The 53938-nt window shown below is 64.6% G+C and carries 56 protein-coding genes and 1 tRNA gene (1 of these 57 cut by a window edge); 33 read left to right on the forward strand and 24 right to left on the reverse strand.

Features of this window, described 5'->3' with window-relative positions; all coding sequences use genetic code 11:
* The 3 genes from AC1RR3_RS22205 to AC1RR3_RS22215 all read left to right on the forward strand — a co-directional run.
* On the forward strand, window positions 1–149 hold the 3' end of the coding sequence (locus AC1RR3_RS22205; protein WP_492825243.1) for a curlin. Its footprint begins 262 nt before the window's first position; 149 of the gene's 411 nt are visible here — the last part of the coding sequence; the start codon falls outside the window, past its left edge; its stop codon occupies window positions 147–149.
* A gap of 66 nt (window positions 150–215) precedes the next feature.
* Complete coding sequence (locus tag AC1RR3_RS22210; protein ID WP_492825244.1) at window positions 216–656, forward strand: curlin; 441 nt, start codon at window positions 216–218, stop codon at window positions 654–656.
* Window positions 657–668: 12 nt separating this feature from the next.
* A complete protein-coding gene (locus tag AC1RR3_RS22215; RefSeq protein ID WP_492825245.1) occupies window positions 669–950 on the forward strand; it encodes a hypothetical protein in 282 nt (93 codons plus the stop codon).
* A gap of 66 nt (window positions 951–1016) precedes the next feature.
* Here AC1RR3_RS22215 and AC1RR3_RS22220 read toward each other — a convergent pair whose 3' ends face one another.
* Window positions 1017–1304, reverse strand: a complete 288-nt coding sequence (locus tag AC1RR3_RS22220) for a hypothetical protein (protein ID WP_492825246.1) — start codon at window positions 1302–1304, stop codon at window positions 1017–1019.
* Between the two features lie 281 nt (window positions 1305–1585).
* Between AC1RR3_RS22220 and AC1RR3_RS22225 the strand changes: the two genes are divergently transcribed.
* A complete protein-coding gene (locus AC1RR3_RS22225) occupies window positions 1586–2038 on the forward strand; it encodes a hypothetical protein (RefSeq protein WP_492825247.1) in 453 nt (150 codons plus the stop codon).
* Here AC1RR3_RS22225 and AC1RR3_RS22230 read toward each other — a convergent pair.
* Window positions 2035–2874, reverse strand: coding sequence for a GNAT family N-acetyltransferase (locus AC1RR3_RS22230; protein ID WP_492825248.1), 840 nt, complete (start codon window positions 2872–2874; stop codon window positions 2035–2037). The two genes, AC1RR3_RS22225 and AC1RR3_RS22230, sit on opposite strands and share 4 nt — an antisense overlap.
* 112 nt (window positions 2875–2986) lie before the next feature.
* Between AC1RR3_RS22230 and AC1RR3_RS22235 the strand changes: the two genes are divergently transcribed.
* Complete coding sequence (locus tag AC1RR3_RS22235) at window positions 2987–3691, forward strand: SDR family oxidoreductase (RefSeq protein ID WP_492825444.1); 705 nt, start codon at window positions 2987–2989, stop codon at window positions 3689–3691.
* A gap of 274 nt (window positions 3692–3965) precedes the next feature.
* On the forward strand, window positions 3966–4796 hold the full coding sequence (locus AC1RR3_RS22240) for an outer membrane protein (RefSeq protein ID WP_492825249.1): 831 nt from the start codon (window positions 3966–3968) through the stop codon (window positions 4794–4796).
* Between the two features lie 76 nt (window positions 4797–4872).
* On the opposite strand, the gene AC1RR3_RS22245 is transcribed toward AC1RR3_RS22240, so the two are convergent.
* Window positions 4873–5934 (reverse strand): serine hydrolase, encoded by a 1062-nt coding sequence (locus tag AC1RR3_RS22245; protein WP_492825250.1) that lies wholly within the window; start codon window positions 5932–5934, stop codon window positions 4873–4875.
* Window positions 5935–6310: 376 nt separating this feature from the next.
* On the opposite strand from AC1RR3_RS22245, the gene AC1RR3_RS22250 reads away from it, so the two are divergent.
* The 3 genes from AC1RR3_RS22250 (at window position 6311) to AC1RR3_RS22260 (ending at window position 8245) form a co-directional block, all read left to right on the forward strand.
* Window positions 6311–6706, forward strand: coding sequence for an ArsR/SmtB family transcription factor (locus AC1RR3_RS22250; RefSeq protein ID WP_492825251.1), 396 nt, complete (start codon window positions 6311–6313; stop codon window positions 6704–6706).
* Window positions 6706–7197: an SRPBCC family protein gene (locus AC1RR3_RS22255; RefSeq protein ID WP_492825252.1), complete on the forward strand. Its 492-nt coding sequence runs from the start codon at window positions 6706–6708 to the stop codon at window positions 7195–7197. Before AC1RR3_RS22250 ends, AC1RR3_RS22255 begins: the two co-directional genes overlap by 1 nt.
* Before the next feature lie 205 nt (window positions 7198–7402).
* Entirely contained in the window at window positions 7403–8245 is an 843-nt protein-coding gene (locus tag AC1RR3_RS22260; RefSeq protein WP_492825253.1) for a hypothetical protein, read from the forward strand.
* A gap of 5 nt (window positions 8246–8250) precedes the next feature.
* On the opposite strand, the gene AC1RR3_RS22265 is transcribed toward AC1RR3_RS22260, so the two are convergent.
* Entirely contained in the window at window positions 8251–8913 is a 663-nt protein-coding gene (locus AC1RR3_RS22265; protein WP_492825254.1) for a response regulator, read from the reverse strand.
* Window positions 8910–10295: a sensor histidine kinase gene (locus AC1RR3_RS22270; protein WP_492825255.1), complete on the reverse strand. Its 1386-nt coding sequence runs from the start codon at window positions 10293–10295 to the stop codon at window positions 8910–8912. Before AC1RR3_RS22270 ends, AC1RR3_RS22265 begins: the two co-directional genes overlap by 4 nt.
* A 188-nt stretch (window positions 10296–10483) precedes the next feature.
* Here AC1RR3_RS22270 and AC1RR3_RS22275 point away from each other — a divergent pair, with 188 nt between their 5' ends.
* Window positions 10484–11356 carry a DUF3280 domain-containing protein gene (locus AC1RR3_RS22275; protein WP_492825256.1) on the forward strand — a complete coding sequence of 291 codons (873 nt, stop codon included), beginning with the start codon at window positions 10484–10486 and terminating at the stop codon, window positions 11354–11356.
* Between the two features lie 48 nt (window positions 11357–11404).
* Here the strand turns inward: AC1RR3_RS22275 and AC1RR3_RS22280 are convergent, their stop codons facing one another.
* Genes AC1RR3_RS22280 through AC1RR3_RS22290 form a run of 3 tightly spaced genes read right to left on the reverse strand, consistent with a single transcriptional unit; the run spans window position 11405 to window position 14442 of the window.
* The gene (locus AC1RR3_RS22280) at window positions 11405–12436 is read right to left on the reverse strand and encodes an L-idonate 5-dehydrogenase (RefSeq protein WP_492825257.1); all 1032 of its coding nucleotides are present in this window, start codon (window positions 12434–12436) and stop codon (window positions 11405–11407) included.
* A 26-nt stretch (window positions 12437–12462) separates the two neighbouring features.
* Window positions 12463–13230 (reverse strand): SDR family oxidoreductase, encoded by a 768-nt coding sequence (locus tag AC1RR3_RS22285; protein ID WP_492825258.1) that lies wholly within the window; start codon window positions 13228–13230, stop codon window positions 12463–12465.
* Between the two features lie 12 nt (window positions 13231–13242).
* Window positions 13243–14442: a mandelate racemase/muconate lactonizing enzyme family protein gene (locus tag AC1RR3_RS22290; RefSeq protein WP_492825259.1), complete on the reverse strand. Its 1200-nt coding sequence runs from the start codon at window positions 14440–14442 to the stop codon at window positions 13243–13245.
* 177 nt (window positions 14443–14619) lie between these two features.
* Between AC1RR3_RS22290 and AC1RR3_RS22295 the strand changes: the two genes are divergently transcribed.
* Together AC1RR3_RS22295 and AC1RR3_RS22300 are read left to right on the forward strand one after the other, a co-directional pair.
* Window positions 14620–15387: a GntR family transcriptional regulator gene (locus AC1RR3_RS22295; RefSeq protein WP_492825260.1), complete on the forward strand. Its 768-nt coding sequence runs from the start codon at window positions 14620–14622 to the stop codon at window positions 15385–15387.
* A 77-nt stretch (window positions 15388–15464) separates the two neighbouring features.
* The gene (locus AC1RR3_RS22300; RefSeq protein WP_492825261.1) at window positions 15465–16829 is read left to right on the forward strand and encodes an MFS transporter; all 1365 of its coding nucleotides are present in this window, start codon (window positions 15465–15467) and stop codon (window positions 16827–16829) included.
* Between the two features lie 66 nt (window positions 16830–16895).
* On the opposite strand, the gene AC1RR3_RS22305 is transcribed toward AC1RR3_RS22300, so the two are convergent.
* The 5 genes from AC1RR3_RS22305 to AC1RR3_RS22325 form a co-directional block, all read right to left on the reverse strand.
* A complete protein-coding gene (locus AC1RR3_RS22305; RefSeq protein ID WP_492825262.1) occupies window positions 16896–17135 on the reverse strand; it encodes a hypothetical protein in 240 nt (79 codons plus the stop codon).
* Window positions 17136–17246: 111 nt separating this feature from the next.
* Window positions 17247–18497: an arsenic transporter gene (locus tag AC1RR3_RS22310; RefSeq protein ID WP_492825263.1), complete on the reverse strand. Its 1251-nt coding sequence runs from the start codon at window positions 18495–18497 to the stop codon at window positions 17247–17249.
* 25 nt (window positions 18498–18522) lie between these two features.
* Window positions 18523–19797, reverse strand: coding sequence for an MFS transporter (locus AC1RR3_RS22315; protein ID WP_492825264.1), 1275 nt, complete (start codon window positions 19795–19797; stop codon window positions 18523–18525).
* A gap of 65 nt (window positions 19798–19862) precedes the next feature.
* Window positions 19863–20303: an EamA family transporter gene (locus tag AC1RR3_RS22320; RefSeq protein WP_492825265.1), complete on the reverse strand. Its 441-nt coding sequence runs from the start codon at window positions 20301–20303 to the stop codon at window positions 19863–19865.
* Window positions 20304–20460: 157 nt separating this feature from the next.
* The gene (locus AC1RR3_RS22325) at window positions 20461–22938 is read right to left on the reverse strand and encodes a PAS domain-containing hybrid sensor histidine kinase/response regulator (protein ID WP_492825266.1); all 2478 of its coding nucleotides are present in this window, start codon (window positions 22936–22938) and stop codon (window positions 20461–20463) included.
* A 221-nt stretch (window positions 22939–23159) separates the two neighbouring features.
* Between AC1RR3_RS22325 and AC1RR3_RS22330 the strand changes: the two genes are divergently transcribed.
* The 4 genes from AC1RR3_RS22330 (at window position 23160) to AC1RR3_RS22345 (ending at window position 27788) form a co-directional block, all read left to right on the forward strand.
* On the forward strand, window positions 23160–24275 hold the full coding sequence (locus AC1RR3_RS22330; protein ID WP_492825267.1) for a zinc-binding metallopeptidase family protein: 1116 nt from the start codon (window positions 23160–23162) through the stop codon (window positions 24273–24275).
* Between the two features lie 172 nt (window positions 24276–24447).
* On the forward strand, window positions 24448–26463 hold the full coding sequence (locus AC1RR3_RS22335) for an acetyl-CoA carboxylase biotin carboxylase subunit (protein WP_492825268.1): 2016 nt from the start codon (window positions 24448–24450) through the stop codon (window positions 26461–26463).
* A gap of 162 nt (window positions 26464–26625) precedes the next feature.
* Window positions 26626–27492 carry an isocitrate lyase/PEP mutase family protein gene (locus AC1RR3_RS22340; RefSeq protein ID WP_492825269.1) on the forward strand — a complete coding sequence of 289 codons (867 nt, stop codon included), beginning with the start codon at window positions 26626–26628 and terminating at the stop codon, window positions 27490–27492.
* On the forward strand, window positions 27489–27788 hold the full coding sequence (locus AC1RR3_RS22345; protein ID WP_492825270.1) for an acylphosphatase: 300 nt from the start codon (window positions 27489–27491) through the stop codon (window positions 27786–27788). The genes AC1RR3_RS22340 and AC1RR3_RS22345 overlap by 4 nt, the downstream gene beginning before the upstream one ends.
* 68 nt (window positions 27789–27856) lie before the next feature.
* Here the strand turns inward: AC1RR3_RS22345 and AC1RR3_RS22350 are convergent, their stop codons facing one another.
* The gene (locus AC1RR3_RS22350) at window positions 27857–29377 is read right to left on the reverse strand and encodes a PAS domain-containing sensor histidine kinase (protein ID WP_492825271.1); all 1521 of its coding nucleotides are present in this window, start codon (window positions 29375–29377) and stop codon (window positions 27857–27859) included.
* A gap of 154 nt (window positions 29378–29531) precedes the next feature.
* Here AC1RR3_RS22350 and AC1RR3_RS22355 point away from each other — a divergent pair, with 154 nt between their 5' ends.
* The 4 genes from AC1RR3_RS22355 to AC1RR3_RS22370 are packed head-to-tail and all read left to right on the forward strand — an operon-like array spanning window position 29532 to window position 32642.
* Window positions 29532–30089 (forward strand): GbsR/MarR family transcriptional regulator, encoded by a 558-nt coding sequence (locus AC1RR3_RS22355; protein ID WP_212486519.1) that lies wholly within the window; start codon window positions 29532–29534, stop codon window positions 30087–30089.
* Between the two features lie 16 nt (window positions 30090–30105).
* Window positions 30106–30771, forward strand: a complete 666-nt coding sequence (locus AC1RR3_RS22360; protein WP_492825272.1) for a DUF4166 domain-containing protein — start codon at window positions 30106–30108, stop codon at window positions 30769–30771.
* Window positions 30768–32204: a TIGR01777 family oxidoreductase gene (locus tag AC1RR3_RS22365; RefSeq protein WP_492825273.1), complete on the forward strand. Its 1437-nt coding sequence runs from the start codon at window positions 30768–30770 to the stop codon at window positions 32202–32204. Before AC1RR3_RS22360 ends, AC1RR3_RS22365 begins: the two co-directional genes overlap by 4 nt.
* Window positions 32205–32213: 9 nt before the next feature.
* Window positions 32214–32642, forward strand: coding sequence for a hypothetical protein (locus AC1RR3_RS22370; RefSeq protein WP_492825274.1), 429 nt, complete (start codon window positions 32214–32216; stop codon window positions 32640–32642).
* Here AC1RR3_RS22370 and AC1RR3_RS22375 read toward each other — a convergent pair.
* Entirely contained in the window at window positions 32639–33490 is an 852-nt protein-coding gene (locus AC1RR3_RS22375) for a LysR family transcriptional regulator (RefSeq protein ID WP_492825275.1), read from the reverse strand. The two genes, AC1RR3_RS22370 and AC1RR3_RS22375, sit on opposite strands and share 4 nt — an antisense overlap.
* 112 nt (window positions 33491–33602) lie before the next feature.
* Here AC1RR3_RS22375 and AC1RR3_RS22380 point away from each other — a divergent pair, with 112 nt between their 5' ends.
* Entirely contained in the window at window positions 33603–34025 is a 423-nt protein-coding gene (locus AC1RR3_RS22380; RefSeq protein WP_492825276.1) for a tautomerase family protein, read from the forward strand.
* 45 nt (window positions 34026–34070) lie between these two features.
* Here AC1RR3_RS22380 and AC1RR3_RS22385 read toward each other — a convergent pair whose 3' ends face one another.
* Together AC1RR3_RS22385 and lipB are read right to left on the reverse strand one after the other, a co-directional pair.
* Entirely contained in the window at window positions 34071–34784 is a 714-nt protein-coding gene (locus AC1RR3_RS22385; RefSeq protein WP_492825277.1) for a DNA helicase, read from the reverse strand.
* Between the two features lie 183 nt (window positions 34785–34967).
* Complete coding sequence (gene lipB, locus AC1RR3_RS22390) at window positions 34968–35732, reverse strand: lipoyl(octanoyl) transferase LipB (protein WP_492825278.1); 765 nt, start codon at window positions 35730–35732, stop codon at window positions 34968–34970.
* Window positions 35733–35813: 81 nt separating this feature from the next.
* Between lipB and AC1RR3_RS22395 the strand changes: the two genes are divergently transcribed.
* Both AC1RR3_RS22395 and AC1RR3_RS22400 read left to right on the forward strand, forming a co-directional pair.
* Window positions 35814–36056, forward strand: a complete 243-nt coding sequence (locus tag AC1RR3_RS22395) for a FliM/FliN family flagellar motor switch protein (protein WP_011088012.1) — start codon at window positions 35814–35816, stop codon at window positions 36054–36056.
* A gap of 159 nt (window positions 36057–36215) precedes the next feature.
* Window positions 36216–36300: transfer RNA gene (locus AC1RR3_RS22400), tRNA-Leu, on the forward strand.
* Between the two features lie 260 nt (window positions 36301–36560).
* Here the strand turns inward: AC1RR3_RS22400 and AC1RR3_RS22405 are convergent.
* Window positions 36561–37592: a GlxA family transcriptional regulator gene (locus AC1RR3_RS22405; RefSeq protein ID WP_492825279.1), complete on the reverse strand. Its 1032-nt coding sequence runs from the start codon at window positions 37590–37592 to the stop codon at window positions 36561–36563.
* 54 nt (window positions 37593–37646) lie between these two features.
* Here AC1RR3_RS22405 and AC1RR3_RS22410 point away from each other — a divergent pair, with 54 nt between their 5' ends.
* From AC1RR3_RS22410 to AC1RR3_RS22420, 3 genes are all read left to right on the forward strand, one after another.
* Window positions 37647–38354 carry a DJ-1/PfpI family protein gene (locus tag AC1RR3_RS22410; protein WP_492825280.1) on the forward strand — a complete coding sequence of 236 codons (708 nt, stop codon included), beginning with the start codon at window positions 37647–37649 and terminating at the stop codon, window positions 38352–38354.
* Window positions 38355–38402: 48 nt separating this feature from the next.
* Window positions 38403–39734: an ABC transporter substrate-binding protein gene (locus tag AC1RR3_RS22415; protein WP_492825281.1), complete on the forward strand. Its 1332-nt coding sequence runs from the start codon at window positions 38403–38405 to the stop codon at window positions 39732–39734.
* 89 nt (window positions 39735–39823) lie between these two features.
* Window positions 39824–40621, forward strand: a complete 798-nt coding sequence (locus AC1RR3_RS22420) for a creatininase family protein (RefSeq protein WP_492825282.1) — start codon at window positions 39824–39826, stop codon at window positions 40619–40621.
* Between the two features lie 104 nt (window positions 40622–40725).
* Here the strand turns inward: AC1RR3_RS22420 and AC1RR3_RS22425 are convergent, their stop codons facing one another.
* Window positions 40726–41664: a GlxA family transcriptional regulator gene (locus AC1RR3_RS22425; RefSeq protein WP_492825283.1), complete on the reverse strand. Its 939-nt coding sequence runs from the start codon at window positions 41662–41664 to the stop codon at window positions 40726–40728.
* A gap of 92 nt (window positions 41665–41756) precedes the next feature.
* Here AC1RR3_RS22425 and AC1RR3_RS22430 point away from each other — a divergent pair, with 92 nt between their 5' ends.
* Window positions 41757–42443, forward strand: coding sequence for a DJ-1/PfpI family protein (locus AC1RR3_RS22430; RefSeq protein WP_492825284.1), 687 nt, complete (start codon window positions 41757–41759; stop codon window positions 42441–42443).
* A 125-nt stretch (window positions 42444–42568) separates the two neighbouring features.
* Window positions 42569–43771 (forward strand): ABC transporter substrate-binding protein, encoded by a 1203-nt coding sequence (locus AC1RR3_RS22435; protein ID WP_492825285.1) that lies wholly within the window; start codon window positions 42569–42571, stop codon window positions 43769–43771.
* 33 nt (window positions 43772–43804) lie between these two features.
* Here AC1RR3_RS22435 and AC1RR3_RS22440 read toward each other — a convergent pair whose 3' ends face one another.
* On the reverse strand, window positions 43805–44062 hold the full coding sequence (locus AC1RR3_RS22440) for a hypothetical protein (protein ID WP_492825286.1): 258 nt from the start codon (window positions 44060–44062) through the stop codon (window positions 43805–43807).
* 304 nt (window positions 44063–44366) lie between these two features.
* Here AC1RR3_RS22440 and AC1RR3_RS22445 point away from each other — a divergent pair, with 304 nt between their 5' ends.
* Window positions 44367–44741, forward strand: a complete 375-nt coding sequence (locus AC1RR3_RS22445) for a hypothetical protein (protein ID WP_492825287.1) — start codon at window positions 44367–44369, stop codon at window positions 44739–44741.
* 3 nt (window positions 44742–44744) lie between these two features.
* Here AC1RR3_RS22445 and AC1RR3_RS22450 read toward each other — a convergent pair whose 3' ends face one another.
* Entirely contained in the window at window positions 44745–46046 is a 1302-nt protein-coding gene (locus AC1RR3_RS22450; protein WP_492825288.1) for a polysaccharide deacetylase family protein, read from the reverse strand.
* Between the two features lie 161 nt (window positions 46047–46207).
* Complete coding sequence (locus AC1RR3_RS22455; RefSeq protein WP_492825445.1) at window positions 46208–46981, reverse strand: polysaccharide deacetylase family protein; 774 nt, start codon at window positions 46979–46981, stop codon at window positions 46208–46210.
* Window positions 46982–47112: 131 nt separating this feature from the next.
* Here AC1RR3_RS22455 and mgtE point away from each other — a divergent pair, with 131 nt between their 5' ends.
* The 4 genes from mgtE to AC1RR3_RS22475 all read left to right on the forward strand — a co-directional run bounded on the left by mgtE (window position 47113) and on the right by AC1RR3_RS22475 (window position 51066).
* Window positions 47113–48534, forward strand: coding sequence for a magnesium transporter (gene mgtE / locus AC1RR3_RS22460; protein WP_492825289.1), 1422 nt, complete (start codon window positions 47113–47115; stop codon window positions 48532–48534).
* Window positions 48535–48741: 207 nt separating this feature from the next.
* Window positions 48742–49059, forward strand: a complete 318-nt coding sequence (locus AC1RR3_RS22465) for a helix-turn-helix domain-containing protein (RefSeq protein ID WP_035968153.1) — start codon at window positions 48742–48744, stop codon at window positions 49057–49059.
* A 146-nt stretch (window positions 49060–49205) separates the two neighbouring features.
* The gene (locus AC1RR3_RS22470; protein ID WP_492825290.1) at window positions 49206–50024 is read left to right on the forward strand and encodes an aldo/keto reductase; all 819 of its coding nucleotides are present in this window, start codon (window positions 49206–49208) and stop codon (window positions 50022–50024) included.
* A 49-nt stretch (window positions 50025–50073) separates the two neighbouring features.
* A complete protein-coding gene (locus tag AC1RR3_RS22475; protein ID WP_492825291.1) occupies window positions 50074–51066 on the forward strand; it encodes a hypothetical protein in 993 nt (330 codons plus the stop codon).
* Between the two features lie 410 nt (window positions 51067–51476).
* Here AC1RR3_RS22475 and AC1RR3_RS22480 read toward each other — a convergent pair whose 3' ends face one another.
* Together AC1RR3_RS22480 and AC1RR3_RS22485 are read right to left on the reverse strand one after the other, a co-directional pair.
* The gene (locus AC1RR3_RS22480; protein ID WP_492825292.1) at window positions 51477–52346 is read right to left on the reverse strand and encodes a hypothetical protein; all 870 of its coding nucleotides are present in this window, start codon (window positions 52344–52346) and stop codon (window positions 51477–51479) included.
* Window positions 52347–52650: 304 nt separating this feature from the next.
* Window positions 52651–53502, reverse strand: coding sequence for an alpha/beta hydrolase family protein (locus AC1RR3_RS22485; RefSeq protein WP_492825293.1), 852 nt, complete (start codon window positions 53500–53502; stop codon window positions 52651–52653).
* Window positions 53503–53938: the final 436 nt, after the last annotated feature.

Here is a 53938-nt window from a genome sequence, read left to right on the forward strand (position 1 = left end):
GGCAGGCCGGGATGAACAATGTCGCCTTCGTCGGCCAGACCGGCCAGTCGGCGACCAGTCTGGTGTCGCAGCTCGGTGCCATGAATACCGGAACGGTGGCGCAGTTCAGCACGGTCAACAGTTCGACGATCGTCCAGACCGCTCCGTAAGGCGTGCGTGAACTCATCGGTGTCGGGACCCAGAGGGGAAGCGCGATGCGGTGTGGCAGAGAGGTCTTGAGGCGGGTTCTGGCGGTTGCGGCATTGCTTGTCGCCATCGGCATGGCGACGCAGGCGTCGGCCGGATCGGTCCAGCGCGGGACCACGAACCGGGCCGTCAGCATCGAGACGATCGTGCAGTTCGGCAACAACGTTCAGCCTGTCACGATCGAAGAAAACAGTCGCGTCAATATCGCGCGGGTGATCCAGATCGGCGGCACCGGAACGGTGGATGCGACGATCATCCAGAACGGTACGCGCAACTATGCCAATGTGATCCAGGTGGGCGGCACCACCAACGCGGCGATCGGTCAGTCGGGCGTGAGCAACACCGCCGACATCACCCAGATCGGCAATTCCACCAATGCGCTCCTGCTTCAGATCGGCGACATGAACTCGGGAGCGGTGAGGCAGTTCGGACGTTTCAACTGGCTGGCGATTTTCCAGTTCGGCCGATGATGGAGGTGTGACATGAGATTGCTTCTGCTCGCATCCGGAATAGGATTCATGAGCATGGTTGTGATGGCGCCTGCCGGAGCCGACGATGGCCACACCACGGTGGTCCAGGACGAGAACGGGACGGCGTCGATCACCCAGAGCGGCGATCCGGCGCAGGCCGAAGTCAGGATCGAGAAAGAGCCCGCGCGCACCACGGTGTACCGGCGCAGCGGCGGCAACACCGCCATCGTGTCGCAGGGCACCGGAAATGCGCAGGACATGCTCGACTGGCTGCGCAAGCAGCAGGGCCGCTGACACTCAGCACCGATGCACAAAGGCCCGCCGTCCCTGAAAGGACGACGGGCCTTGTTGAAAGCGAGCTTACCAGCTGCGGTACCGGCCGGTCAGCGTGCCGTTGTTGTTGCCGTCGGGGCCGACATCGCCCTGGCTCGAGCTCGGCGTCGGATGGTTGGTGCCGTTCATCGCACCATACGGTCCCGCCGTGCCGGGATAATACATCGCGCGCGGCTGGGCGGTTTCATAGCCGGGACTGTTCCGCTGCCATCCGACCGGGTTGCCGGACCGATCGACGGTTTGCGCGGATGCGGCGGCGGTGCCGGCGACGAGCGCTGCCGCGATCAGGCCGAGGAGTTTTGAATTGTTCTGCATGCGGGATGCTCCTTGTTTCTTGTCGGGGCCAACGGCCGCGATGGGGGAGCGTTCCGGACGTATTCGGCTGACCCGATCAACTCCGATCAACAGGTGATGAGGCCCGCGTTATCAGGAACGAAGTGCCTGAAACAGACCGGGACCTCCGGGCGTTCTGCCGCACCTTGTTCCCTGTTAATCCCGTGCCTTAACCAACAATTAATTATACGTTTGCGGCTGGGCGACAGCCCGGCCTAGCGTGCGGTGGGGAGCCGCCGAAGCCAAACGAGTTGGTGCGTATCATGATGTCCAGATCATATGGGGCGCTGTTCGCCTCGCTCAGCGCAGCCGCGCTGCTCCTTAGCTCCAGTGACAGTTTTGCCAGGCCCGGCGGCGCCGCGCCGCATGGTGTCGTGGCCACTGCTGCGCCTTCCGGTTCGATGGCGCGTCCGCCGATTGCGCCGGGCGCCCGGTTCCGCGGCCGCAACACGCCCTGGGTCTACTGGCCGGGCGGCGGCGGGTTCTATTACGGCGGGGGAAACGACAACCAGTCCTTTGTCGATATCGGACAGCCAGTTACCAATGACGTGCGCTATACCTACACCTATGACGTTCCCTGGGACTGGACGCATCGCTTCCCGCCGAACGTGGTGCCGTCGGACCGGCCCTATGTGCCGAGCTGCCCGACGGAGCAGGTGACGGTGCCCGGCCGCGGCGGCGGCGAGCACACCGTCAACATCATGCGCTGCTACTAGCCGAGCTCAAAGCTGGTCACCCCGAAGACGCGGTCGATCCGCAGCGGCGTGATCGGCCCCGTGTACATTCGCGCCGTTTCGAACACTGGCTTGAGGCCGAGCGCCTCCGCGAGCGCCATCGCCGCGCGATTGACCGCGGGGACATCGAGGAAGATCTCGCCGCCACCTGCGCTGGCCAGCAGGGCCTGCACGACCGTCTCCGCAGCGGCGCGATCATCGGCGACGAGCGGGCCGATCTTGTGGCCGCTCCGGCACGGCCGGATCACGCCCCATGCGGCCAGCTTCCCATCGCGCATGAGCGCACGGCCGACATGTCCTGATGTCTTGATCCAGGCACGCAGGAAGGCGCCGCGTGGCGCGGGGAAGACCGTGGCATCGTCGACGTCAACAAGCGCGAACGGAACCTTGTCGAGCGCGACGACATCGGCGGGCGCTGGCGGCGCGGTGAGGCTGCCGCCATAGCGGATATTGGCGTAGGCCAGCTGGAAGCCGGATGTCTTGTAATTGTCCTGCTGCGCGACGACCCCGTCGAGACCGATGACACGGGGACGCGCATGCGCGATCGCCGCGCTCCAGATGCGCAGGCCATGACCGGAGCCGCGAAAACTTTCGCGCACGATGTAGAAGCCGAGGAAGGCGAAGCGGTCGTCGTAATTGACGCAGGAGACGGTCGTGACCGGCTCGCCGTCGATCTCGCCGACGAAAAAGCCTTGCGCATCGGGGATCGCAAAGCAGGCGGCGTCCGACAGGCCCGGATTCCAGCCCTCGGCCGCGGCCCAGTCGACGGCGAGGGAGATCTCCTCGGGGCGCAAATTGCGGATCTGCAAGTCACTCATGACGGATGCCTTCGACGGTGGACCTGCCGGCAGGTCCGGCGGTAGAAGGCCTCATGATAGGCCGGGCCTGCGGCTCGCCTCAACACAGGGATGATCGGTCATGTCAGCAGGGATGGCAGCAGAGAAGGTCGCACTCGTCACCGCCGGCGGCAGCGGCATGGGGGCGGGGGCTGCGCGGCGGCTCGCGGCCGACGGCTTTCGCGTCGCGATCCTGTCGTCGTCCGGCAAGGGCGAGGCGCTGGCGGCCGAGCTCGGTGGTCTCGGCGTCACCGGCTCCAACAAGTCGAATGACGATCTGAAGCGTCTCGTCGACGGCGCGCTTGCGAAGTGGGGACGCATCGACGTGCTCGTCAACAGCGCGGGCCATGGGCCGCGCGCGGCGATCACCGAGATTACCGACGAGCAGTGGCACGCCGGCCTCGACACATATCTCCTCAACGTGATCCGTCCGACCCGGCTCGTGATGCCGGTGATGCAGGCGCAGAAGGCCGGCGCCATCATCAACATCTCGACCGCCTGGGCGTTCGAGCCGAGCGCGATGTTTCCGACCTCGGCGGTGTTCCGCGCGGGCCTTGCCGCCTTCACGAAAATCTTCACCGACACCCATGCCGCCGACAACATCCGCATGAACAACGTGCTGCCGGGCTGGATCGACAGCCTGCCGCAGACTGAGGCACGCCGCGATAGCGTGCCGATGAAGCGCTACGGCAAGGTCGAGGAGATTGCGGCGACGGTCTCGTTCCTGGCGTCCGACGGCGCGGCCTACATCACCGGCCAGAACATCCGCGTGGATGGCGGACTGACGCGCTCGGTCTGAGGCCGGCGCCTTCGAATCGCGCTTCGCGCGTCCTTGTCGTGATGCGACACGGGCGCGCGTGGTGCGTCGCCGATGAAGGATGATTTGTGGCGGCCGGGCCACACTCGTCATCCGTTCGCACGACACGGGGCCCACACTACGTCACAGTCCCTATGAACTTCGCCGCAGCCCAAGACGGCATGGGGCCGGCGGCCTATGCCCGATCTGCGCCGGATGCCTTCCGCCCGCGCGCATTCGAAACGCGAGTTTTATCGCGTGGGGCAAGGAGACTGGAATGAAGAAGATTTTGCTGGCGGTCGCATCGCTTGTGCTCGGCACCGCATCCGTGCAGGCGGCCGATCTCGCCGCGCATTACACCAAGGCGCCCGTGATGGCGTCGGCCTACAACTGGACCGGCTTCTATGTCGGCGGCAATGTCGGCGGGCAGTGGGGCAGCGCCGATCCGACCACCTCGACCGTGTTTTCTCCGACCGGCTATTTTGCCGCCAGCAGCGTCCCTGCCATCGGTGCCGTCGGCGCCCAGAGCGTCAACAGCTCCAGCGTGACGGGAGGCTTCACCGCCGGTTACAACTGGCAGGTCAACCACGCGGTGCTCGGCCTCGAAGGCGACATCAACTATTTCGGCTTCAAGGGCGGCGCGACCGGCTCGGCGGTCTATCCCTGCTGCGCCCCGACCGCCTTCACTGTGTCGTCTTCGGTTTCGGCCGACTGGCTCGCCACCATCCGCGGCCGCATCGGCTTCCTCGCAGCTCCAACCTGGCTGCTCTACGCCACGGGCGGCGCGGCCATTGCGGAGGTGAAGGGCAATTTCAACTTCACCGATACGTTCGCGGCTGCAACGGAATCTGCGGCGATCCGCGACACCCGTGTCGGCTGGACCGCGGGCGTCGGCACCGAATATGCCTTCGGCGGCGGCTGGTCGCTGAAGGCCGAATATCTCTATGTCGATCTCGGCCGCGCCAGCACGACCAGCACGAACCTCACGACTGCGGGCCTCGGCGCTTTCCCGAGCAGCGTCTATACCCACTCGGTCGACATCAAGTCGAACATCGTGCGCGTCGGCGTGAACTACAAGTTCGGCGGACCCGTCGTCGCAAGGTACTAAGGGTATACTGAGCTTCATCCCGTTCCTGATCTGGCGTGGAAAGCCCTGGCCTGGCCGGGGCTTTCTGTTTTCAAGCTCAGCCGCCGTGCGCCGCGATCAGATGTGCCAGCGCGGGCAGGATCTTGTAGCGGGCGATCTCGTGCGGATATTCGCCGCGGTTGGCCAGCAGCACGATGCCGATCCGCCGCGCCGGCACGAGGCCGATATAGCCGGACGCATTGTTGAGGCCGCCCGGCTTGTCGACGACGGTGGCGTCGGGCAGATGCACCGTCTCCCAGGCCATGCCTTGTCCGAATTTCTCGTCGACCCGGAAGGCCTCATGCTGCGTCATCCGCAGCGCCTCGCGCAGATGCGGATCGACCGCGCGGCCGTCGACGCAGGCCGCAATGAAGGTCGAAAGATCCCGCGCTGAGGAGAACATCTGGCCGGTGCCGGGGAAGTCGAAATAGCTCTGCTGGTTGCCGGGCGGACCGATCGCGGTGCCCTGGTCCGAATAGCCCTGGACCACGCGCTGCATCCAGGCCGCGTCCATGACGGCGCGGTTGTCCTCGCCGCGTTCGGGCAACGACGTCGCGGTCATGCCGAGTGGCTTGAAGATGCGCTGCTCGAACAGGGGTGCGATCGGCGTGCCGTAGCAGCGCTCGAGCACAAGCTGAAGCAGCACGTAGCCGGCATGGCTGTAGATGCGTTGCTTGCCGGGTGCCTCGCCAGCCCGCGGTCTCCAGGCGTTGAGCATCTCGATGAACTGCGCGCGCGAGAACTGCTCGTTTGGCCAGGGCGGATGGTCGGTTGGCAGCAGCAGTCCCGAGGTGTGCGTGACCAGCTCGCCGATGGTAACGTGGCGGATGGTGTCGCCGGTGAGCTCGGGAAGATATTTCGGCAGGGGATCGTCGAGCCGCAGCTCGCCGCGGAGCGTGCCGAGCGCGACCAGCGTCGCCTCGAACGGCTTGCGCAGGGAACCGAGGTTGAACAGCGTGTCCGATGTGATCGGACGTCGGGTGGTGTCGTCGGCAAAGCCATAGTTGAAGAACTCGACATGGCGGCCGGCATAGAGCGCGGCGGCGAGGCCGCCCGGCTGGTCCGGCGTCATGGTCGGCGCGAGCTCGGCGGCGACGATGTCGCGCATCTGCGCGATCATGTCGGAATCCGCGGATGCGCAATGCGGCCGAAGCGCGATCGCAAGCGGAATGAGCGCAGCCCGGGCGAAGATGCGCCGGCTGATCGGGGATGAGGTGACAACAGGCGGCACGTGCTCTGATGAATCATGCTTGTGCGCCCCCGGATGAGTCATAGCGGGGAGAGCGCGATGCCCCAATTCACGATTGCGCGTTGTGGGTTCCGCTCGTCGGTTCGTGGTCTCGTAGCCCGGATGGAGCGCAGCGCAATCCGGGACCGGCGTCGCTCGGGGCAAGGAGCCCCGGATTACGCTGCGCTCCATCCGGGCTACGGCGTTTAACTTAGCCAATCGGCTAACAATCGTTGACGTCCGTCATCTGGCGTGTATAGTTAGCTGCATGGCTAACCAATTATCCCGGCTCGATCAGATCTTCGCGGCCCTTGCCGATCCCACAAGGCGGGCGATCGTGATGCGGCTCTGCGGCGGCGAGGCGTCGGTCGGCGAGCTCGCCGATCCCTTCGAGATGGCGCTGCCGAGCTTCATAAAACACATCCATGTGCTGGAGACGAGCGGGCTCGTTCAGTCGGAGAAATCCGGCCGCGTGCGCACCTGCCGTCTCAGTCCGGATGCGCTCGTCGGGGCAGAGGACTGGTTCCAGCAGCAGCGCGCGATCTGGGAGGCGCGGCTCGACCGGTTCGAAGCCTATGTGATGCAGCTCAAGAAGGAGAGGGCAGTCGCCAAGCGGCCGTCCAAGAAGACCGAGAAGACAACCAAACGGAAAGGTTCTGAGTGATGACAAGTTCCGCCAATCCCGCTTTATCCCAATGGTCGCTCGACCGCGAGATCGTGATGTCGCGCGTGATCGACGCGCCGCGCGATCTGGTGTTCGAGGCATGGTCCGATCCAAAACATCTGCCGCAATGGTTCGGACCGAAGGGCTTCAAGCTCGAGACCTTCGAGATCGACGTGCGCGTCGGCGGCGTCTGGCGCTTCAACATGATCGGCCCCGACGGCACGGTCTATCCGAACCGCATGCGCTTCCGCCGCATCGAGCGTCCCTCGCTGATGGAGATGGATCACGGCGTCGACCAGGACGAGGATCCCGGCATGTTCCGCTTCACCGTCACCTTTGCCGAGCAGGCCAACGGCAAGACGGTGCTGATGATGCGGCAGCTGGCTTCGAGCACCGAGCAGCGCGACGGCATGATCGGTTTTGGTGCCGTCGAATACGGCTACCAGACGCTGGACAAGCTTGCGGCGTATGTGGGCGGGATGAAGACATAAGTTCCTCGCATCATTCGGGGCGCCTCAAAAAGGGCGGCCCCGGAATGAGCCTGGAAGCGAGTGGAGGGCTGGTCGCCTTCGCGAATATGACAGCGCGGAGCGCAATTATGACAGCGCCATAACGTAGATTTTTGTCGCGTCGTGCTGCTGATTTATGACAGAATTACTACCGCTGGATGTCATATCGGTTACGGCGGAGCGATTCATGTTGCAGTGGCAGGCGCGGTCAAATCCCCTGGCGTGGTGGTGGGGGTCCCTGACGCTTGTCAGTGCTGCCAATATTCTCGTCTGGTTCATGCTGTACCGCGAGTTCTATCCGACGGTTGCGGGCAGTGTCGGCGGCGGCTCGGATATCGGGCTGATGTTCCTGCTCTGCGCCGGCTACGTGTTCGGCTGCGCCTTCCGCTCGGTGCTGCCGCGCGCCGACGTGCAGCGCATCTGCCTGTTCGACACCTGGCTCTCCAGCGTCTTCATTGGCCGCACCGTCGCGACGGTGGCCGAGCTGTGCTTCGTCGCGCAATGGGCGATCATCCTGCATCAGCTCGGCCACATGACCGGCGCGGAGACCGCGGTGAACATCGCGCTCGTGATCGTGCCCATCATCATCATCGCCGAGTGCTTCTCCTGGTATGCGGTGGTGACCACCAACTTCCTCTACAACGCGGTCGAGAATTCGCTGTGGGCGGTGACCTTCTTCCTCGCCGGCATCGCGCTGTGCCGCCTGATGCCGGAATTCCAGGGCCCGGTGCGCTGGGCGATGATTGCCGGCATCGTCGGCATCGCCTGCTTCCTCGCCTTCCTCGTCACCGTGGACGTGCCGATGTATCTCAGCCGCTGGCGGGCGGGGCACGCCGAGGGCGGCAAGTTCCTCGGCTTCCTCGAAGGCCTGCATGACGTCTCGACGCGCTGGGTGGTGACCCATGACATCGCGCACTGGAAGGGCGAGCTGACCTGGATGTTCCTGTATTTCAGTGCCGCGGTGTGGTCGAGCCTGGCGCTCTGCGCGCTCTACGCGATGGAAGGCTATCTCACGCGCTATCTGGCCTGAGCGCGTCAGGCCTCGCCGAGATCGACCTGCGTCAACAATCCCTGGCGCAGCGCCAGCCGGACCAGCTCGATGTCCGAGCCGACGCCGAGCTTGTCCTTGATCAGCGAATGCAGGTTCGCCACCGTCTTCGGGCTGACGTGGAGCGTCTCGGCGATCTCCTCCGTCGTCTTCTCGGCCAGCAGCAGCCGCAGCACTTCGAATTCGCGCGGCGTGAGCACGTCGGCGGCCGAGCTCTCGCCGCTGATACGGCTCAGCGCGAGCTCGTGGTCGATGTCGGGGCTGATGGCGATCCTGCCCGCGAGCACGTCCATCACCGCGCGCACCAGCGTCTCCGGCGGGCTCATCTTGGTGACATAGCCCCGCGCACCGGCGCGGATCGCCTGCACGGCGAAGCCCGCATTCTGGTGCATGGTGAAGACGAGGATTCTTGCGCCCTTGTCCCATTGCCTGATGCGCCTGACAGCCTCGATGCCGCCGATCCCGGGCATGCTCAGATCCATGATGACGAGGTCGGGCGCCTCGGATTTGTACAGACGGTAGGCCTCGGCGCCGTCGCCAGCCTCTGCAATGACGCGCAGGCCCGGCTGCTTCTGGAGCACCGAACGATAGCCTTCGCGCACGACGGAATGGTCGTCGACCAGCAGGATGGTCGCCTCGGCCGCGCTCATGCGGCGCGCTCCAGCACCTGCCGATCGGCGGCAGCGACAGGGATGGTGACGCGCAGGGCCGTGCCGCCATGCGGTCCAGTCTCGAAGCTCAATCGGCCACGCAGGGCTGCGACGCGCTCGCGCATGCCGAGCAGGCCCATTCCGGATTTGGCGGCGGGATCGCTCGACCGTCCGTCGTCGTCGATCGCAAGCCCGATCTCGCTGGCGTGCATCGTCAAGTCCAGACTCACCTTGGTTGCGTCGGCATGCTTGGCGGCGTTGGTGAGAGCCTCCTGCACGATGCGATAGAGGCTGGCGCTGATCGTAGCCGGCAGGGTCTCGAAGGCGCCGTCGAACCGGATCGCAAAACGCGTCTCGCCGCGGCTGCGGCCGTTCCAGCCGGCGACCAGCCCTTCGAGGCTGGCGACGAGCCCGAGCTCTTCGACATCGGGCGGACGCAGCCTGAACAGCGTGCCGCGCAGCATCTCCATCATGCCGGTTGCAGTCCGTGCGATGCCGTCGCATTCGCCGAGCAGGGACGGGCAGTCCTGCACGGCGGTCTGGCGGGCGGAGGAAGCGAGAGCGCGGATGGCGGCCAGTGACTGGCCGAACTCGTCGTGCAGCTCGCGCGCGAGATGGCGGCGCTCCTCGTCCTGGAGCGCGATCAGCTTTCGGGTCAGCTCGGCGCGTTCGGCCAGTGCGGTGTCGAGGCTCTCGGCGAGGTGGTTGAAGACGTCGCGAATGGCGGAGAGCTCGGCGAGGTCGAACGGCGGCAGCCGCGCTGTGAGGTCGCCAGTGGCGATCCGTTCGAGGCCGGTGCGGATCATGCGGGTGGGGCGCAGCGCCCGGGCCAGTGCCGCATAGACCAGTGCGCAGAGCAGCGGAAGCGCGATTGCAAGCGCGATCATCAGGCGGCCGGCCTCGTGCCAGGCCTCCGCCGTCTGCACGGCGGGATCGACCGTGACCACGGTTTCGCCGAGCTTCACGCCGCGCACGATCACGGGCCGGGCCGCCTCGCGGCCGGGGTCGAACAGGCCGTGATAGAAGGCCGCAAAGGCCTGCGGCGGCAGGTTTGCCGGACTGGGCGCGCCACTACAGAACCGCTGGAGGATGTCGCCGTTCGTGCCACGGAATGCCAGACACAGGCCGGGCGTCATCACGTAGGCCGAAACGGGGTCAAGGTTGGGGAAGTCGGAGCGCGGGTTGGCCACCCACTGGATCTTGCCTTGTTGCAGTTCGAGCGACTTCGCCACGATGGCGGCGATACCGTCGATGCGCGCATGCGCCGCGCGGTCAGCGGTGACAAGGAAATAGGCTGATATCACGGCGAAGCAGGCGGCCGATATGGCGGCCACGCGCAACGTCAGACGGACCTTGAGATCGAATCTCGGGCGGTTCCACATCGGCGGGCACCTGGCGCGAACGGAATTGTCGCCCCCGCATTAAACGGCAGAACGCAGGCGGGGCAAAGCGTTGCGCATACCGCGGTGCAACGTCGTGAAATTTTCCCGGCTGCGGTCGGGACTAGCCCTGCTGCAAGGCCTGAGGTTGCTGTCCAGATTGCAGCGCCATTCCATTGCACGAGGCCCGCATGCGCTGCACCAAGTCGATGCTCTCTGCTTTTCTCCTCTTCGTCCTCCCGGCGGCTCATTCGCCGGCGGGCGCCGAGGCCGCCATCGGAATTGCCATGGACGATTTCAGCTACACCGATACGTCGGCCGAGCCGGCCAACCAGACTGCGGCCCACGAGCGGCGGCTGGCGGCATTCATGGCCGCGCTCAGGCGCGATATCGGCGCGGACCAGCGCTACCGGCTGGCGTTGTCGGCCCAGGACGGGGCGGCATTCAAGGTCATCGGCGGCATCCAGAAGACCAGCACGCTGGTGCAATGGGCCAAGGTCGCCGTGATCGACGTCGGCGCGAAGAAGGTCGTGATGGACAAGCTCTACACCTTCCGCGGCGACAATGATGAATCATGGGAGCGGGCCGAGATGTTCGTGTCGCGCGAGGTCATCGCGGCGCTCGGCACACCCGCGCCGATCGCGCTTGCCGTGTTCGATTTCGAACTGGAGGATACGACCGCCGCCTCGGCGGGCGCGTCAGCCGCATCAGATGCGTCGTATCTCGCCGAGGTCACCGGCAGCGTGCGCGAGGCGCTGGGCCAGTCCGGCCGCTACCGCATCGTCGATGTCGCCAGGGCAAGCGGCGAGGCGAAGACGCGCGCGTTGCGCGACTGCAATGGCTGCGAGGCGGCGATCGCGCAAAAGCTCGGCGCGGAGCAGTCGCTGATCGGCGTGGTGCGGCGGGTCAGCCGCACCGAATACACGCTCGGCTTCCAGGTTCGCGACGCCAGGACCGGCGCGGTGCTGTCGCGCGGCGACAGCGGCTTGCGCCTGGGCGCGGACTATTCCTGGAAGCGCGGCGCGGTCCGGCTGGTCAGCGAACGGCTCGTCGAGAGCCGGTAGCGTGGTCCACCTCTCCCTACGGGAGAGGTGATGCAAGCCTCGCCGCATTCAGAACGTCAGCTGCACCTTCATCGACTGCGAGCGGTCGGTGGCAAGCTCGAAAGCGGCGACCGCGTTCTCGAACGGCATGGTGGCTGTGATCAGCGGCTTCACGTCGATCAGGCCTTCGCCCATCAGCCGCACCGCCAGCTCGAACTCGGGGTCGAAGCGGAAGGTGCCGCGAAGCTGCAATTCCTTGGCGACGATGGCGTTGATCGGCAGCGTCATCTCGCCGCCGAGGCCGAGCTGCACCAGCGTGGCGCCGGGCCTGAGCACGTCGAGCGCGGCGCGAAGTGCGGCCTGATTGCCGGAGGCTTCGAACAGCGTGTCGAACACGCCCTTGCCAGCGCGCCAGGGATCGAGTGCGGTGGCATGGGTCGCGACGTTGATGGCGTGGGTCGCGCCGAGCTTTTTGGCAACCGCGAGCGGCGCATCGGCAACATCAGTCACCACGATCTCCGAGGCGCCGCCGAAGCGCGAGACCAAGATCATCAGCGCGCCGATCGGGCCGCAGCCGGTGATCAGCACGCGCTTGCCGAGCAGGGGGCCGGCCTGCTTGCCCGCATGCAGGCACACCGCGAGCGGTTCGGCGACCGCGGCCTCTGCCAGCGACAGCTTGTCGGAGATCGGCACGGCCTGCGTCGCGTCGACGGTGATGAACTCGCGAAAACCGCCCTGCACATGGGGAAAACGCATCGCGCTGCCGAGGAAGCGCATGTCGAGGCACTGGTTGCGTAGGCCTTCCTGGCAATGCAGGCACTGGCCGCACGGCTTGCTCGGATTGACCGCAACGCGCGCGCCCGGCTTGACGTTGGTGACGCCGTCACCGACCGCCGCAACCACGCCGGCGATCTCATGGCCCAGCGCCATCGGCTGCTGGATGCGCACCACGCCGAAGCCGCCGTGATGATAGTAGTGCAGGTCGGAGCCGCAGATGCCGCCATTGGCGATCTTGACGCGGACCTCGCCCGGGCCGGGCGCCGTGTCAGGATAGGTGTCGATCCGTAGGTCCTTCGGGGCGTGAATGACGACGGCGCGCATGGTCTCGTTCCCTCAGCGTTTCGCGATCACATCGCGGCGATCATGCCGCCATCGACATAGATGATCTGGCCGTTGACGTAGGTGGAAGCATCGGAGGCGAGGAAGATCGCGGCGCCGACCAGCTCGTCCGGTCTGCCCCAGCGCTTGGAGGGGATGCGGCCCATCAGCCAGTTGTTGAAATCGGTGTTGTTGACCAGCGCCTCGTTCATGTCGGTCAGCATGTAGCCGGGGCCGATCGCGTTGGCCTGGATGCCGTGCTGGGCCCATTCCACCGCCATCGAACGGGTCAGGTTCTTGATGCCGCCCTTCGCCGCGGTGTAGGGCGCGATGGTCGGACGTGCGAGCTCGCTGCCGAGCGAGCCGATATTGATGATCTTGCCGCGCTTGCGCGGGATCATGCGCTTGCCGGCCTCGCGGCCGATCACGAAGGCGCTGGTGAGGTCGGTCTCGATCACCTTGCGCCACTCGTCGGTGGTGAACTCGACCAGCGGCTTGCGGTGCTGGATGCCGGCATTGTTGACGAGAATGTCGACCGCGAGCCCTTCGCGGTCGAAACGCTCGAAGGCGGCGACGATCGCAGGCTCATCGGTCACGTTGAACGCCGCACCCTCGGCCTGATGTCCGGCGGCGCGAAACTCGGCGACGGCCTGCTCGACGCGCTTGGGATCGACACCGTTGATGATCACCTTTGCGCCGGCCTTGGCCATGCCCTCGGCAATGGCGCGGCCGAGCCCGCGGGAGGAGCCGGTCACGAGTGCGGTGCGGCCGGACAAATCGAACAGGGCAGTGCTCATCTCAAAGAATCCTCAGACGTTGGAACGGCGCACGGTCAGATCGGAGCGCTCGAATACGGCGGGCAGAAGGTCGACGCCAAGGCCGGGCCCTTCCATCGGATAGACGTAGCCGTCCTTGATCACGGGCATCGTGGTGACGAGCTCGTTGTACCAGCCCCTGTAGAAGGCGCGCACCGATTCCTGGATCAGCGTGTTGGGCTGGCTGAACGACATGTGGATGGCCGCGATGAAGCCGATCGGACCGATGCAATCATGCGGCGCGAAGGGCCGGTGATAGGTCTCGGCCATCGCCGCGATCTTGCGGCCTTCGGTGAGGCCGCCGGTCCAGCACAGATCGGCCATCACCACATGCATGGCGTCGCGGTCGAGCATGTCCTTGTAGGGGAAGCGTGAGCCCAGCGTCTCGCTGGCGCAGACCCAGACGTCGGTCGAGCGGGCGTATTCGGCGAGCGCCTGCGGCGAGTTCATCCGGATCGGGTCTTCGTACCAGGTCGGCTTGTACGGCTCGAGCGCGCGCGCGATCTGCTTGGCGGTCGGCAGGTTCCAGAGCGAATGGAGCTCGACCATGATCTCCATCTTGTCGCCGACGGCCTTGCGGATCTTCTCGAACGGTTCGATCGCCTTCTTCATCTGCGCGGCGGTGATGTAGAGGCCCTTGTTCTCCTGCGCCGCCGGATCGAACGGCCAGATCTTCATCGCGGAGATGCCGCTCTCCAGCAGGCTTTCGGCCAGCGCGTCGGCGTGGTGCATGAAGCCGTCGAGGTCTTCATAGGGCCCCTTGGACGCGCCGAGATTCCAGTTGGCGACCGGGCTGATATTGGTGGAGCGGACATATTGCGTGCCGGCACAGGTGTTGTAGATGCGCTGCTTGTCGCGGCAGAGGCCGCCGAGCATCTGATGCACCGGTTGATTGCAGACCTTGCCGAACAAATCCCATAGCGCGATGTCGATTGCGGAGGCCGCGCGATATTCGACGCCGGTCGAGGACTGCGCCATCGGCAGGTTCAGCATGTCGCGATGGATGGCTTCGATGTGCAGGGGATTGCGGCCGAGCAGGCGGCCGGCAAAGGTGTCGTGGATCTGCGCTTCGACTGCGCCGGCGCCATAGAAGGTTTCGCCGAGACCGATCATGCCCGTGTCGGTGTGGACGCGCACCCAGATGACGTTGGAAAATTCCTCGGTGCGCAGCGTCTCGATCGACGTGATCTTCACGGCAACAATCCTCCCATCACCGGCGCCTCGCGCCTGACGTCTCATTTTGCGCTGCAACATGTTGCAGATCGCGCGAAAGTCTTACGCCTGCTTGTAATATATCACAACATGTTTTAAGGGTGCCACAAATAAGGCGCCGCCCTGCAAGGGACAACGCAGGCCGACGGGGAGGACAACATGGCACGGCGCAAGCGCGCGCTCGAGGTGGTGAGAAACGAGGACGACGGCGAGGGCAAGCCCTCCCGGCGCAACCGTCTCAACTTCTTCGAGATGGCCTATCAGAGGATCGAAGAGCTCCTCGTTCATTGCGAGCTCAAGCCCGGCCAGTTCATGACGATGCTGGAATTGCAGCAGATCACAGGCTTCGGCCGCACGCCGGTGCATCACGCGGTCAATCGTCTCTCCGCCGACACGCTCATCGTCATCCGTCCCCGCCACGGTCTGCACATCGCGCCAATCGATCTGGCACGTGAGCGGATGCTGCTGGCCTTGCGCCGAGACATGGAACGCTTTGTGGTCCGGCTTGCCGCCGATCGCGCCAGCCTGTCGCATCGCAATCAGGCGCTGCACATCGAGCGTCTGTTACGCGAACGCCGCGCCACTCTGACCCTCGACGAATTCAACAGCATCGACCGCCGCATCGACGCGCTGGTGCTCGAAGCCGCCGGCGAGCCGTTCCTGGTGCACACGCTGCGGCCGTTGCACACGCTCTACCGCCGCATCGGCTACATCCATCACCGCTTCATGCCGGGCCAGACCGATCTGTCAGGCACGATCGATCATCATCTCGCCATTCTTGCAGCTGTTGCCGGCCGCCGCGTCGACGACGCCGTGAAGGCGAGCGATGCGCTGATCGACTACATGGACCAGATGTTCACGGGCATGGAGGCGGGGATCGATCCGCGCCTGCTCGATTGCAGCATCGAGCCGCTGCTTGGCGCTTAAAGGGACTTGGCGCTTAAAGGGACTTGGCGCCCAAAAATGACTTGGCGCGTAAAAGAGTTTTGAAGAGAGGACCAAAGATGTCGACAATGGCCATGCCACAACCGACCGCGAGCGAAGCCGCGGTTCGCTACCTGATCACGAACTACAGTCCCAAGGGTAACAAGGTCGGCTGGCTGATGATGGCCTCGATCCTGGTCGAGGCGTGGGACCTCTATTCGATCGCCTTCGTGCTGATCTTCATCAAGGAGCAGTACAATCCCGACCCGCTGATGCTGGGTCTCGCCGCCGCCGGCACGCAGGGCGGCGCGCTGATCGGTGCGCTGCTCGGTGGCTGGCTGTCCGACAAGATCGGCCGCCGCGTCATGTTCCTGGTGACGATGGTGATGTTCATCGTGCTGGCGCTGGCGCAGGCCTTCGTGCCGAACGTGACCTGGCTCATCGTGATCCGCTTCCTGCTCGGCATTCCGCTCGGCTCGGACATCTCGACCGGCTACACCTACATCATGGAATCCATGGCCAAGGGTGAGCGCGAGGTCATGGGCAACCGCTGGCAGTTCATGTTCGCCGTCGGCGAGGTGCTGACGATCGGCGTCATCGTGGTCTTCCTGCTGCTCGACATCCATCACGAGACGCTGTGGCGCGTGACGCTCGGCCTCGGTGCGCTGCCGGCGCTGATCATCCTGATCATGCGCCACGACGTGCCGGAGACGGCGGTGTGGCTGGTGCAGAAGGGGCGATTCCGCGAGGCCAAGAAGGTCGCGCGCGAGATGTTCAACGACGATCTCGTCATGCTGCCGGACCAGGACGTGCAGGTGCCGAAGGTCAGCACCCGCGCCTTCATCGCCGATCTCAAGAAGGACCCGATCCGCTGGCGCGCCACGGTCTACGGCTGGATCGCCTGTTTCGCGCAAGGCAGCGAGTTCTCGACCTTCGCGTTCTACCTGCCGGTGCTGTTTGTGATGGTCGGCGTGTCGAGCGTGCTCGGCATCAATCTGGTGACGATGGCGCTGTTCAGCTTCGCCGCTCTGTCCGGCTGGGTCGGCCCGCTGCTGACGCCGAAGATCGGCCATCGCGGCATCGCGATCGCCGGCTTCGGCATCGTGCTGGCCTCGCTGCTGGTCGCGGCTTTCGCGCTCTACACCGACAACAAGATCCTGCTGCCGTTCGCGGCCGCGGCCATGTTGTGGGGCCATTATTGGGACGCGTCGAACTGCATGACGATCCCGACCATGGTCGCCAAGCCGAAATATCGCGGCACCGCCAGCGGCTTCGCCTATATGTTCGTGAAGCTGCCGTCGTTCCTGGCGATCTTCCTGTTCCCGACGGTGTTCGCCGCGATCGGGCAGGCGAATGCCACGCTGATGGTCGCGATCTTCCCGCTGATCGGATTGCTTGCGGCCATCTTCATCCTGCCGGAAGTCTACGGCTACGAGAACGACTGATTAAGCGTGACCCGATCGCGGCCGTCATGGCCGCGATCGGGACTCCCTTAGGATATGCCGCGGCGACTACGGGCTCAGGAAGATCGGATCAATTCCGGTCGCCCCATGGCCGAGCAGGCCGACTGCCTGAAGCTGGGCGCTGTGCAGGTCGATTTGTACGATGGCAAACAGGGTCAGCAGCGCCACGACGGAGACGACGAGCAGAGGGTGGGACGTCTCCGCCCCGCCGTTAGCGGGCGCGATGAAGCCCTGAATTTCGCGACGCAGGGAAAAGCTCTGCGGCAGCGCCTTTGATTGAATCTGCATGATGAACCTTCCTTGCCGCGGCATGTCTCGATCACGCGGCAACTGAACTTTAGCCGTGGTCGCGCCCTCGGCATTGATGCACCGCAAACCGCTGCGCTTGATTGGCCGCGGCTACCTGATCGCAGCAGCCAGCGCGGCGATCAGAGCGGGCGGTGTTACCAGCATACCGAGCTTGAGGAACGGCCAGGCGCCGACTTCGATCTTCTCGCGTCGTAGCGCGACCAGCCACAAGATGGTCGCGAGCGATCCCGTCACCGACAGATTGGGGCCGAGATCGACGCCGATCAGGATGGCGCTGACGACGGGTGCGGGCAGATGATCGCTGGCGGCGACCGAGCCCGCGACGAGGCCGACCGGAAGATTGTTGGCGATGTTGTCGGCGATGGCGGTTGCGATGCCGACGCTCCAGGCAGCCTTCGGCACCGATTGTGCGACCGCCTGGTGCAGGAGTGCGCTGAGCTGGCCGATCACGCCTGTTTTCACCAGCGCTTCCACCATCACGAACAGCCCGCCGACCAGCGGCAGCACGCTCCACGACACGCCACGTAGCACGGGCAGAGGCGATTGCCGGCTGATCAGCAGCACGATGGTGGCCGTCGCCACGCCGCAGATGAAAGTCGGCAGGCCCAGTTGCGTGTCGCGCGCGGAGGCCGTGACCAGCACGATTCCGATGGCAACGATGCCCGCGGCCGTCAGCTTGCCGCCGCGGCCGAGCTTTGGATGCGGCACGCTCCGTGCAATCGTCCCGTCCTTCAGCGCGCGATGCTGCGTCAGGCGCAGCACGACATAGGTCAGCAGGATCGAGGCTGCCGAGGGCAGCGCGAACATCCGCAGCCATTCGGTCAACTGCGGCATGCGCGCGCCGAACACGACGAGATTGGCAGGGTTCGAGATCGGCAGCACGAAGCTTGCGGCATTGGCGATGAAAGCACAGACGAACAGATAAGGCAGCGGCTTGGCGCCGGCGGCGCGCGTTGCGGCGTAGACGGCGGGCGTCAGCACGATCGCGGTGGCGTCGTTGGAGAGCAGCACGGTGACGACCGTGCCGACGAGATAGATCAGCAGGAACAGCCGCTGTGGCGAGCCGTCTGCATATTCCACCGCGAGCGCGGCGAGATAGTCGAACAGGCCCTCGAGCCGGGCGAGCTCGGCAATCAGCATCATGCCGATCAGGAACAGATAGACGTCGAGGCCCTTCTCGATGCCGACGAGCGCGTCCTGCCACGGCAGGAAACCGAACAGCACGAGGGCGCCGGCGCCGATGACCGCCCAGATCGCCTCGGGCAGGGATAAGGGGCGGATGATGACGCCTGCGGTGGCGGCTGCGATGATGCTCCAGGCCCAGATGGCGTCAGACGGCACGTTCAGTCCTTGAGGTTTGGTCGGTTCATTCGGCAGCGATAACCGATGCGGGAGCCGCTGTCTTCCCCTGCGCCCGCAAGGCGCCATGCCGCGTCTCGGGCAGGGCGAGGAGGCAGACGACGGCGCCGATCGCCGCAACCGCGCCGAGCGTGATGAACGCCGCGCTGTAGCCGGCGCCGACCACGACGAAACCGGCCAGCGTTGTCGACAGCGCAGCCCCGATGCTCTGCGCGGTGATGACCGCGCCCTGCGCGACGTTGAAGCGGCCGGTGTTGCGCATGAGGTCGGCGACAATGACGGGGAAGATCGCGCCAAAAATACCGGCGCCGACGCCGTCGAGAAGCTGCACGCCGACCAACCAGAACGGATTGTCGGAGAAGGTGTAGAGCGCGCCGCGGATCGGCAGGATCAGCAATGCGGCAAGGAAGAACCGCTTGTGGCCCCAGCTATCGGCCTTTGCGCCGACCAGCATTGCGAACGGCACCATTACCAGCTGCGCGGCGACGATGCAGGCCGACATCAGGCTGGTGCCCATGTTCTTGTCTTGCAGGGCGAGCTTCTGTCCCACCAGCGGCAGCATCGCCGCGTTGGAGAGGTGAAACAGCGCCGTGCAGATCGCGAAGACGAGCAGGGGGCGGCAGGTCAGGAGCATCGCGAGACCTGAGGGCTGGTCCTGTTGGTTGCCTGCGTCGGCGTCGTGCAGCCCGCGCGCGAGGTCGTGATCGATGGCTCGTTCCGGAATTGCAAGAATGCTCACGAGGCTCGCAATCGCCATGGCGGCGAGAAGGTAGAACACGACGGTCGGGCCGAACCAGTAAGCGCTGAGGCCCGCGAGCCCGGCCGCAACGGCGTTGCCGGCGTGATTGAACGTCTCGTTGCGGCCGATCCGCCGGGTGAAGGCGGCGTGGCCGAAGATGCCGAGCGAGACGGCGGCGATCGCAGGCGGAAAGATGACAGCCGCGGCTTGTGCGAAGCCTTGCGAGATCGCGACTGGCAGGAAACCCGGAAACAGCGGCAGCGAGAGTGAGGCGAGCGTCACCATGATGGCGGCGATCACCATCACCAGACGCTTTGCCCGCGTGGCATCGACCAGCGCGCCGGCCGGCGTCTGCGCCACGATGCCGGCGATGGTCGCGATCGACATCACGAGGCCGATACGCGCCTCGTCCCAATGCTGCTCGGTGAGGAGATAGACGGCGAGATAGGGACCAAGTCCGTCGCGGACATCAGCGAGGAAGAAATTGGCCGCGTCCAGCGCGCGGCCTGCCTGCTTTGCCTGGTCGGGGTCTTGGCTCGACATCGGTGCCTCGATCGAGGCGAGAAGCGCCCCGGCAGGAACGGATCTCACGCCAACTTTGTTCCGCCCTAGAACTTCACGGCCAGCAACACCGCGCCGGCGCCGATCATGGCGATGCCGACCCAGCCCTGCGACGTCGGACGTTCGCCGAGAAAGGCAAAGGCGAAGAGAGCGACCAGCACAACGCTGAGCTTGTCGATCGGCGCCACCAGCGTGGCGGGGCCGAGCTTCAGGGCGCGGAAGTAACAGAGCCAGGACGCGCCAGTCGCAAGTCCCGACAGCACCAGGAACAGCCAGGTCTTTGAGGAGACCGACGACGGCACCGCGAATTGTCCGGTGAAGAACAGCAGCACCGAGAAGGCGAGCAGCACCACGATGGTGCGGATGAAGGTGGCGAGATCCGGATTGATGTTCTCGACGCCGACCTTGGCGAAGATCGCGGTCAGCGCGGCAAAGCAGGCGGAGAGCAGCGCCCAGGTCTGCCAGGCTGAGAGGAGGGCGGGTTTCATGTCGTATGAACCTGTTAGAGTGCTGCTGTGTCACCACGCCGTCATTGCGAGGAGCGAAGCGACGAAGCAATCCAGAATCTTTCCGCGGAGGCAGTCTGGATTGCTTCGCTGCGCTCGCAATGACGGAGTCTTTGGCGGCTTCCTGCGCTTAAAGCACTCACCGCGCCACCGACAGCTTCTCCGTGATCGCCTTCCGCAAAATCCGCGACAGCGACTCCACCGAATACGGCTTCTGGATCAATTCGAACCCGCGGTGCGCGTTCTCCGCGAGCACGTTGCTGTAGCCAGAGGTGAGCACGACGGGCAGGCCCGGATAGCGCTCGCGGATGATTCCGGCGAGCTCGACGCCGTTCATGCCGGGCATGATGACGTCGGAGAAGACGAGATCGACAGCGAACTCGTTCTCGCCAAGGATCGCAAGGGCTGCGTTGGCGTTGGCGACGCGGCGGACGACATAACCGAGGTCTTCCAGCAGTTCGGTCGAGAACTGGCCGACATCGTCATTGTCCTCGACCACGAGCACGCGATAGCCGCGCCCGGTGGTTGCGGCCTCGCTGGTCAGTGCTGTGCCTTCTTTCTCAGCCGCCGGGCTCTGCGCCTGCGGCAGGTAGATCGTGAAGGTCGCGCCTTTGCCTTGCGTGCTCGCTACCTCGATGTCGCCCTCGGACTGCTTCGCGAAGCCGAAGGCCTGGCTGAGGCCGAGACCGGTGCCCTTGCCGACCTCCTTGGTGGTGAAGAATGGCTCGAAGATCGAGTCGAGATGTTCCGGCGCAATGCCGCTGCCGGTGTCCGTCACCGAAATCGCGACATAGTCGCCGCCGCGCGCCGACTGTGCGCGCAGGCTCGGAATGCCCTGCACCTTGCGCACGGCGATGGTGAGGCGGCCTTCGCCGTCCATGGCGTCGCGGGCGTTGATGGCGAGGTTGATCAGCGCCGTCTCGAACTGCGCGATATCGGCGACGGTGAAGCAGTCGGGATCCGCAACCTTCACCGCGATCTCGATGCGGCCGCCGACCAGCGGCCGGACCAGTTGCGCGACGCCCTCGACCTGGCTGCCGACGTTGAAGATCTGCGGCTTCAGCGGCTGCCGGCGCGCAAACGCCAAAAGCTGCGCGGTCAGTTTCGAGGCGCGTTCGACAGTGTCCGAGATGGCGTCGACATAGCGGCGGCGGCGCTCCTCCGGCAATTCGCGCCGGCGCAGGAAGTCGGTCGCCGAGCGGATGATGGTGAGGAGATTGTTGAAATCGTGGGCGACGCCGCCGGTCAGCTGGCCGATCGCCTCCATCTTCTGCGACTGCCGCAGCGCTTCCTCGCCGCGACGGCGCTCGGTGATGTCGACCAGTTCCGGTACCGCGCCGGTGATCTTGCCGTGGCGGTCGAGCACGGGGCGCATGCCGAATTCGAAATCACGCTCGCCGATCGGAAGGCGCAGCCGCATCTCCATCCGCACCGCCTCGCCGGTGAGCACGGTGTCGAAGGCCTCACGTACGGCGGTGCTCATGCCGTTTGTACCGGTGAACCAGGGCGTGTCCCAGAACGGCTTTCCAGTCACGTCCGAAGAGCTCGCCTTGATGCCGTCGAGCGCAGTCTTGTTGGCGTAGAGCAATTCTCCCTTGAGATTGACCAGGCCCTGATACTGGTTGCTGGTCCCCAAAATCGCGCGCAACCGCGCCTCGTTGGATTCGAGCTCGGCGGTGCGCTCGACGATGCGCTCTTCGAGGGTTTCGTTGAGCTGCCGCAGCTCGATCTCGGCCTGCTTGGCGACGGTGATGTCGTGGGCGACGCCGATGAAGCCGATATGCTTGCCGGTCGGGTCCCAGCGCGGCTGCGATTCCGAGCGCAGCCAGCGCCATTCGCCGCTGGCGTTCTTGTAGCGCGCTTCCAGCACGAACGGCTTCAGCGAGGCTTCACCCTGGACGGATTGCTGGAGCACATGCGGCAGGTCGTCCGGATGCAGCACCTTGCGCCAGTCGAAATCGATCGCCTCATCGTAGGGCAGGCCGACGAAGTCGACATAGGCCTGGTTGGCGAAGGACCGCTTGCGGTCGAGTTTCGTCACCCAGATCGGCACCGGCGCGCTGTCGGCGATCAGCCGGAAGCGTTCCTCGCTCTCGCGCAGCGTCTCACGCGCCAGTGCCTGGTTTGTGATGTCGATATGGGCGCCGACGAGGCGGATGGCGCGGCCGTCGTTGTCACGCTCGATCTTGGCGACGACGCGGATCCAGCGGGTCTCGCCATCGCTCGGACGGATGATGCGGTATTCGGCGGTGTAATCCTCGCTGGTCCCGGAAAGGGCCTCTAGGAAATGTTTGACGGTCGCATCACGGTCATCAGGATGAATGCGGCCGACCCAGTCCTCGTGCGCTTCGTCGGCGGCCTCGGGAGGCAGGCCGTGGAGCATCAGGTATTCAGGTGAGCGGCGGTTTCTGAAACCCTCGCGGAAATCGACCTCGAGGCCACCGACCTTGCCGATGCGCTGGATGCGCGCGAGCTCGGCCTCGCGCTCCTGGAGCGCGCGGTAGGCATTGTCGCGCTCGCGCGCAACGTCTTCGAGGTGCTGGCGCAGCCGTTCGGCGGCGATGGTCTCTGGTAGGGGATCGTTCAAGGCGTCGGCCGTTGTGATGCGTGTGCGCACGTGCCGGACCGATATTCACACAGACAAAGCGCGATAGCCATTGCTCAAAAAGGGATCAATTGTCGAAAAGGGGCGGGTCAGCCTGAACGCGGAATGGTCCGGTCAGCCAACGGCGGGGCTGGCTATTTGTTCCTGATATTGGAACGATGCGTCTGCGGACGCGTCTTTGCGAGGCGCCACAACGCTCATTCATAAAACTCCGTTTCCGAAGAGGCTAAATCTTGAAGCTGTTTGTCTGCCAGTCCTGCGGCAACGTCCTTTATTTCGAGAACCGCGCCTGCGAACGCTGCGGCCATCGGGTCGCCTTCCTCCCGGAGAAGGAGACGATGTCGGCGCTCGAGCCCGACGGGGAAGGCTGGGCCACGCTCGCCGACACGGGCAAGGGGCGGATGCTGTGCCGGAATGCCGAGTACGATGCCTGCAACTGGCTGACCGATCCGGGCGATGCAAACGGATATTGTCGCGCCTGCCGCCATAACGGCATGGTGCCTGATCTGTCCGAACCGGCTCAACTCGCCGGCTGGCGCGAGCTGGAGGTGGCAAAACACCGGCTGTTCTATTCCCTGATCCGCTGGAAGCTGCCGCTCCAGAACCGGCTGGACAATCCCGGGCACGGCCTGATCTTCAACTTCCTCGCCGACGATCCGGACAGCGGGCAGAAGGTCATGACCGGCCATGACAACGGCCTGATCACCATCGCGCTCACCGAAACCGACGGCATCGAGCGCGAGCGGCGCAGGCTGGAGATGGGCGAGCCCTACCGGACACTGCTCGGGCATTTCCGCCACGAGGTCGGACATTATTTCTGGGATGTGCTGGTCCGGGATGGCGGCAAGCTGGAAGAATGCCGCGCTGTATTCGGCGACGATTCGGCCGATTACGGCCAGGCCTTGCAGCGCCATTATGCCGAAGGCGCGCCGCCGGACTGGCAGCAGGACTATGTCTCGGCCTACGCCACGACGCATCCCTGGGAGGATTTCGCCGAGACCTGGGCGCACTATCTCCACATCGTCGACACCCTGGAGATGGCCTCCGAGTTCGGCATGGAGGTGCGGCCGCGGGTCGACCGCGACGGAGAGTTGTCGACGCGGATCCGTTTCAACCCCTACGAGGCAAGGGACATCCAGACGCTCGTCGACGCATGGCTGCCCTTCACCTTCGCCATGAACAGCGTCAATCGCGCCATGGGCGCGCGCGATCTCTATCCGTTCATCCTGTCTCCGGCGGTCGTGGCGAAACTGGGCTTCATTCACGGCCTGGTCCGGGACGCGGCCAAGTCGGAGTCCAAGTCCGAGTCCAAGTCCGAGTCCAAGCCCGAGAAGGCCAGGAAGCCGTAGGGCGCCCGAGGGGCGCCGGTCGGGTTTCGGTCTTGCGCTGGTACGCCAGAGGGACGGGATTTAGACCGTTGCCTCCGGCCCATTTTGATGTACCACGGAGGCCACACGGCCCGTCCCAGAGGCCCCAAAGGCCGGGGAAGGGTCCCGCCCAAGGTCGAGATTCAAGAAAAGCATGTTCAAGAAGATCCTGATCGCCAATCGCGGCGAAATCGCCTGCCGGGTCATCAAGACTGCCCGCCGGATGGGAATTCAGACGGTTGCGGTCTATTCCGAGGCCGACCGCGATGCCCTCCATGTCGAGATGGCCGATGAGGCCGTGCTGATCGGCCCGCCCGCGGCGGCCGAGAGCTATCTAGTGATCGAGAAGATCGTCGAAGCCTGCCGCAAGACGGGCGCGCAGGCCGTGCATCCCGGTTACGGCTTCCTCTCCGAGCGCGAGGCGTTTCCGCGCGCGCTGGAAGCCGCCGGCATCGTCTTCATCGGCCCGAACCCGGGCGCGATCGCGGCGATGGGCGACAAGATCGAATCCAAGAAGGCCGCCGCCAAGGCCAAGGTCTCGACCGTGCCCGGCTATCTCGGCGTCATCGAGGACGACAAGCACGCCGTCCGCATCTCCGACGAGATCGGCTACCCCGTGATGATCAAGGCCTCCGCCGGCGGCGGCGGCAAGGGCATGCGCATCGCCCATTCGAAGTCCGAGGTCGCCGAGGGCTTCAACCTCGCCAAGGCCGAGGCCAAGGCCTCGTTCGGCGACGACCGTGTTTTCGTCGAGAAGTTCATCGTCGATCCCCGCCACATCGAGATCCAGGTGCTGGGCGACAAGCACGGCAACGTGATCTATCTCGGCGAGCGCGAATGCTCGATCCAGCGCCGCAACCAGAAGGTCATCGAGGAGGCGCCGTCGCCGCTGCTCGACGAAGCCACCCGCCGCAAGATGGGCGAGCAGGCGGTCGCGCTGGCGAAGGCCGTGAATTACGACTCTGCCGGCACCGTCGAATTCGTCGCAGGCCAGGACAAGAGCTTCTTCTTCCTGGAGATGAACACACGCCTCCAGGTCGAGCATCCCGTCACCGAGCTCGTCACCGGCGTCGACCTCGTCGAGCAGATGATCCGCGTTGCCGCCGGCGAGAAGCTTGCGCTCACGCAGAAGGACGTCACGCTCAAGGGCTGGGCCGTGGAATCGCGCCTCTACGCCGAGGATCCGTTCCGCAACTTCCTGCCCTCGATCGGGCGTCTGGTGAAGTATCGCCCGCCGGCCGAAGTTAGCAAGGACGGCATCACCGTGCGCAACGACACCGGCGTGCAGGAGGGCGGCGAGATTTCGATCCATTACGATCCGATGATTGCGAAGCTCGTCACGCACGCGCCGTCGCGCGCGGCTGCGATCGAGGCGCAGGCGACCGCGCTGGACTCGTTCTATGTCGACGGTATCAGGCACAACATCCCGTTCCTGTCGGCGCTGATGCACCATCCGCGCTGGCGCGAGGGTAACCTCTCGACCGGCTTCATCGCGGAAGAATTCCCCAAGGGCTTTGCGGTGCGCGTGCCCGAAGGCGAGGTCGCGCGTCGCATCGCGGCGGTCGGCGCAGCCATCGATCACGTGCTCGGCGAGCGCAAGCGGCAGATCTCCGGCCAGATGGGCGGCCGCGTCGTGCAGCGCGAGCGCCGCCGCGCGGTCTGGCTCGATCGTCAGGAGATTGTGCTCGAGGTCGGCCGCGAGGGCGACGCGATCGCGATCCGCTTTGTCGATGCCGACGGCAAGGCCGGCAATGCACATCTGTTGCAGTCCGCATGGAAGCCGGGCGATCCGGTCTGGCAGGGCACCATCGACGGCCATGTCGTCGCGGTGCAGACGCGCCCGATCGCCAACGGCATCCGTCTCGCACATCAGGGCGTCGAGGTGCCGGTCTATGTCTGGACCGAAGCGGAGGCGGCGTCCGCGCGGCTGATGCCGGTGACGACGGCCTCCGACACCGGCAAGAAGCTGCTCTGCCCGATGCCCGGCCTCATCGTCTCGATCGCGGTGACCGAGGGGCAGGAGGTCAAGGCCGGCGAAACGCTTGCGGTGGTCGAAGCCATGAAGATGCAGAACGTGCTCCGCGCCGAGCAGGACGGCACCGTGAAGAAGGTCCACGCCAGCGCCGGCGCGACGCTCGCGGTGGACGCGCTGATCCTGGAGTTTGCGTAAGCATGAGTGGGGCAGGTGGTCTGCCCACGAGCACCGTCATTGCGAGGAGCCCTTGCGACGAAGCAATCCAGTCTGTCTCCACGGATGCATTTCTGGATTGCTTCGCTTCGCTCGCAATGACGGAGTATGCTGAGGCTTCCGTGATCTAACCGAGACAGCATCATGGCTTTCCGTTCCCGCCGCGAGAAACTGCGCTCCATCCTGTCGGGCGCAACTTGTGTCCATCCCGGCTCGGTCTATGACGCGATCTCGATCCGCATTGCCGAGGATCTCGCCTTCCCACTTGGCATGTTCGGTGGCTCGGTCGCCTCGCTCGCGGTGCTGGGCGATCCCGACATTACGCTGATCACGCTCACCGAGCTTGCCGAGCAGATGCGGCGGATGTCGCGCGCGTCCGCATTGCCGGTGCTGGTCGATGCCGATCACGGCTATGGCAATGCGCTCAACGTGCGCCGTACGGTGCAGGAACTGGAGACCGCGGGCGCCGCCGGCCTCACCATCGAGGACACGCTCTTGCCGGCCGCCTACGGCGAAGCGAAGACGCAGTTGATTTCGCTGGAGGAGGGCGTCGGCAAGATGAAGGCGGCGCTCGATGGCCGCGGCGATCCCTCGCTGGTCATCATGGGCCGTACCGGGGCTGCCTCGATCACGTCGCTCGACGATACCATCCGCCGCGCACAGGCCTATGAAGCGACCGGCGTCGACGCGTTGTTCTTCACCGGCATCAAGTCGCGCGCCGAGCTCGAGGCGATTGCAGCCGCGACGCGCCTGCCGATCGTGCTCGGTGGCGCGCCGGAGGAATTGAATGCGCCCGATTATCTCGCGACCCAGCGCGTGCGCATCGCGCTTCAGGGCCATGCGCCGATCGCGGCCGCGACGCAGGCCGTCCACGACGCGCTGAAGGCGCTGCGCGAAGGCACGCCGCCGAAGGCCCTCAAGGGCCTCGCATCGTCGGAATTGACCGCGCGCGTCACGCGTGAGGCCGAGACGAAGGCGCGCAGCGCCGACGTGCTCGGGCTGAAAAAATGAGCCAGGCGATCCTTCAGGTCATGATCCGCGGCCGCGTCCAGGGCGTCGGCTATCGGGCCTGGGTCGAGTATCAGGCCACCAATTGCGGGCTCGAAGGCTGGGTTCGCAACCGCCGCGACGGCAGCGTGGAAGCGCTGTTCGCGGGCCCGCCGAAGCATGTCGCCGACATGGTCGCGCTGTGCCGCCACGGCCCGCCGTCCTCGCGTGTGGACAGTGTGACAAGCGAGACGGCCAGTATGGATGAACTCAACCTGCGCAGGGCAGGGGAGGCGTTCTCGGTGCTGCCGACGGTGTGAGAGCCACACCTCGCCCCGCAGCGGCGGTGCGCTCCCTCGCCCCGTTCTTACGGGGAGAGGTGAAACGATCACCGCGGCAGCTTCGCGATCGCCTCGCTCAGCTCGTGGATCTCGTACGGCTTGCGCAGGATCGGGAAGTCGCCGCGGACGTCGGCGGCGGCCTCGCTGTAGCCGGTGGCGAGCAGGATCGGCAGGCCGGGGTGGACCCGGCGCAGATGATGGGCGAGGCTGAGGCCGTCCATCTTGCCAGGCATGACGATGTCCGAGAAGACGAAATCGACGCCGTTGTGCTCGAGCTCGCGCAGCGCCGACTCGGCGTCGGGAACGCGGCGGACACGGTAGCCGAGCTGCTCGAGCAGCCCGATGCTGACGACGGCGACGTCGGGATTGTCCTCGACCAGCAGCACCGTGCCGCTGCCGCGCAAGGGCATGGCCTCTGCGGTTTCCCGCATCGGCGCATCTGTTCCGCGCGGCAGCAGGATGGTGAAGGTCGTGCCCTTGCCGAGCTCGCTTGCGACCTTGACCGTGCCTCCGGCCTGATGCGTGAAGCCATGCACTTGCGACAGGCCGAGACCGGTGCCCTTGCCGATCGGCTTGGTCGTGAAGAACGGCTCGAAAATCTTGTCGACGACGTCGGAGGGAATGCCAAGCCCGGTGTCGGCGATGTCGATCGCCACGAACTCGCCGGTTAGAAGCGTGTCGTCCAGCACGACGTTGCGGGCGCTGATCGTCACCGTGCCGCCATCGGGCATCGCATCGCGGGCGTTGATGACGAGGTTGAGCAGCGCGGTCTCCAACTCGGAGGCGTCGGTCCTGATGGGCCAGACATCGCGGTCGATGTCGAAGGCAAGGCGCACGGAGCTGCCGACGCCTGCATCGAGCACCTCGCGGATTGCCGCGATGCGGTCGGGGAAATTGATTGCCTGCGGATTAACGCTCTGGCGCCGCGCGAAGGTGAGGAGCTGGCTGGTCAGCGCGGCGCCGCGCCTGGTCGCGGTCTCGATCGCCGAGATCGCGCGCTCGAGCCTGGTATCGTCCTCAGCGCTCCGCTTCATGATGTGGAGGCTGCCGCTGATGATCATCAGGAGGTTGTTGAAGTCGTGGGCGACGCCGCCGGTGAGCTGGCCAAGCGCGTCGAACTTCTGGGACTCGGCGAGCTGCTTCTGCATCGCCTCGAGCTTCACTTGCGTGTTGCGCCGCTCGGTGATGTCGCGCGTGATCTTGGCGAAGCCGATCAGCTCGCCGTCCTCGTAGATCGGGTCGATCACGACGCTGGCCCAGAAGAAGGTGCCGTCCTTGCGGACGCGCCAGCCATCCTCCTCGTAGCGGCCCTTGTCGCGGGCGATGCCGAGTGCGCGGGCGGGCTTGCCGTTGGCCCGGTCGGTCTCGGTGTAGAAGCGTGAAAAGTGCTGGCCGACGATCTCTTCGGACGAATAGCCCTTGATGCGCTCGCCGCCGATGTTCCAGCTGGTGACGATCCCCTTGGGGTCGAGCATGTACAGGGCGTAGTCCGCAACCCCTTCAACCAACAGCCGGAAACTGCGTTCGCTCTCGAACAAGTCTCTCTGCTGACTGGACTTTTTAACCATTCCCAAGACCCCGCCTCGATCGGTGCAAACGCTCTAGGGGTCGTTTGGTTCCCGTTCTCTGGGAAGTTTTTAGGCAAATACGGCAGACGGTATGCAGGGAAGGAGGCCGACCAGGGCTCTTGACACCCGATCGAACGTGTCAGATATTTCTGTCATGACAGAAATAACCGGAAAGAAGAAACTCCCCGCCGCCGTCGAGCGCTTCATCCTGCATTGGGGCGACATGGGGGACGGGTGGGGTGTCAACCGCTCGGTCAGCCAGATCCACGGTCTGCTCTATCTGGCGGAAGCGCCGATGACGGCCGAGGACATCGCCGACACGCTCGGCATGGCGCGCTCCAACGTCTCCAACTCGCTGAAGGAGCTGCTCGCCTGGAATCTGATCCGGCGGGTGCCGATTCTCGGCGACCGCCGCGACCATTACGAGGCCGAGACCGACATCTGGGAGGTCGCGGCGCGGATCGCGGCGCGGCGCAAGGAGCGGGAGCTCGATCCGGCGATCACGGCGCTGCGGGCCTGCGTGTCCGATGCCGCCGACGATCCCACCATCAATCCGGTCGCGAGCAAACGGCTGAAGGAGATGCTCGCCTTCACCGAGCTCGCCGACCACTGGTTCATGCAGATGCTGAAGGTGCCGCGGCCGCGGCTGGTCGCCTTGATGCGGCTTGGCGAGAAGATCGCCAATTTGCTGCCGCTGGGCAAAGCCAAATAGCGTTGAGGAGGGTGCGATGACGTCGGCTCGATTATCAGGCTCCAGCGCAACGCCCTCCGCTCACATCAAGCTGCTCGACGACCGCCGCTTCCGCGCATTGCTGTCGGACGAGGATTGGGGCCGCCTGCCGCTCGCGACCTGGCGGCGCTTTTCCAAGCGCGTCGCCGACGGCGACAGCGTGGTCTATGTCGGCGTGGTCGACGAGGTCGCCTTCAGCGACATCGGCTGGTGGTTCGCGCAGGCCGCGCGCCTGATCGGCGGGCCGCTGCCGACCGGCCGCGACACCGGCGTGCCCATGATCGTCACGGTCACCGAGGATGGCGGGACCGGCGGCCAGACCTGGACGCGCATCTGCGCGCGCAAGCGCGGCTTTCCGCAGGTGATCCATTCGGCAAAACGTTTTGCGGGGCCGACCGGGCTCGAGGAATATGTCGGATTCGGTGTCTCGATGGCGCTGCGCATCGCGGTCGAAGGACAGGTGCTGACCTTCCGCAGCGCCGGCTATGGGCTCCAGCTCGGACGCTTCTGGATCCCGCTGCCGCAATGGCTCACGCCGGGCGACCTCACGGTGACGCATAGCGATCTCGGCGAGGGCGCCTTCCGCTTCACCCTCGATGTCACTCACCCGCGTTACGGCGCGCTGATCCACCAGTCCGCCATCTTCAGGGAGGCCGTATCATGACGCCGCTGTTGTGGACCCTCATTGCCATCCAGATCGTGATGGGCGTGTTCGATACTTTCTATCACCATGAATTCACCGAGCGGCTGGCCTGGCGCCCGTCGCAGCGTTTCGAGCTGAAGCTGCACGGCATCCGCAACATGGCCTATGCGCTGCTGTTCCTGTTGCTCGGCTGGCTCGAAGTGTACGGCGTGCTGGCGATCCTGATCGTCGCCGTCCTGGTCGCCGAGATCGTCATCACGCTGATGGATTTCGTCGAGGAGGATCTGAGCCGAAAACTGCCGCCGAGCGAGCGCATCAATCACACGCTGCTCGCGATCAACTACGGCGCCATCCTGGTGCTGCTGCTGCCGGTGCTGATCGATTGGGCCATGCAGCCCTTCGGCGTGAGCGTCGTGTATCAGGGCCTGCTCAGCATCGCCGCAACCGCCTGCGCGGTTGGTGCTGCGCTCTGCGGCGTCAGGGATTTTGCGGCGATGCGTCGGCTCGGCCGCATGCGAAGCGTCCCCGCGCACGGACTCGTCGAAAAGCTCCCGGGCCGCAAGACCGTGCTGATATCAGGCGCCACCGGCTTCATCGGCAGCCGCCTTGCGGCGAGCCTCAGCGGGGCAGGGCATCACGTCATCGCGCTGATCCGCAACCCCGCCAAGGCCGAGATGCTGCCGCCGCCGGTGACGCTGATCACCAGCCTCGATCAGCTCGCTTCGGACACGCACATCGACGCCATCGTCAATCTTGCCGGCGAGCCGATCGGCAACGGCCTGTGGACCGAGGCGAAGCGCGCGAAGATCATCAACTCGCGCATCGACATGACCGGCGAGATCGTGAAGCTGATTGCACGGCTCGACCACAAGCCCGAGGTGCTGGTCAGCGGCTCCGCGATCGGCTGGTACGGGTTGTGGGCCGATCAGGTGCTGACGGAGTCGGCGAAGTCCCATGCCTGTTTCAGCCATGAGCTGTGCGCGGCCTGGGAGAAAGCGGCGCGGCCGGCGGAAGAGCTTGGCGTGCGCGTGGTGTACCTGCGCATCGGCCTCGTGCTCGGCACCGAAGGCGGTTTCATCACGCGCATGCTGACGCCGTTCGAGTTCGGTCTCGGCGGCCCGCTCGGAACGGGCAGGCAGTGGATGTCGTGGATCGAGCGTGACGATCTCATTCGCCTGATCGCCTATGTGACGGCGACGCCCGACCTCGCCGGCCCCGTCAACGCGACCGCGCCGATCCCCGTCACCAACGCAAAGTTCACCGAGGAACTCGGCCGCCGTCTGCATCGGCCCGCCGTGTTTCGCATTCCCGGCGGCCTGCTGCGCCGGATCGGCGGCGGCTTTGCCGACGAGCTTTTGCTCGGTGGCCAGCGCGTGCTGCCGAACAAGGCGCTGAGCCGCGGTTTTGTGTTCCGGCACGAGACGTTGCGCAGCGCGTTCGAGGCGATCTTGTGAGGTGATGTCATGTCCTGCGATGCCTGTCCTCGTGCCCTGGATGGCTGGTTTCGGGCGTGCTTGACGGCGGCGGCGACGTTGGGGGCGTTGCCCGTCATTGGAACGATCCTGATGCTTCCATATCGAAGTTTTCTGGAAAGCCTGGGTGCCACGACCGCCCTGATTATGTTTGTCTTGCTGATGTTGGTCCTGACCTGTTTGCTAAGCATGATGCCGGCGGCGCTCGTGATATTGTTTGGCGAGTCATTCCGCATACGCTCCGTACTGTTCTATGCGCCGGGTGGCGGCGCGATTGGAGTCCTGATTGCGGGGCTTGTTTTCGGGACGAGCCTTCCGTTTCGCGTGCTCTTTGGTCTCGCTGGATTCCTCGCTGGAATCGCATATTGGTTTGTCGCGGGCCGATACGCAGGCGAGGAGCGTCGGCGGTCTGAGCGCTAAGCGGCCACACTCCGAAATGTCGCCGCCACCGCACGCAGCGCTGCCAACTTGGCGGGATCGCTGACCTTCGAGTGGAGCATCACCTTTGAGCTGCCAAGCTTCGGCAGCTTGTGCGCCGGCCCGATGTCGACCAACCCCGGAGGTGCAATCCGCCGTGCGAGAGGCGCAATCGCGAGGCCGGCCAGTGCGGCGGCAACCACCGCCGTGACGCCGCCGCCGACAAAGCGCTCGCGCCAGGCGATGCCGGCCTTGTCGAGCGCGCGCACGGCGATGGCGCGGACGCCGCAGGGCGGGGCGAGCGTCGCGAGGGGCAGCGGCTCGCCTTTCGGCAGGGTGAAGCGCCGCGATGCGAACCAGCCGAACTCGTCCTCTGTGAGTTTTTCGCCGCCGCGGCGGCTGCCCTCCTGGCGGACGATCACTGCATCGAGCTGGCCTGCGTCATAGGCATCCTGCATCTCGCGCGAGAAGCCGATGGTGACGGCGAGGGTGAGGTTGGAGGACATCGCGTGCAGGCGTTCCAGCAGCGGCACCAGCTCGGGGCCTGCGGCGTGGTCGGAGATGCCGAGCGAGAGCGACTGCACGGCCGGCGCCTCACCGGACAGCGCGCGGTCATGCGCCGCCATCAGCGCGCGGGCGCGATCGAGGAAGCTCGCGCCATCAGCGGTGAGCCGGACCGCGCGTGGCGAGCGCTCGACGAGGCGTTTTCCCAGCAACGTCTCCAGCCGCTGAAGTTTCAAGCTGACCGCCGCCTGCGTCGTGCCGAGCGCTTCGGCGGCGCGCGTAAAACTCTGGAGGTCGGCGACCAGCAGGAAGGCCTTGATGGTGGCGATGTCGAGTGTTGCTGTCATTATGAATTATTATCACTGGTATCAACAGAGATAAGATACCAAAATGACGAGGGGAGGTCTAGCTTCTCACCAACGCCGCGCACATCGCGCGGGCATCTTGAGGAGAACGATCATGCCCCTGATCACCGTGTCCTATACGTCTTCCCGCCAGTCGCCGTCGCTGAAGGCCGACATCGCCAGCGCCGTGTCGGAGCTCACCGCAAAGATCCTGCACAAGGATCCCAAGGTGACCGCCATCATCGTGAAGTCTGTCGAGGCGAGCGATTGGTTTGCGGGCGGCAAGTCACTCGCCGAGCAGAAGCTTGCCAGCTACTGGATCGACATCCACATCACCGAAGGCACCAATACCAAGGACGAGAAGGCGGCCTATCTCGCCGCGATGTTCAAGCGCATGGCCGAGATTCTGGGCCCGCTGCATCCGGAGACCTATCTGCATGTCGACGAGGTCAAGGGCGATGCCTACGGCTTTGGCGGCCTGACCCAGGAGCGACGCTACATCGCCGGCAAGCTCGAGATGTCGCTGAAGGCTGCGTGATGTTGCAGGCCGCGGGTGAACAATCTCACCCGCGGCCTGACGCTCTCAGCTAGCTGCGCCGAACTGGACTTCGGCGTTGTTGATGAAGCACGTCTTGTCGAACAGCTTCAGGTCCAGCGGGTTCGGCAGGCGGACATCGCTAAGATCGGGGCAGGGCTTGGCCGAGGGATCATAGGACCGGTCGATCTGCGAGATGAAGACGACAATCAGCCCCTTGTCACGCGCAAAGGATTTCAGCGCGCGGACCTGAACGGTCAGATCAGGGTTTTCCCGCCTCTGGTCGAGCAATTGCAGATAGTCGATCACCACGAACGTTCCGCGTGGTGCAGCGGCCATTTGCTTCACGACGTAATCGGCGCTGATGGCGTCGGAGCAATCGACCTCGAACAGCTTGTCGAATTGCGCCGGCTCCGCGCCGATCGCCCGCAGGCGATCCAGCACGTCTTTCTCGGTGTATTCGAGCGAGAAGAACGCGGCTCGGCTTCCCGACTTCATGGCCTCCACGGCAAGTTCGAGGCTCATCAGTGTCTTGCCCTGGCCGGGGCGTGCCCCGACCAGCACCAGATCGCCGGGTTTGAATTGCGGAAACAGCCTGTTCGCCGGCGTTACTGCCGCGGCCTTCGCTGCAAGCATACTCCAGGCGGAAAAGCCTTCCGTCGTGGCGATGCGGTCAAGCGCAGCGTGGAGCGGAATGCCTTCCTCGCGGGACAGGCGCTTCGCCTTGCGCTTGAGATGATAGATGGGCGCAGAGAGTCTCATCGTCTAAACCTCCCATTGCGAGCATGATCGCAACCCCTCCTTATGCCTGGCGCTCGAACAGTCGGTCCGATGATCGTTCGCCCGGCATGAGGTCTGCTTTCCCGGCGGAGGGGGGAGGCGTGGGCGTTACCGGACGCAAGCGTAACCGATTCTGCGCCGGGCGGAGAACAGGCGCGGTCGGACTCAAACAGAAAAGTGCTGGACAGCCGCTTCCGGCACCAACGCTCTTGTCGGCCCGAACAGCTCCTCGAACGCCTGCCGGAGCGCGACGTCGACGTCGGCCATGGTCAGGAGCTGGCCGAGGTCGACCAGCGACGTCACGCCATAGCGGGGATCGGCGACGCCGCAGGGCACGATGCCGGCGAAATGCGACAGTTCCGGCTCGACATTGATGGCGATGCCGTGGAACGACACCCAGCGCTTCAGCCGCACGCCGATCGCGGCAATCTTGTCCTCATAGTCGGGCCCCTTGTCCGGCCGCTTCACCCAGACGCCGACCCGGTCCTCGCGCCGCTCGCCGCGGACGTTGAAGGCGGCAAGCGTGCGCAGAATCAGCTCCTCAAGGCTCGCGACATAGGCCCTCACGTCGGGCCGGCGGCGCTTGAGGTCGAGCATGATGTAGGCCACCCGCTGGCCGGGCCCGTGATAGGTGACCTGCCCACCGCGCCCGGTGGCAAAGGTCGGGAATCGGGGATCGAGCAGGTCCGAGTCCTTGCCGGAGGTGCCCGAAGTATAGAGCGGGGGATGTTCGAGCAGCCAGACCAGCTCCGGGGCCTCGCCCGCCGCGATTTGAGCTACGCGCGCCTCCATGGCGGCCACGGCCTCCGGATACGGTACCGGAGCGCCCGAGATCCGCCATTCGACGGGTTCGCCGCTGGAGGCGGAAAACGACGTCAAATCGAGGTCTTGACGCTGGTCTTGGCGGGGGTTTTGGGGCGAATTAACCATTGGCTAACCATAACCGGGTGATGATCGCAGGCGCAAATACCAAGTCCCTAGTCCTAGTCCCAAGTTGCAGTGGTGCTGACAGTGCCTACACTCGACAAAGTCACCGTGGATCTCATGGTCGTCCTCGGGACGACCACCATGCCGATCCATCAAGTATTACGTCTTTCCCGCGGCGCCATCATCGAGCTGGACGCAACCGAGGCCGACGAGGTCAAGGTTTTGGCCAATAACCTGCCAGTCGCCTCCGGCGTCGTGCTGGTCGACCGCAATCGGATCGCGGTCGAGGTCAAGCAGATGCTGCCGCGCACGCCCGGCACGCGGTAAGGCCGGACACCCGATAGGGCCGATCCGGGCAGGGGTTCGAACTTTCCTGCCAAGCTTGTGGAATTCGAGGCCCTTGCAGGCTTGTATCCCTCTGATGGATTTGTTAGATCGGCGACCGCTGATCCGGCCAGCCGAACGACCTCAGGCCGGTATCTCCTTGCGCTCGTGGCGGAATTGGTAGACGCGCTGCCTTGAGGTGGCAGTGGGTAACACCGTGGGGGTTCGAGTCCCTCCGAGCGCACCACCTCTCAAAAACATATCTGAAACTGATTTGGTTGCTGGGCCAAATGGGGGCGTGTCCCCGCGGCTCAAGCTTTGGCCGGTGCGCCGACTGAAAGACTTGCCCTATGCCGAAAGACATCGGTGGACGGCTGCGGCAAGGACATAAGTATTGCCCACAACCAGCGGAGGTCGCCGAGGGGGCCAATCTCGCGCAAGGCACCTTCAAGGCACCGGTCGGCGACAATCGCGTCTTCGACCGCTGGCTCGGAAAACAACCTTCGATCAATGGCCGGCCTGCCGTGCCTTCTCATTGCCGTTGTGGAACCTCAGTCGATATTCATGAGGCAGAACGTTCAATCGCCGGCGGAATGCGCGGCGCAGATGCTCCTCGCTTTGGAAGCCAGAGCTCGCGGCGACTTCCTTGAGGCAGACGCTCGAATCTTCAAGAGCTCTGCGAGCCGCTTCGAGGCGGAACTCTTCGACGGCTTTGCCGGGCGATTTGCCGGTCTTCTGTCTAAAGACGCGAGCAAAAGTGCGAGGGGTCATTCCGGCTTTTTCAGCGAGACGTTCGACGCGCAGATCGCGCCGAAGGTTGCCTTGTATCCAGGCTGATATTTCCTCGAAAACCCTGCCTTCCGAGGATTGAACGCGCAAAGGCGCACTGAATTGGGCTTGTCCTCCAGGCCGCTTGAGAAAGACGACCATGCGCCGCGCCACACGCATCGCCTCACGATGCCCCACGTCTTCTTCGATCAATCTGAGAGCCAGATCGATACCGGCCGTAACGCCTGCAGACGTCCAGACCTGTCCGTCCTGAATAAAAACGGGGTCGATCTCAACGGACACGTCCTGATGCATTTTGCTCAGGAGGTCACAAGAGCTCCAATGCGTCACGGCCCGACGACCGCTCAGTAGACCCGCCGCGGCCAACACGAATGTGCCGGTGCAAACAGAGCAAACACGCCTGACGTGCGGCGCGACGTTCGCGAACCAGTTGGTCAGTTTGGACTCGGCGGCGGCACGATGCACGCCGGGACCGCCGCCGATAATGATCGTGTCGATATTCTTTGGGTCACAGTCGGCCAACGCTGTGGTCGATACGTCCAGGCCAGCTGATGTCCGGATCATGCCCCCGCCGACGGAGCAAAACTGCCATGCATAGGGAGGGTCGCTTGTTGAGTTTTCACAAGCGAGTTCAAAGGCCTGCATGGGCCCGACGAAGTCGAGCATGAGGCAATCCTCGAACAGCACGAAGACGAGGCGGCGTACAGGCTGCATAGGGGGGCCTGGCAGGAATTGCTTGTAGAATGACATTTCGGCAAAGTTTGCCTTCTGTCAACCTCGCTTCGTTCCAGCGCGAGGCGACCAATGTCCAGCAAACCAATCGAGATCGGAATCGTATTCTTTCCCGGGATGACTCAGCTTGATGTCACCGGACCATTCGAGGTCTTGGCCCGATTGCCAAACGCCCGCGTTCATCTTCTGTGGAAGCGCATCGAGCCGGTGATCAGCGATGTCGGTCTTCCCGTGATGCCCACGACGACATTCGCCGATTGCCCGGATCTCGATGTCTTCTGCATCGGCGGGGGGCCTGGCATGGTCTCCATGATGGACGACGAAGAGCTGATTTCTTTCGTCCGCGCGAAGGGTGGATCTGCTCGCTACGTCACGTCAGTCTGTGCCGGCAGTCTCATCCTCGGAGCCGCAGGCCTCATTACCGGATACAAGTCTGCGTGCCACTGGTTGATGCGGGACATGCTGTCTTCCTTCGGCGCGATCGGCGTTGATGATCGCGTCGTGGTCGATCGCAACCGCATCTCTGGTGGCGGAGTGACTGCGGGTATCGACTTTGGCTTCTTGGTCGCGGCAAAGCTGTGCGGCGAGGATGTCGCCAAGCGCATTCAGCTGTTCATTGAATATCAGCCAGAGCCGCCGTTCAATCTCACGGTTCAGAATGCGCCTCCGGCGCTTCTGAAAGAGATCAGGGCGAACTCCGCCGGCTGGCTGCGGCTGCGCCGGGAAGCTGTTGACAGGGCGGCCAGCAAGCTCGGGGCCAGCGACACGGCTCCCGTCTAACTCCTGGAAGGCGTGGGCCTCCCAACTTATGGCGCTCTACGGAGCAGGATGGCGCGCCGTTTTTCAACGCCGAGCTGTCTTTACAGCAATGCAAGTCTCGCTCAGGGGCAAGAACTCATGAATCGTCGTCGGATGTGGAATATCACGCTAACGTCTTGTCTTGCGAAAAGCGCGCAAGCGTCGATGATCGCGGCTGCGCTGCTCTTCGTCCGACCCATGGACGCTCCAGCAATCGCTGGCGAGATTTCGGGCGGCGTGATCCGAATTGGCGTCATCAATGACCAGGCTGGCCCGCTATCCGACTCGAATGGGCAGGGGTCGGTGCGAGCGGCGCGTCTTGCCGTCGAAGATTTCCAGAAAACCAATCCCTCGCTCAAGGTCGATATTGTATCGGCGGACCATCAGAACAAGGCGGACATCGGTGCCGGCATCGTGCGAAAGTGGTTCGACGTCGATGGCGTCGATATGGCGATCGACGTTGGCAACTCGGCAGTCGGTCTGGCAATTCAATCGATTGCTCGAGACAGGAATAGGATCGTTATCTATACGTCGGTCGCTACGACCGAACTGAATGGCAAGCAATGCGCCAAAACCGGGCTGGCTTGGCTGCACGATTCCTACAACCTCGTCGCGGGTCAAATTCGGGCATTGGTGGCCGAGGGATTCGATACCTGGTTCTTCATCGCCGCGGACTACGCATTCGGCAAGAACATGGTGATGGAGTCGCAGCGAGCACTCGCGGCTTCGGGCGGCAAGTCTCTCGGTGCCGTATTCCATCCGATCGGCAATGCTGATTACAGCTCATTCCTGCTGCAGGCTCAGGCGTCAAAGGCCAAGATCGTCGCTTTCGCAAATGCCGGCGAGCAACTTGTGACCTCGATGAAGCAGTGGAATGAGTTCGGCATGGGCACGGGTCAAAAACCAGTTGCTGAACTGATGTTCATTACCGATGTGCACGCCATGACGCCCGCTACCAGCAAGGGCCTTACGTCGTTGACAGGCTGGTACTGGGCTCGCAACGAAGACACCAGGGCATTTTCGCAACGCTTCTTCAAGCTGCATGGCGCGATGCCAACCGAGCCACAGGCGGCCGTTTATTCCGGCGTGTTGCATTATTTGAGGTCGGTTGCTGCCGCCGACACGGATGCAACCGATGCGGTGTTGGACAAGATGCGCTCGACACCGGTCGATGATTTCTACGCGAAGGGCGCGAAGATCCGTGAGGATGGCAAGCTCGTTCACGACTTCTACCTGGTACAGGTCAAGGATCCCTCCGAAGTGAAGGCTGCTTGGGAGTACTACAACATCCTCAAGACGGTGCCAGGAGAGGAGGCGTTCTCGCCCTTGGCGGAGAGCGAGTGCCCGTTGGTGAAAAAGTAGGCTGAGGCGAGAACTCCAAGTGATCGCTCGCTGCGGCTCACGAGAGAGTCCGCGACCACGCGAGACTTGGACGATGGCTTGGAAGGGTGATGGAAGTGGCCGAGTTCTGCTGGAACCGTCTGAAGGCCGGTGCGCTATGCGAGCTGGCATCCAGAGACGCGATCGTCTTGTTGCCGGTCGCCTCGACAGAACAGCACGGGCCGCATCTTCCAACCGGCGTCGACGACATGCTTGTGACGGCGGTGTGCCACCGTACGGCGCGTTTGATCGCACCTGTTCCGGTCGTGGTGACGCCCACCGTTTGGTGTGGCCTTGCGGATCATCATGTGCCGTTTGGCGGCACCTTCTCCTTATCCCTTCCTGCCTATCACGCACTGTTGCGCGACCTGTGCCGATCGATCCTCGCCGCGGGTTTCAGGAAAATCGTGCTCGTCAATGGTCACGCGGGCAACATTACCGGTCTGGCCGCGATCGCAGCGGAGATGACGCGTGAACTGAACGCCCAGATCGCGACTGCAACCTACTTCATGCTCGCTCTCGATGAGATCTCGGCGATCCTGGAAGACCAGAACGGCCTGATGCACGCTTGCGAGGCGGAGACGTCAATGATGATGGCGGTGTCACCCGAACTTGTCGATGAGGCACGATTCTCGGAGGCCAATGGTCCTCCGTTCGACGTCCAGGCGTCGCTGATTCCCGGTCTCAAGCGGTTCGTCCCATTCCACGAGGTTTCAATCTCGGGAGTTGCCGGCGATGCAAGGCGTAGCTCTCGAGCGAAGGGCGAGACCCTGCTCACGGCTTGCGCCGAAGCGTTGGCGCAGAATCTGAGAGCAGGAGAGCCGTGGCTGGCGGCGAAGTTTCCGTCGCCCGTCGCCCGTCGTCCGTGAATAGTGAAGGGGGACGATGACTGCTGAACATCCCCGGGTTGTCGGCGCCGGCGTCAAGTGGTTTTGTGGTTCAGCTCAATTCGCGCGGATGTCTGCGCCTCTCCTCACGCACTCCGCGCCGAGCGCCGCAGCGACTGCGGCGGCTGGCCGAAGGCGCGGATGAAGGCTCGGCGCATCCGCTCGGGGTCGCGAAACCCGGTGGATTGCGCGACGCGCTCGATCGCTTCGCCCGAGGACTGCACCCGCTCGCGCGCAACCTCGACCCGCAATCGCTCGACGGCCTTGGTCGGCGTTGAGCCGGTTTCGGCGATGAAGGAGCGCACGAAATGCCGCGCGCTCAATCCCGCGCGTTCGGCCAGCGCGTCGACGGTGAGCTGCGCGTCCAGGTTCTCGCGCACCCAGGACAGCAAGCTGCCGAAGCGGCCGTTCGGCGGCTTGAGTTCGAGCAAGGTCGAGAACTGCGATTGCCCGCCGCCGCGGCGCTGATAGAGCACCAGCTGCCGCGCGGCTGCTTGTGAAACCTCCTCACCGTGATCCTCGCCAATCATGGCGAGCGCGAGATCTATCCCGGCGGTGATGCCCGCCGATGTCCAGACACGATCGTCCCGGATGAAGATCTGGTCCGGCTCGAGCCTGACATTTGGATAGCGTCCGGTGAAGTCGCGTGTGCAGGACCAGTGCGTGGTCGCGCAGCGGCCATCCAGGATGCCGGCCTCGGCCAGCAGGTAGGCGCCATTGCAAACACTGGCCATGCGCACGCCGCGCTTCGCCAGTCTCTGAATGAAGGCGATCGTCGTCTTGCAGCGCGTGGCTGCTTCCACGCCTTCGCCGCCTGCAACGAGCAGCGTCGTGACGGAGCTCGCCGCGCGCAAGCTGCGCGCCAGCATCTCGGTGCCCGACGAGCTGCGCACGGCGCCGGCCCTGGTCGCGACCGTGATCACTTGCGGCGCATGCGGCACGTGACGTCTTGCGATCTCGAACACCGAGATCGGGCCCGCCGCGTCCAACAACTGGAATTCGGGAAAGATCAGGAAGCCGATCATGGACGCGTCCAATAATGAGGGAAATACGCCGTTTCCGACCTCAAGGCCAACATGGCAGGCTGCAGCCGTCAAGCGCGATGTCGAGGTTGGTCATGTCGGGTCCGTTGCAGATCGGTCTTCTGGTTTTTCCCCGCGTCACCCAGCTCGATCTCACCGGTCCCGCGCAGGTGTTCTCCAGCCTGCCTGATGTGACCGTGCATCTGATCTGGAAACGTATCGAGCCGATACGAAGCGATTCCGTGATCATGCTGACGCCGACCGTCACCTTTGCCGATTGCCCGCAGCTCGACGTGATCTGCGTGCCCGGCGGCTATGGCACCGACGAGCTGATGCTCGACGAGGAGGTTCTGGCGTTTCTGCGCAGGCAGGAGAGGGGCGCCAAATACGTTACGTCGGTCTGCACCGGCTCGCTCGTGCTTGGCGCCGCCGGCCTGCTGGACGGGTATCGCGCGGCGACGCACTGGACCGCCATCGATGCATTGCCGTTCTTCGGCGCCTCGGTGTCGCGGGAGAGGGTCTGCGTCGATCGCAATCGCATCACGGGCGGCGGCATCACCGCCGGGATCGATTTTGCGCTCACCCTGGTCTCGATGCTGCGCGGCCGTGCGGCCGCCGAGATGATCCAGCTGCGCATGGAATACAATCCGGCGCCGCCGTTCGAGGCCGGCTCGCCGGACACGGCGCCGGCTGCGATCGTCGCGGCGATGAAGGAACGCGTTGCGCCGGCGCAGGCGCGGCGGCTGGAGTTCGTCAGGAAGGCCGTCGGCCGGCAAGGATAGCGCGGCGGTCGGGGACAATCATCGCCGACATGCGTCGCGATGCTGGAGCGGAGGGGGCAATGGCGCCTTGTCGTGTTGAAAAGTTACACTCGTGGCACAGCCGGCTTGGCCGTTTGACTTTCTGCGTGATCCTGGCGCTGGGTCCGGTCGCGCTCACGGAGCGGAGCGCGGCCGCCGACTTCTCCGGCGGAGTGGTCAGGATCGGCATCATCAATGATCAGGGCGGACCCTTGTCGGACCTGGCCGGACCCGGCTCCGTCGTTGCTGCGAAGATGGCCGTCGAGGATTTCCAGCGGGCGACGCCGGGGCTGAAGGTCGACATCGTCGTCGCCGACCATCAGAACAAGCCGGATATCGGCGCCCAGATCGTCCGCAAATGGTTCGACGTCGATGGTGTCGACATGGTGGCCGATGTCGGCAACTCGGCGGTGGCGCTCGCCATCCAGTCGATCGCGCGCGACAAGAACAGGATTGTCATCTACTCGGCCGTCGGCACCACCGATATCGGCGGCAAGCAATGTTCGCGCACCGGCCTGATGTGGCTGCACGACAATTATAACCTCGTCGCCGGATCGGTTCGCAGGCTGGTGTCGCAGGGCTACGACAGCTGGTTCTTCATCGCTGCCGATTACGCGTTCGGACGCAACATGGTGGAGGTGTCGCAGCGCGTGCTTGCCGCGACCGGCGCCAAGTCGCTTGGTACGGTGTTTCACCCGCTCGGGAACGCCGACTACAGCTCGTTCCTGCTGCAGGCCCAGGCCTCGAAGGCCAAGGTGGTCGCCTTCGCCAACGCCGGTGAGCAGCTCGTGACCTCGATGAAGCAATGGAACGAGTTCGGAATGAATACGGGGGCGCAGAAGCCGGTCGCCGAGCTGATGTTCCTGACCGACGTGCACGCCATGGGTGTCGAAACGGCCAAGGGGCTGACCACGGTCACGGCCTGGTACTGGAATCTGAACGAGGAGACGCGTGCCTTCGCCGAGAGGTTCTTCAAGCTGCACAAGGCGATGCCGACCGCGCCGCAGGCCGCCGTCTACTCCGCCGTGTTGCACTACCTGAAGGCGGCGGCAGCGGCCGGAACGGACGAGACCGGTGCCGTCCTGGAGAAAATGCGTGCGATGCCGGTGGACGATTTCTATGCGCGAGGGGCACGGCTGCGCGCCGACAACAAGCTGGTGCACGATTTCTATCTGGTCGAGGTCAAGCAGCCCGCGGAGGTCAAGACGCCCTGGGACTACTACAAGGTCGTCGAGAAGATCCCCGCCGAAGACGCCTTTCTCCCCCTGAGCCAAAGTGAGTGTCCGTTGCTCAAGGCCTCCGGAAACTAGCGTCGGCTGGGGGCGAGGCCAAAGCAGGGCTTCTCAGCCATATTCCTCGCCGATGCCGTATTCCCGGTAGATCTCCAGCGGATCGACATCCGGAAACAGGCGGCACTTGGCCTGGGCGAGGTGCAGGCTCACCGCCGCCGGCTCCTTGCCGCTGGAGAGCATCTTGCGGATGTCGTCCATATGCGCGCTCGGCTGGTGCTTCGGCGCGAGCTGCTCCAGCGCGACCAGCGCGGTCGCGAGGGCCTCGGTCAGAACCCAGTCGTCGTGGCCCGTGATTCCCTTTTTCGGCATCGGCAGACCCCACATGTGGCGCCGGATCAGTCTATCGCGACTTCAGCCAAATCTCCATTGAGCCGTTGCCAGGCGCCCGCGCGTGGAACAGAGCGGTCGGTCTGGCCCGGCTTGCATTATGGCCGCGCGTGGCTAAAAGACGGCAATTGCGCGGACGATGGTATCTTTGTTGAAACAAAGTTGGCGTAGACGGGCCTCGCGCGGCGTTCAGGTCGGCTGTTCCGGCCTGTGATCCGCATCCCCCAACTCTCGGAAGCCGAACGGTCGTAACGCCCAAGTCGTACCGCTCAAGGCTGGAGCCAGCATGGTCTTTCTAAGCTTCGTCTACCGCTTCGTGACCAACTTCGCGTTCATGGCGATGGTCTATTTCAGCCTGAACTTCATGGAGAAGTACCAGAACCGGGCGATCATCGCGATCCTGGTGCTGGTCTATGCCGGCATGCGCGCGGCCTCGACGCTGCGTGCGTTCTACTTCTTCCAGAAGATCGAGAAGCTTGAGGCCGAGACGAAGCGCCTGCAGGCCCCGATCAATGACGGCTCCGGTGGAACCAATGCGCGCAGGCAGGTCGTCGCCGACGTTGCGCGGCTGCGCCGCGACGGCGAGCTCAAGTCCTACATGGACCTGTTCTTCCTGGCGCTGATCGTGCTGCTCTGCGTCGCCGCCATCATGCGGCAGTAAAGTTTACTGCGCGCGCTTCTTCAGGCTGGCCACGCGGGTCGGATGCGGCGTAGCGCCCTTTGGGGCGGCGCTCTTGGACGCAGTGCCCTTGGCCTGCGCGGCCTGCTTCGGCGTGGCGTGGGCAGCGTGTGCGGTCCGGGAGGCGTGTGACGCACGGGCCTTGATGCTTCCAGACTTGCCCTTGGCAGCACGCGGCGTCTCGGCCGCCATCGCCAGCCGCGTCGCGGCGCGCCGCGACAAGGTCGTGGACAGCAGCACCTCGACCGAGCCCTCGGGGATCGCGAACAGATCGCGGCCGGGCGCGGCGAGGGTGGATGCGATATCCACCTGCGCCCTGGTCCGGCGCGGCAGCAGCGGCTGATGCCCGGTCTGCGCATTGAGATCGGCCAGCGAGGGCGCCGGCATCGTCCTGGTCTGCGTGAACACGAAATTCGGCACAGCCGGCCAGCGTGCGATCGGCGTCGTCTCGGTCGGCGGATGCAACAGCCACTCCACCGCCGTGGTCGGCGTCGCCGGCTGGTCGGCGGTTGCGGGCACCACGTGCACGATGCGATAGCCGCGTGCCTTGAGGTCGCGGATGATCCTGGGCAGCGCCGCAACCGTCCGCGCCTGGATGTCGTGCAGCAGCAAAATGCCCTTGCCCTTGGCCTCCAGCCGCTGGATCGCGAGCTGGTAGACGCGGTCGGACGAGACGTGGCGCCAGTCGTCGGCGGGGAAGTCGGCGCTCCAGACCTGGATGCCGCGCGAGATCAAATAGTTCTCGACGCCCTCGGCGCGCATCAGGCCGGGAATGCGGAAGAACGGTGCGAGCTGCTTCGACGGATCGGTCATTGCGGCCGAGGTCCATTCGATGCCGCCATTGATCTCGGGCTCGAACTTCTCAATCGGCATCCGGTCGAACGTCAGCGGATGGTTCATGCTGTGCGTGCCGACGGTGTGGCCCGCCGCCACCAGCTTGCGGACGCCTTCGGGGTTCGCCTTGGCCTGCTGCCCGATGATGAAGAACGTCGCCTTGATGCACTCGTCGTCGAGCATCTTGAGGATCTGGTTGGAATATTTCGGCAGCGGACCGTCGTCGAAGGTCAGGACCACTTCGTGATCCCTAAGCGGCAGCGTCTCGCGGTACTGCATGGTACCGATGCGCGGATGCTCGCGCGGATCGACCACGAGGGTGCGGGAGGTGCCGAGCGCGCCGGGATGGCCGGGGCAGTCGGCCGCGCGCGCCGCCGGTGTGCCGAGGGTCAGCAATCCCAGACAGAGGACGATCCACGATCGCGTCCGAACAACAACGCTACTTCCGATCATGAACCCCGTCTGCCCTCATACGCGATGACCGCCATAGTAGGTCGGAGCCGCCCAAAAACGGTTCAGGCGCAATACCCCCTTCATCTTTGCATGGCGTATCATGAACGGATTGTTAATAGGGCCCGGATCACCCCATTTTGCGCCGGCGTGACATTCCGGCATCAACGGGTGTCGGCGTTTTTCTGTGATGTGCCCGCCGGAACCACGTGAACCACGCGAAAACCGTTCTCCCTCAGATACCGCAGGAAGGCCGGCATGATCGCGGCCGTGCGCGCCTTGGGATCGTGGAACAGGATGATACCCTTGCCGGCGGCGGCGAGGCGCTCGGTAATGAGCTTCAACTCCTGCTCCGGCGTCATCTCGTTCCAGTCGCTGGCCCACAAATCGGCCCCGAACACGACGATGCCGCGCGACTGCAGCAGGTCGAGCTCGGCCTGCGTGGATTCGAAATAGGGGAAGCGGAAAAACGGCGTCGAAGGTGTCGTCGTCGAGGTGCCGTGCAGCGCCATCTCGTCGGCCGCGATGCCGCGGTCGATCTCGCTCTTCGCCTTGTCGAACGGGATCCGCGCCATGAACGGGTGCGACCAGGTGTGGTGGCCGATGGTGTGGCCCTCGCGCGCGATGCGCTTGACCATGTCGGGATGCTCTGAGGCGTGCAGGCCGATCAGGAAGAAGGTCGCACGCACGCATTCCTGCGCCAGCGCCGCCAGCACCTTCGACGTCGTCGGTGGATGCGGGCCGTCGTCGAAGGTCAGCACGACCTCGTGATCGGCCAGCGGCAACGTCTGCGGAAAGCTCTTCAGGCCCACGCGCGGCGTGGTCTTGGCGTCGACGCTCAGGATGCGCGAGGTGCCGAGCGCGTCCTTGCGCGGGCACTCGGCGGCCACGGCCGAGGCGATGCCGCTGAGGGCCGCGAGGACCGCAGCCAGCGACATCGAGGTCCACCTCAGTCCGAGCATCTTTAACCCAAGCATCTTTGCCATTGCGCTCGCAGTTGCCTTGTGGGTATTGCCTGAGCCGTTAGCTCAGACCACCTGATCCAACCTGTCAAACGGCGAGGCGCACCATGGATGATCATATGGACGGTGCCCCAACCGCTGTGGATTCGGTACTCGACCACGTGCCGATGCGCAATGAAGACGGCGATATCAGGCACGAATTCGTCGAGGAAATCGCGCGCGCGATCGAGGCCGGCGACAGCGCGGCGCTGCGCGCCTGCGTCGCCGAGCTGCACGAGGCCGATCTCGGCGACCTGATCGGAGCCCTCGAGCCCGACGACCGCGTCCGCCTGGTCGAGCTCACGGGCCGTGACTTCGACTTCTCGGCGCTGAACGAGGTCGACGAGACCGTCCGCGACGAGATCCTCGACGAGCTGCCGCCGGAGACGGTGGCCGAAGGCGTCCGTGAGCTCGAATCCGACGACGCGGTCGAGCTCTTGGAAACCCTCGACGAGGACGAGCAGGAGGAGATCCTCGATAAGCTGCCGTTGCAGGAGCGCGTCGCGCTCGAGCGCAGCCTGCTGTATCCGGAAAATTCCGCCGGCCGGCGGATGCAGACCGAGTTCATCGCGGTGCCCCAGGATTTCACCGTGGGCCAGGCGATCGACTACATGCGCGATACGCCCGATCTGCCCGACCGCTTCTACGAGATCTATGTCGTCGACAAGGATCAGCATTGGCAGGGCGCGGTCTCGCTCGACGTGCTGCTCCGCGCCCGCCGCCCGGTGGCGCTTGCGGAACTGACTGACGAGGATCGCCGCCGCGTCTCCGTCCTGGAGGACCAGGAGGAGGTGGCGCGCATGTTCGGCAAGTACAATCTGGTCGCAGCCCCCGTGCTCGACACCCAGGACCGGCTGGTCGGCGTCATCACCGTCGACGACGTCGTCGACGTGATCGAGGAAGAGGCGGACGAGGACCTGAAGGCGCTGGGCGGCGTCACCAGCGACGAAGAACTCTCCGACACCGTGTTCACCATTGCGCGCGCGCGGTTCAACTGGCTGCTGGTCAATCTCGCCACCGCCTTCCTGGCATCCTCCGTGCTCGGCCTGTTCGAGGGCCAGCTCGAGAAGATGGTTGCGCTTGCGGTGCTGGCACCGATCGTGGCGAGCCAGGGCGGCAATGCCGCGACCCAGACCATGACAGTGGCGGTGCGGGCGCTGGCGACGCGCGAGCTCGGCGCCTCCAATGCCTGGCGCGTGGTGATGCGCGAGGCCACGGTCGGTCTCGTCAACGGGCTCGCCTTTGCCGTGATCACCGGCATCGCCGCGGTGGTCTGGTTCCGGATCCCGGGCCTCGGCATCGTCATCGGGCTCGCGATCATCTGCAACCTCGTCGCCGGCGCGCTCGGCGGCATCCTGATCCCGATGGCGCTCGAACGGGTCAGGGCCGATCCGGCGGTGGCGTCGGGCACCTTCGTCACCACGGTGACCGACGTGGTCGGCTTCTTCTCCTTCCTCGGCATTGCGACGCTGTGGTTCGGGTTGAGGTAGGTAGGCGGCGCACGCTCTCTCGTGTCCCGGGCGCGCAGCGCTGCTGCGCTGAACCGGGACCCATAAAGCGGCACGGTATTGCGGCGAGATGGGCCCCGGCTCTGCGGCGCACCGCCGAAGTGGCGCTGCGCCGCGTCCGGGGCACGAGACCATCATCTTTAATCCGAACTTAAGCGACCTGCCGCATCATCACCCGCGCTTGGGGGAATGGACATGCGGTTGCGGCTGAAGGCGGACGGACGGGTCGTTGAGTTGCGGGACGGACAAGAATTTCCGGTCCAGCCGCACCCGGTTGAGCCCATGGTCAATGCCGCGCCGGCCGACACGAACTCGCTCGCGGTGCGCGATCTGCGCCGCCGCGCCTGCCTGACCCAGATGGAGTTCGCCGCAAAACTCGGCGTTCCCGTCGAGACCATCCGCAATTGGGAGCAGGGCAAGCGCGCCCCGCGGGGACCGGCCCGCGCGCTGCTCGCGGTGATCGCGCATGCGCCCGACACCGTGTTCCAGGCGCTCGCCAAAGCCTGAGCCAAAGCCTGACATCACGGCCCCCCGCACACCTCCCGTTAGCATTGCGCTGAATATCCGGCCGAACCGCCAGCGGCGTCCGTTGGCAGTGCCACGGGCCGGGTCCATAATGGCGTTCGGGGCTGCCGCAACAGAGAGGATTCCTCATGCTGTTCGTCGAGGCCAATGGCGCAAGGATCCCGGCGATCGGGCTGGGGACCTGGGAGTTGAGCGGGCGGCCTGCCGCGCGCGTGGTCGAGCAGGCGCTGCGGCTCGGCTATCGCCACATCGACACCGCACAGGTCTATGACAATGAGCGCGAGGTCGGCGACGGCCTGCGCGCCTCCGGCGTGCGCCGCGACGACGTTTTCCTCACCACCAAGGTCTGGACCAATCATTTCGCCCCCAATGATCTCGAGCGCTCGGTCAAGGAGAGCCTGGCGCGCTTGCGGCTGCCCTCCGTCGACCTGCTGCTGCTGCACTGGCCCAATCCGCACGTGCCGCTGGCGGAGACGCTTGGCGCGCTGTCGCATGCCAAGCGCATGGGGCTGACCCGCCATATCGGCGTCTCCAACTTCACGGTGGCGCTGATCGAGCAGGCGGTCGCGCTGTCGGGCGAGCCGCTGGTCTGCAACCAGGTCGAATACCATCCCTATCTCGACCAGGTGAAGGTGAGGGCGGCCTGCGACCAGCACGGTCTCGCACTGGTCGCCTACAGCCCGATCGCCCGGGGGCGCATCAAGTCCGACCAGACGCTTGCGGCAATCGGGCGCGCCCATCGCAAGACGCCGGCGCAAATCTGCCTGCGCTGGCTGGTGCAACAGAATATTGCTGCGATCCCGCGGACCTCGCGCGTCGAGCGCCTGTCGGAAAACATCGATATCTTCGATTTCGAGCTCTCGGCCGACGAGATGGCGGAGATTGCCGCGCTGGCTAATCCCAAGGGCCGCCTGACCGATTTCGGCTTCGCGCCAAAATGGGATTGAGGGGCCGTTCCGGTATGCTAGGAGCAGGGCGGCAACCCAAGACCGGGCGATGGAACTGCGGACAATCATACGGACGGACATTGCAGCGTCGGCGATCGCTCATCTGACGCTGGTCGCGCTGATCATCGTGATCAGCGAAGTCCGTCCATTCCATGCCGCGCCGACCGAAACCGTGACGGTCGACATCGTCACGCCGGAGCAGGTCAAGCAGCAGGAGATGAAGGCGGAGGAGGCCGCAAAGGAGAAGGCCCCGGAGCCGACCCCGACCCCCGAGCTGAGACTGCCGAAGCTGGATGTCACAGACAAGGACAAGGCGGAGGCAGCAGTGAAGCCTGCGGCCAAGAAGGCCGCCTCCCAACCCTCGCCCGAAGCGCAGAAGCAGCCGGAGCCTCCACAGCCGCCAAAGCAGCGCGAGTCCACCGCGCAGCCGCAAGCTCAACAGCCGCCGCCGCAATCACAAGAGCAGCAACAACCTCAGCAGCAGCAACAGCCGCCGCAATCGCAATTGCCCCCGCAACAGCCGCCCCCGCAACAGCAGCCGCCTCAGCCGGCGCAGCAGCCTCCGCAACAAGCGATGTCACAGCCGCAGGCGCCGCCGCCGGCCTATCAGGCTCCCGAGCCCGACGTCACCGTCAAATACGGCGTGATGCTGGGCCTGCCGCCTGAACTGCCGGTCGAGCCGAAGGACGCACCTAAGGATGACGGCGGCGATGCCAAGGATTCGATCGGCGCCAAGCTGCCGCCCGAGGTCATCGCCGAGCTTCGCCGGCGCTTGCGCAGCTGCGCAAAATTGCCGGCCGGTGTCGCGCCGACCGACCCGGTGCGCATCAAGCTGCGCGCGGTGTTTGCCACCGACGGCACGCTGGCGCGTCCGCCGATCCTGATCGAAGCCCCGCCATCCGTGAAGGGCGTGGCCATCGTGAAGTCGGCGACGAGCGCGCTGCAGGCCTGTCAGCCCTACAAGATGCTGCCTGTGGACAAATACGAGGAATGGAAGGTGCTGGACCTGCCGTTCACACCGGGGGATTTTGGCGGGTCGTGACGCCTGCACCGCGTCGCACGTTGAGACTGGCTACTTCTGGAACTGCAGCTCAAAGCCGCGCACCGGCACGAGACATGCCGCGCAATACTCGACCCGCACCCGGGCATCGTTCGTGCAGGGTTGGCCCACGCCCATCAGGAAGCGCATCGGCGTGATGAAGAAGCTGGAGGACTCCACCCGGCAAGAGGGCCTGCGACTTCAGTTCGGTCGTGAGCGCGTGGAGCATCAGGAAATGGCGAGAGGTGTCGGTATAGCCGGCAGAAATATCCCACGTAAATCGCCGCGAGTATGCGGGGATTGGCAGAGCGGGGGCGAAACGCATCCCCTGAGCCACGAGAGCAATAGCAAGTCGGATGTTTTGGACGCGAGGATTGCGTGCCTGAGGCATCAGGCCGGTCGGCAAGAGCGTGTCACTTCGCCGGATATGCAGTCAACGTTTCGAGGGTTTGGCCTGGATGTGGGTACAGAAAATTGTTCAACCCAAAAGGCAGGAGCATCCCCTCCGGCCGCCCACCGACGAAGTATATGCCATTCTCATCGGGCGTCGTCGTCTCGGGGAAAACAGTGCCCAGTGGCTGGTAGTGCGGATCGTGCCCGAACACAGCCGTGACGGCCGCATCGACAAACCAGCAGAGATCGGGGTCAGTCTTGCGCAAGTGCGTGTCCTGGATGAGGACGGCGTGGACCCGATCCTTCACGAAGGAGAGGGATGCGAGATCGCGCACCACAGTCTGAAAGATATGCGATCCGTCATGGTGAAAAACGGCGTTGCGGAACGTCGGATCGTCCTGGACGGCCTTGATGTAGTTGGGCAACTCCCCGAAGAACAGGTTTACGCGATCCAGGGCTTCGGGAAAGGTCAACCGAATGCGATGATAGGTGGCGGCCATGCGTGCCGGGACGACTTCGATCAGATCCAGCCGGAAGTCGAAGGCGACGGCACATCCGGCGAGCAGAACCGAGAGGCCACCCTCAAACGTGCCGCACTCGGCAACGCGGTCTACGACGCCGACGTTCGAGCGAAGAAACTCGAAGACGTCCCAGTAATGCTTCTCGGTGCATTGATCACTGACTGGATATGGGTAGGCGTTGATCCGCTCGGCGATCGTATTCCAGACCTTGTTCTGCGTGCTGGTGTTGCGGCGCTGACGAACGGGGCGAAACTTGGCGCCGACCTCCTGACCCGGATCTATGCCATCCGGCGTCGGAGCCGGATGGGGGACAAAGTGACCCCAGCCGTCCATTGCAGCGTACGGCGCGCAGAAATCGTTTCGAAACATGTCTGTCCTCGAATGAGCGGCTGGCCGACCTAAGCGTATTCATGGATGATTACCAGCCCGCCTGCGCCATTGCCGCCGGCGTTCATTCTCAGGTTTGTCAGGTGGGCTTTGGTGGTTGGAAGCAATCAGAAGATGCCGTATGCGATCGAACGGTCAATGACATAATCGCTATGATTGTGCTTCAGTCTGTGTCTTGATGGCGGATAGAAATATTTCTACATGCAATCGTGCTCTGGCCCACGGGATTGCAAGAAGAAGCAGGCAGGCGATCGCGGCGTCCAACGACGATCGTAATATGAGCGACTTACGTGCCGTGGTCCGCGAGCCAAATGAAGGCGGCCAGAATTCCCGGCAGTTGCAGGTCATGGCGAAGCTTGCCGGCTGCCGGCAGCAGGCGATGGTCCACGGTGACGCCGACCCTGCGCAGCGCCTCGACATAGGCTGTCTGAACCGACGTCGAGACGCGCTGATCCTGCGGGTCGGTCAGCACGATGATCGCTTGCGGGGGATGGCGTGCGACCTCCGCGACATGGTCGATCGGGTCGAGAAAGTCGCTATGGCCGGTGATGTCGGCGGTCCAGCCGTTCTCGCGGTTGCGCTGCGCCACCGCCGTGTTTCCCGACGTGATCACCGCGCAACCGATGTCATCGCGGCGCGCGATCAATGCGGCCACCAGATGGCCGCCGCCGGACTGACCGACGAGATTGAGGCGGCGCCAGCCGAAATGCGCCTTGAGCCGGGTGAGCGCCGCATCGACCAGCGCGACCTCGCGCGGCCGCCGCCGGTCGAGATGGTGACCCGAGGAGCCCAGGATGCCCGGGCGCGCCAGGTGGACATAGGGGCGATGGAAGGTCGCGCTCAGCTGCTCGGTCAGCGCCTGCACGTCGTAGGCTGTCGCTGCGACGTACCACGCGTTGGCGACGACCCCGTCGTCGCGCTTCTCCACGGCGTCACCGCGCAGGAAGATGACGGGATCGGCCGGCGCTCCTTCCGGCGCGGCGCCATAGAAGGCGAGAACGTCGGGCTTGCCGTCGACCTCGACGCGCACGCGTCCCGGACCGTCGTCGTCGGATGCGGAGCATTCGATGCCACGCACCACGTCCTCCCCGGAGAAGGGCGTGGTTGGCAGATCCGCAAGCTTTGCAAAGCTGATCATGGTTGGATTTTTCGAGGAAACTCGCACTCGATGTCAAGTCGCGCCTGAGTGATCGTTGTCACGCAGGTGGCGTGAATCTGATCCAACAAAATAGGCTGTTAACCCGACGGGCAAAACACCGCGCATATGCCGTCAAGCCATCCGCGCAAAAATATTCCACTTTACCGAAATTCGGAAATGGCGTATGTGTCGCCCATCCCGGCTCATCCTTGAGGGGCGATCGTACGTCGTCACGATATGCGAGCCGGGTTGCGGTGGACGCGGCAGCGTCGTGCGCGAGAGGGTGCGGGCAGGGCGGGTAGTCCCTGTGAGCCCGTGGCCACGTGCGGACGAGCGGCGCTGAAGTCCGGCGAAGCCTCTTGGCGAAGCCGGATGAGCTGCGTACGGCAAAACCGTGTGGTCCTGGCCGTCGTTGCTACGGTCAAGTCTTCGCGAA

Source organism: Bradyrhizobium sp. GW821-FHT13H05 (assembly GCF_058804065.1).

What these genes read in the sequence shown, in the direction of transcription:
- AC1RR3_RS22225 (WP_492825247.1), top strand. Translation starts at nt 1,586, where the DNA reads ATGATGTCCAGATCATATGGGGCGCTGTTCGCCTCGCTCAGCGCAGCC.
- AC1RR3_RS22315 (WP_492825264.1), bottom strand. Translation starts at nt 19,797, where the DNA reads ATGTCGAGCCAAGACCCCGACCAGGCAAAGCAGGCAGGCCGCGCGCTG.
- AC1RR3_RS22445 (WP_492825287.1), top strand. Translation starts at nt 44,367, where the DNA reads ATGGTCTTTCTAAGCTTCGTCTACCGCTTCGTGACCAACTTCGCGTTC.
- AC1RR3_RS22220 (WP_492825246.1), bottom strand. Translation starts at nt 1,304, where the DNA reads ATGCAGAACAATTCAAAACTCCTCGGCCTGATCGCGGCAGCGCTCGTC.
- AC1RR3_RS22230 (WP_492825248.1), bottom strand. Translation starts at nt 2,874, where the DNA reads ATGAGTGACTTGCAGATCCGCAATTTGCGCCCCGAGGAGATCTCCCTC.
- AC1RR3_RS22340 (WP_492825269.1), top strand. Translation starts at nt 26,626, where the DNA reads ATGGCTTTCCGTTCCCGCCGCGAGAAACTGCGCTCCATCCTGTCGGGC.
- AC1RR3_RS22235 (WP_492825444.1), top strand. Translation starts at nt 2,987, where the DNA reads ATGGCAGCAGAGAAGGTCGCACTCGTCACCGCCGGCGGCAGCGGCATG.
- mgtE (WP_492825289.1), top strand. Translation starts at nt 47,113, where the DNA reads ATGGATGATCATATGGACGGTGCCCCAACCGCTGTGGATTCGGTACTC.
- AC1RR3_RS22480 (WP_492825292.1), bottom strand. Translation starts at nt 52,346, where the DNA reads ATGTTTCGAAACGATTTCTGCGCGCCGTACGCTGCAATGGACGGCTGG.
- AC1RR3_RS22265 (WP_492825254.1), bottom strand. Translation starts at nt 8,913, where the DNA reads ATGAGCGCGGCCGAGGCGACCATCCTGCTGGTCGACGACCATTCCGTC.
- AC1RR3_RS22365 (WP_492825273.1), top strand. Translation starts at nt 30,768, where the DNA reads ATGACGCCGCTGTTGTGGACCCTCATTGCCATCCAGATCGTGATGGGC.
- AC1RR3_RS22300 (WP_492825261.1), top strand. Translation starts at nt 15,465, where the DNA reads ATGTCGACAATGGCCATGCCACAACCGACCGCGAGCGAAGCCGCGGTT.
- AC1RR3_RS22335 (WP_492825268.1), top strand. Translation starts at nt 24,448, where the DNA reads ATGTTCAAGAAGATCCTGATCGCCAATCGCGGCGAAATCGCCTGCCGG.
- AC1RR3_RS22250 (WP_492825251.1), top strand. Translation starts at nt 6,311, where the DNA reads ATGGCTAACCAATTATCCCGGCTCGATCAGATCTTCGCGGCCCTTGCC.
- AC1RR3_RS22360 (WP_492825272.1), top strand. Translation starts at nt 30,106, where the DNA reads ATGACGTCGGCTCGATTATCAGGCTCCAGCGCAACGCCCTCCGCTCAC.
- AC1RR3_RS22345 (WP_492825270.1), top strand. Translation starts at nt 27,489, where the DNA reads ATGAGCCAGGCGATCCTTCAGGTCATGATCCGCGGCCGCGTCCAGGGC.
- AC1RR3_RS22410 (WP_492825280.1), top strand. Translation starts at nt 37,647, where the DNA reads ATGTCCAGCAAACCAATCGAGATCGGAATCGTATTCTTTCCCGGGATG.
- AC1RR3_RS22450 (WP_492825288.1), bottom strand. Translation starts at nt 46,046, where the DNA reads ATGATCGGAAGTAGCGTTGTTGTTCGGACGCGATCGTGGATCGTCCTC.
- AC1RR3_RS22255 (WP_492825252.1), top strand. Translation starts at nt 6,706, where the DNA reads ATGACAAGTTCCGCCAATCCCGCTTTATCCCAATGGTCGCTCGACCGC.
- AC1RR3_RS22295 (WP_492825260.1), top strand. Translation starts at nt 14,620, where the DNA reads ATGGCACGGCGCAAGCGCGCGCTCGAGGTGGTGAGAAACGAGGACGAC.
- AC1RR3_RS22475 (WP_492825291.1), top strand. Translation starts at nt 50,074, where the DNA reads ATGGAACTGCGGACAATCATACGGACGGACATTGCAGCGTCGGCGATC.
- lipB (WP_492825278.1), bottom strand. Translation starts at nt 35,732, where the DNA reads ATGGTTAATTCGCCCCAAAACCCCCGCCAAGACCAGCGTCAAGACCTC.
- AC1RR3_RS22455 (WP_492825445.1), bottom strand. Translation starts at nt 46,981, where the DNA reads ATGTCGCTGGCTGCGGTCCTCGCGGCCCTCAGCGGCATCGCCTCGGCC.
- AC1RR3_RS22350 (WP_492825271.1), bottom strand. Translation starts at nt 29,377, where the DNA reads ATGGTTAAAAAGTCCAGTCAGCAGAGAGACTTGTTCGAGAGCGAACGC.
- AC1RR3_RS22305 (WP_492825262.1), bottom strand. Translation starts at nt 17,135, where the DNA reads ATGCAGATTCAATCAAAGGCGCTGCCGCAGAGCTTTTCCCTGCGTCGC.
- AC1RR3_RS22430 (WP_492825284.1), top strand. Translation starts at nt 41,757, where the DNA reads ATGTCGGGTCCGTTGCAGATCGGTCTTCTGGTTTTTCCCCGCGTCACC.
- AC1RR3_RS22375 (WP_492825275.1), bottom strand. Translation starts at nt 33,490, where the DNA reads ATGACAGCAACACTCGACATCGCCACCATCAAGGCCTTCCTGCTGGTC.
- AC1RR3_RS22355 (WP_212486519.1), top strand. Translation starts at nt 29,532, where the DNA reads ATGACAGAAATAACCGGAAAGAAGAAACTCCCCGCCGCCGTCGAGCGC.
- AC1RR3_RS22470 (WP_492825290.1), top strand. Translation starts at nt 49,206, where the DNA reads ATGCTGTTCGTCGAGGCCAATGGCGCAAGGATCCCGGCGATCGGGCTG.
- AC1RR3_RS22280 (WP_492825257.1), bottom strand. Translation starts at nt 12,436, where the DNA reads ATGCGCGCCGTCGTCATTCACGCCCCGAAGGACCTACGGATCGACACC.
- AC1RR3_RS22370 (WP_492825274.1), top strand. Translation starts at nt 32,214, where the DNA reads ATGTCCTGCGATGCCTGTCCTCGTGCCCTGGATGGCTGGTTTCGGGCG.
- AC1RR3_RS22260 (WP_492825253.1), top strand. Translation starts at nt 7,403, where the DNA reads ATGTTGCAGTGGCAGGCGCGGTCAAATCCCCTGGCGTGGTGGTGGGGG.
- AC1RR3_RS22425 (WP_492825283.1), bottom strand. Translation starts at nt 41,664, where the DNA reads ATGATCGGCTTCCTGATCTTTCCCGAATTCCAGTTGTTGGACGCGGCG.
- AC1RR3_RS22440 (WP_492825286.1), bottom strand. Translation starts at nt 44,062, where the DNA reads ATGCCGAAAAAGGGAATCACGGGCCACGACGACTGGGTTCTGACCGAG.
- AC1RR3_RS22245 (WP_492825250.1), bottom strand. Translation starts at nt 5,934, where the DNA reads ATGATCGCGCAGATGCGCGACATCGTCGCCGCCGAGCTCGCGCCGACC.
- AC1RR3_RS22385 (WP_492825277.1), bottom strand. Translation starts at nt 34,784, where the DNA reads ATGAGACTCTCTGCGCCCATCTATCATCTCAAGCGCAAGGCGAAGCGC.
- AC1RR3_RS22270 (WP_492825255.1), bottom strand. Translation starts at nt 10,295, where the DNA reads ATGTGGAACCGCCCGAGATTCGATCTCAAGGTCCGTCTGACGTTGCGC.
- AC1RR3_RS22320 (WP_492825265.1), bottom strand. Translation starts at nt 20,303, where the DNA reads ATGAAACCCGCCCTCCTCTCAGCCTGGCAGACCTGGGCGCTGCTCTCC.
- AC1RR3_RS22415 (WP_492825281.1), top strand. Translation starts at nt 38,403, where the DNA reads ATGGCGCGCCGTTTTTCAACGCCGAGCTGTCTTTACAGCAATGCAAGT.
- AC1RR3_RS22465 (WP_035968153.1), top strand. Translation starts at nt 48,742, where the DNA reads ATGGACATGCGGTTGCGGCTGAAGGCGGACGGACGGGTCGTTGAGTTG.
- AC1RR3_RS22485 (WP_492825293.1), bottom strand. Translation starts at nt 53,502, where the DNA reads ATGATCAGCTTTGCAAAGCTTGCGGATCTGCCAACCACGCCCTTCTCC.
- AC1RR3_RS22240 (WP_492825249.1), top strand. Translation starts at nt 3,966, where the DNA reads ATGAAGAAGATTTTGCTGGCGGTCGCATCGCTTGTGCTCGGCACCGCA.
- AC1RR3_RS22275 (WP_492825256.1), top strand. Translation starts at nt 10,484, where the DNA reads ATGCGCTGCACCAAGTCGATGCTCTCTGCTTTTCTCCTCTTCGTCCTC.
- AC1RR3_RS22215 (WP_492825245.1), top strand. Translation starts at nt 669, where the DNA reads ATGAGATTGCTTCTGCTCGCATCCGGAATAGGATTCATGAGCATGGTT.
- AC1RR3_RS22405 (WP_492825279.1), bottom strand. Translation starts at nt 37,592, where the DNA reads ATGTCATTCTACAAGCAATTCCTGCCAGGCCCCCCTATGCAGCCTGTA.
- AC1RR3_RS22285 (WP_492825258.1), bottom strand. Translation starts at nt 13,230, where the DNA reads ATGAGCACTGCCCTGTTCGATTTGTCCGGCCGCACCGCACTCGTGACC.
- AC1RR3_RS22420 (WP_492825282.1), top strand. Translation starts at nt 39,824, where the DNA reads ATGGAAGTGGCCGAGTTCTGCTGGAACCGTCTGAAGGCCGGTGCGCTA.
- AC1RR3_RS22380 (WP_492825276.1), top strand. Translation starts at nt 33,603, where the DNA reads ATGCCCCTGATCACCGTGTCCTATACGTCTTCCCGCCAGTCGCCGTCG.